Raw genomic sequence first — 55989 nt, 5'->3', positions numbered from 1 at the left:
CGCCAAGCTGATGCGCGGCACCGACGTGCTGATCGCGACGCCCGGCCGCCTGCTCGACCATTTCGAGCGCGGCAAGCTGCTGCTCACCGGCGTCGAGCTCCTGGTCATCGACGAGGCCGACCGCATGCTCGACATGGGGTTCATCCCCGACATCGAGCGCATCGTGAAGATGGTGCCGTTCACCCGGCAGACGCTGTTCTTCTCGGCGACCATGCCGCCGGAGATCGAGCGGCTGGCGGACATGTTCCTGCACAACCCGCAGCGGGTCGAGGTGGCCCGGCCCGCCTCTACGGCGACCACGATCACCCAGCGGCTCGTCGCCACCGGCGCCGAGGGGCACGCCAAGCGCGAGCGCCTGCGCACCCTGATCCGCGACGAGGGCGAGCTGAAGAACGGGATCATCTTCTGCAACCGCAAGCGCGACGTCGCGCTGCTGCAGAAGTCCCTGGTCAGCCACGGCTTCGACGCCGCGGCGCTCCACGGCGACATGGACCAGCGCGCCCGCACGACGGCCCTCGACGGGTTCCGCAACGGCGACACCGCCCTGCTGGTCGCCAGCGACGTGGCGGCGCGCGGTCTCGACATCCCGGCCGTCAGCCACGTCTTCAACTTCGACGTGCCGCATCACCCGGAGGATTACGTCCACCGGATCGGCCGCACCGGCCGCGCCGGCCGCAGCGGCACGGCCTACACGCTGGTCGCCCCCGACGACTCGCGCTCCCTCGGCGCCATCGAGGCGCTGATCGGCCAGCCGATCCCCTGGCTGGACGGCGACCTGACCAGCGTGGCCGACGCGTCCGGCGATACCGGGACGCGCCACCGCGGCCGCGCGGGCGACGGGCGTCGGGGCGGCCGCTCCGCCAAGAGCGGTGGACGGAGCGGCGACAAGAGCGGCAGCGACAAGGGTGCCGACAAGGGCGACGACAAGGCCGTCGTCGAGAAGAGTGCCCGGAGCGCGAGCGAGACCGAGGGGGTCCGCGAGCGTCCGACCCGGTCGCGCGGCGGCCGCGGCGCGGCGCGCGCGGAGAGCCGCCCGGACGATCGTCCCGAGAGCCGCTCTGAGAGCCGCCCCGAGAACCGTCCGGAGCCGCGCGCGTCGGGCCGCGCGTCAGGCCGCGGCGGCGAGCCCGCGCGCGAGGAGCGCGGGCGCCGGATCGACGCGGACGGAGACACGCCCGTCGGCCTCGGCTCGCACGTTCCTGCGTTCCTGCTTCGACCAGTCTTGGCGAAGAAGGATAAGTAACAGACGTCTGTTCCGGCTTAACTGTCCGGCTACCAGGCAGCCGTATATTGGGTCAGGGCAACGACGCAGGCGCGTCGGTCGCCCCGGACCGCGGGATACGGATGAGCCAGGAGACCTATTCGGATCGCGATCGCAGCTTCGCGTTGGCGAAGCGCAGCCACGACCTGATTCGCGACTACGGGCCCTCCGCGACGCCGCGCGCCTACGCCGTCTGGTACGCCTACGTCTCGGGGGAGCTGCCGCTGCTCGCCGACGCCGTGAAGCGTCTCACCACGCAGAACGGCTGCCTCACCGAGGGCGACATCGACGACCTGCACGAGACCTATCTCGACGGGCGCCGCCTCGCGAGCACCACCGACGATGTCAGCCGCATCGTCCTCAGCGAGATCGCGGCCGTCACCGAGATCCTGGACCTCTCCCTGGGCTCGACGGCGCAGTACAGCGAGTCGCTGCGCGCGGTCGCTCAGGACCTCTCCCAGGGCGTCCCGAGCCGGGCGCGGTTCGGCGAGATCGTCGCGACCCTGGCCGCCACGACGCGGGAGGTCGCCGCCAACAACCGGATCCTCGAAGCCCGCATGCGCGAGACCCGCAGCGAGATCGAGACCCTGCGCGAGAAGCTCGAGGCGACCCGGCGCGAGAGCCTGACCGACGCCCTGACGGGGCTCGCCAACCGCAAGCATTTCGAGGAGACGCTGAAAGCGTCGATGGAGACGGCCCGGGCGCGCAGCACGCCCATGAGCCTGATCATCCTCGACATCGACTTCTTCAAGCGATTCAACGACCTGTACGGTCACCTCACGGGCGATCAGGTCCTGCGACTCGTGGCGATCGTGATGCGCGAGAACGCCGGCAAGCAGGCGCAGCTCGCCCGGTTCGGCGGCGAGGAGTTCGGCATCATCCTGCCCGGGGTCGACCGGACGGTGGCCAAGCAGGTGGCCGAGACGGTCCGCGCCAGCGTCATGGGGCGCGAGCTGGTCAAGCGCTCGACCGGCGAGTCGCTCGGCAAGGTCACCATCTCGCTGGGCGTGGCGGTGCTGCGCCCGGGCGACACGCCCGCCTCGCTGATGGAGCGGGCCGACCTGTGCATGTTCGCGGCGAAGCGCGCCGGCCGGAACCGCTTCCTGGACGACGCCGCCGAGTCGCTGATGCAGGTGGCCTAGAGCCGGCCCCGGCCGTGTCGCCGTCCGGCGACACGCGCCACCCGGGACGGCGGGCGCGGACCGGTCAGGCCTGCGCGGGCAGGCGGTCAGCCGAGACCGGCGTGATCGCCACCGACTCGCCGCAGCCGCAGGCCGAGGTCTGGTTCGGGTTGTTGAACACGAACTGCGAGGCCAGCTTGTTGGTGGTGAAGTCCATCTCGGTGCCGAGCAGGAACAGCACCGCCTTCGGGTCGACGAACACGCGCACGCCGCGATCCTCGACCACGTCCTCTCCGGGCTTGGCCGCCTCGGCATATTCCATCGTGTAGGACATCCCGGCGCAACCGCCGTTCCGGACGCCGACGCGCAGCCCGGCGATCGGCCGGTCGGCCTCCGCCATGATCGCCTTGATCCGATCGGCGGCGCGATCGGTCAGCGAGAGAACCTTGAAACCAGCGGACATCGTCACCCTCCCGCCCATCCGGGTTCAAGGCCCGGGGACGCGCATTCTGACGCGTACAAGATAAGCATTGGCCCGGGGCCGGTCCACCGCAGCGCGGTCACACCGGCCCGGCATTCGCCGCGCGGGAGCGCCCTCAGGCGGCCTCGCCGGTCAGTCGCGCGAAGGTCCCGAGATCGACGTTGCCGCCGCTGATCACCACGCCGACGCGCTTGTTCGTCACGTCCACGAGGCCGCTCAGCACCGCCGCCGCCGCGAGGCAGCCGGTCGGCTCGACCACGAGCTTCATCCGGCTGGCGAAGAACCGCATGGTCTCGACGAGCTGCGCGTCGGTGACGGTGAGGATGTCGGACACCCGAGCGCGAATGATCGCGAAGGTCAGGTCGCCCAGGGCCGTCGACTGCGCCCCGTCGGCGATGGTGCGGGGCACCGGGATCGTGACGATCTGGCCCTCGCGAAACGAGCGCTGCCCGTCATTGCCCGCCTCCGGCTCGACGCCGATCACCCGGCAGCCCGGTGACAGCTCCGCGGCGGCGAGGGCGCAGCCCGCGAGCTGGCCGCCACCGCCGAGGCAGGCCACCAGCACGTCGAGGGGGCCGACCGTCTCGATCAGCTCCTGCGCCAGCGTCCCCTGCCCGGCGATGACGTCGGGATGGTTGAAGGGCGGGATCAGCGTCAGGCCGCGGGCCTCGGCGATCTCGCGGCCCAGGGCCTCGCGATCCTGGGTGTAGCGGTCGTACAGGACCACCTCGGCGCCGTAGCCGCGGGTGGCGGCGATCTTCGCCGCGGGTGCGTCGCCCGGCATGATGATCGTGGCGGGCGCTCCGAGCAGCCGGCTCGCCAGGGCGATCGCCTGGGCGTGGTTGCCCGAGGAGTAAGTGATGACCCCGCGGGTGCGGGCCGCCTCCGGCAGCGCGCTGATCGCGTTGTAGGCGCCGCGGAACTTGAAGGCGCCGGCCCGCTGCAGGTTCTCCGCCTTGAAGAACAGGCGGCCGCCAGTCATCGCGTCGGCCGTGCGGGAGGTCAGCACCGGGGTGCGGTGCGCGGCCCCGGCGATCCGCTCGGCGGCGCGGGCCACGTCCGCGAAGGTCGGAAGGCCGCCGGTGGCCGCGCCGGATTCGCCGGGCTGCGTGTCATGCATGGTCGCCTGCATCGTTGCCTGCATCGTCGTCCGGGTACCATCCGCCCGGGGCCGCGCCGGAGCGAGGCCGGGGCGCAGCCCGTCATACGGGCCTTTCGACCCGCGCGCATCCCGCCGATCCACATGCGCAAGCGGAGCCATTCGCCGCCTCGCCGCTTATACCCAGCGACAACTTGGCAGGAACGCTGGGGGGCGGCATCGCCATGGCAACAGAGATCACGCGCGCACCGGTGCGCCGCCCGCACCGCGGCGGGGACACCCCGTGAGCGCCCGCGACCGCGCTTCGGGCGACGCGGCGACCGAGGTCACCTTCCGGGGGCGCGGGCTGGCGCTGCGCACCGGCTCGCGCCTGATCCTGCTCGTCTGCCCGCTCTGCTCGCAGCGCAACGCGCGGCGGGGCGCCGAACGCGGCATCTGCGAGTGGTGCGCCTATGTGCCGTCGCCGGACCAGGCCGAGCCCGTGGATCGCGGGTGCTCCTGAGGCGCTGCCGCGTAAGACGCCGAAATCGCGATCTGGGATTGATTCTCAGCTAGGCGCTATCTCCGGTTGCATATTGCGGTGCGGATCCTCACACTCCCGCCGGGGGTCTGATGGGAGGGCACATGCAACCGTCCGAATGCTGCATCTTTCGGATGACCATCGCCTCCGTGATCGGCAGCTGCGTCACACTCCTGCTCGTCCGGGGGCTCGATCCGCTCGTCGCCCTGCTGCTGATCCCGATCGGCGGCAGCGTGGCAACGGTTCTGGTGATCCTGCTGTTCCAGGCCGTGAGCCTGACGCTCGCGGCGCGGACCGGTCCGCACTGACCAGCCGGTGGCGGCGCGGCTCGGATCCCTGTCCGACCCGCGCGCCGCGTCGACCGTCGATCAGGTGTGGATCACCTTGCCGTAGGCGTCGAGCACGCTCTCGTGCATCATCTCGCTGAGCGTCGGGTGCGGGAACACCGTGTGCATCAGCTCCTCCTCGGTGCTCTCGAGGTTCATCGCCACCACGTAGCCCTGGATCAGCTCGGTCACCTCGGCCCCGACCATGTGGGCGCCGAGCAGCTGGCCGGTCTTGGCGTCGAACACGGTCTTGATCAGGCCGTCCGGCTCGCCGAGCGCGATCGCCTTGCCGTTGCCCGCGAAGGGGAACCGGCCGACCTTCACCGAGAAGCCCTGCTCCTTGGCCTTCGCCTCGGTGAGCCCGACGCTGGCGATCTGCGGCTGGCAGTAGGTGCAGCCCGGGATCTTGGCCTTGTCCATCGGGTGGGTGTGCAGGCCCTTGATGGTCTCGATGCAGATGACGCCCTCGTGCTCGGCCTTGTGGGCGAGCATCGGCGGCCCGGCGACGTCGCCGATCGCGTAGAGGCCGGTCACGTTGGTGCGGCCGAGCCCGTCCGTCACCACGATCCCGCGGTCGATCTTCACCCCGAGTTTCTCGAGACCGATATTCTCGATGTTCCCGACGACGCCCACCGCCGAGATCAGCTTCTCCGCGGTGATCTGCTGGGTCTTGCCGTCGCCGCCCTCGATGGTGGCCGTGACAGAATCGGCGCCCTTCTCGACCTTGGTCACCTTGGCGCCGGTGAGGATCTTGATACCCTGCTTCTCGAAGCGCTTGCGGGCGAGGCCGGCGATCTCGGCATCCTCCACGGGCAGGATCTGCGGCAGCAGCTCCACCACGGTCACCTCGGCGCCCATGGTGCGGTAGAACGAGGCGAACTCGATGCCGATGGCGCCCGAGCCCATCACCAGCAGGCTCTTGGGCATCGCCTCGGGCACCATGGCCTCGTAGTAGGTCCAGATCAGCTTCTTGTCGGGCTCGATCCCCGGGATCGCGCGCGGACGCGCGCCGGTCGCCACGATGATGTGCTTGGCCTGGTAGGTGCCGGCGCCCTTGGCGCCCTTCGGCGCCTCGGCACGCTTGGTCTCCTTCACGGTGACCTTGCCGGGCTGGTTGCCCTGCGCGGCGCTGTCGACCGAGGCCTCGCCCCAGATCACGTCGACCTTGTTCTTCTTGAGCAGCATGCCGACGCCGCCGTTGAGGCGGGCCGAGACGCCGCGGGACCGCTTCACGATCGCGGCGGTGTCGAACCCGACCTTCTCCGCGGTCAGGCCGTAATCGCCAGGATGCTGGAAATAATGAAAAATCTCGGCCGAGCGGAGCAGCGCCTTGGTGGGGATGCAGCCCCAGTTCAGGCAGATGCCGCCCAGGTGCTCGCGGTCGACCACGGCGGTCTTGAAGCCGAGTTGCGCCGCGCGGATCGCCGTGACGTAGCCGCCGGGCCCGGCGCCGATGATGAGGACGTCGTAGGTGTCGGACATCGTGTCTCAGCTCTCCGCTGTGGCGCGCGCGACTGCACCGTCGTTGACGCGGCGATCAGGACGAGGTCTCCAGCGCGCTCAGCCGCTGCTCCATGGCCTTGATCGTCTTCTTGATCGATTGGAGATCCGCCTTCGCCTGTGTGCCGAGGCCGGTTTCGTAGGCGACGTAGATCTCCAACTCCTCAAGTTTTTCGGTGTGACCCGTCAGGGTCGTCTTGATCGCTGCGACATCGCGCTTCACCTCGGCGATGTCGCTCTGCATCCGTTGTAGGACTGGCAGAACCAGATCGGTGACTTCCGACACGCGACTCTCCGTTGATCGCTCAGGCGATCATAGCAGAGTCGCGCCTCACACCAGCATGCCCATCGGGTTCTCGATCAGCCCCTTGAAGGCCGAGACCAGTTCCGCGCCGAGCGCCCCGTCGAGCACCCGGTGGTCGCACGACAGGGTGCAGGTCATCACCTGGACCACGGCCGGCGCCCCGTCCTTCACGACCACGCGCTTCTCGCCCGCGCCCACCGCCAGGATGCTCGATTGCGGCGGGTTGATCACCGCGGTGAAGTGCTTGATGCCGAACATGCCGAGGTTCGACACCGAGGTGACGCCACCCTGGTACTCCTCGGGCTTCAGCTTCTTGGCGCGGGCGCGGGCCGCGAAATCCTTCATCTCGTTGGAGATGGTCGAGAGCGTCTTCTCGTCCGCCCGGCGGATCACCGGGGTGAACAGACCGCCGTCGATCGCCACCGCGACGCCGACCTCGGCGTGCTTGAAGCGCAGGATCCGGTCCTCGGCCCAGACCGCGTTGGCGGCCGGAACGCGGGTCAGCGCGAGGCCCATCGCCTTGATGACGAAGTCGTTCACCGAGAGCTTGAAGGCGGGCTTGCCGTCCTTGTCCTTGCCGGCCGAGCCGTTCAGCGTCTCGCGCAGCTTCATCAGCGCGTCGAGCTCGCAATCCACCGTCAGGTAGAAGTGCGGGGCGACCTGCATCGCCTCGGTGAGGCGCTTGGCGATGGTCTTGCGCATGCCGTCGAGGGGCACCTCCTCGTAGGCATCCTTGGCGAAGAAGCCCTTGACCTGGTCGGTCGTGAGGCCGGCCGGCGCGCCGCCCGCGGGGGCGGCCTTCGGGGCCGGAGCCGCCTTCGGCGCCTCGGCGGCGGCCTGCGCGGCGGCGGGGGCCTTGGTGGTGCCGGAGGCCTTCGCGGCCTGGACGTCGCGGGCGATGATGCGGCCGTGCGGACCGCTGCCCTGGACGGCGCCGAGGTCGACGCCCTCCTGCTTGGCGATCCGCCGGGCCAGCGGCGAGGCGAAGACGCGGCCGCCCGGGCCGGCCTGCGCGCCACCCTGCGGAGCGCCGCTCGGCTGCGCCCCCTCCGGTGCGGCGTTCACCCGCTCGTACGACATGTGGCCGCCGCCGGGCGTGGTGTTCTGGCCGGCCGCAGAGGCGTCGGCCTTCGGCTCGGGCTTGGACTCGGCCTTGGCCTCGCCGTTCGAGGCGGCCTTCGGCGCGCCGCCGGCCTGCACGCTCGACGGGTCCTCGCCCTCGGCGGCGATGATGGCGATCAGGTCGTTGACCGGCACGTCCGCGGTGCCCTCGGGCACGAGGATCTTGGCGAGCACGCCCTCGTCGATGGCCTCCACCTCCATGGTGGCCTTGTCGGTCTCGATCTCGGCCAGCACGTCGCCGGACTTGATCGCGTCGCCCTCCTTCTTCAGCCACTTGGCGAGGTTGCCCTTCTCCATGGTCGGGGAGAGCGCGGGCATCAGCACGTTGATCGGCATGGCATCAGGTCTCGGGCAAGGCCGGGGCGGCCGGATCGTCGAAGGGGAAGAGATCGTCGAGGGGGAACGGGACGGCGTCGAAGGGCGGCAGGCCCACGGTCTCGCCGCGCTGGATCGTGGCGAGGAGCACCCAGCGCCCGTCCGCGAGGGCGAAGCCTTCGAGCACGCCCGCGGCCGGATCGAGCAGCCAGAGGTGGCCGATCCCGGCCTCGGCGTAGATGCGGCGCTTCGGACCCCGGTCGAGGCTGGTCGTGGATGGCGAGAGGATCTCGCAGACCCAGTCGGGGGAAGTCTCGATATAGGCGCCCTCGGGCTCGGTGGGCATGCGTGTACGGCGCCAGCCCGCGAGGTCTGGCACCACAATCTGAGATCCGAGATGGAGTTCCGGCTCGATCAAGATAATCCAGCCTCCTGGACCGCCGCGTCCCCGGCTGAAGGTGAGATCGAGCTCACCCCCCAACCGCACAGCCGCGCCGGCATGCCGCGGCCTAGGCCGCGGATGCGTCTCCAGCACGCCGTCGATGATCTCGGCGACGAGATGCTCCGGGACCGCCTCCAGATCCGCGTAAGTCGCCTGCCGGACAGCCGCCTCAGCCATGGTCGGCCGCCATCGTCAGTTGAGGCCGCCGGGGTCGAGCCCCTCGGCCTCCCAGCCGGCGCGGATGCGCTCGACCGCCTCGTCCTCCGACATGTCGGTCTCCAGCGCGTAGGCGCGGGCGGCCTGACGGGCGAGGTCGGCCAGCAGCCGGCCCCAGGTCGCCGGATCGTCGAAGGAGCGGCGCAGGGCGACGCTCACCGCGCCGTCGACCACGGCCGCGCGCAGCACCTCGATGCCGCCCTGCTCCAGGGCGTCGGGCGGGATGGCGAGTTCGGCGAAGTCGGTGCTGGGATCCTGGCTCATGGCGCGCCGGCTGTTCCTCGATCTGGCCGGGGCGGGCGACGGCGTCGCCCGCGCGCCCGTCACTTGTAGCAGACGCTCTTGGCGGCCTCGACGACCTCCGCCACCGTCGGCAGCGCCAGCTTCTCGAGGTTGGCCGCGTAGGGCATCGGCACGTCCTTGCCGGTGATGCGCAGGACCGGCGCGTCCAGGAAGTCGAAGGCGTCGACCATCAGGCGGGCCACGATCTCGGCGCCGATGCCGGATTGCGGGAAGCCCTCCTCCACGGTGATGCAGCGGCCGGTCTTCTTGACCGATTCCACCACCGTCGCGCTGTCCATCGGGCGGATCGTGCGCAGGTCGATCACCTCGGCCTCGATGCCCTGCTCGGCCAGCGCCTGCGCGGCCTTGAGGGCGTAGGTCATGCCGATCGCGAAGGACACGATGGTCACGTCGCTGCCGGTGCGGTGGATCTTCGCCTTGCCGATCGGCAGCACGAAGTCGTCGAGCTTCGGCACCGGGAAGGACTGCCCGTACAGGATCTCGTTCTCGAGGAAGATCACCGGGTTCGGGTCGCGGATCGCGGCCTTGAGCAGGCCCTTGGCGTCGGAGGCCGTGTAGGGCGCGATCACCTTCAGGCCCGGCACGTTGGAGTACCACGCGGAATAGTCGTGGCTGTGCTGGGCGGCGACGCGGGCGGCGGCGCCGTTGGGCCCGCGGAACACGATCGGGCAGCCGAGCTGGCCGCCGGACATGTAGAGGGTCTTGGCCGCCGAGTTGATGATGTGATCGATCGCCTGCATGGCGAAGTTGAAGGTCATGAACTCGACGATCGGCTTCAGGCCGGCCAGCGCCGCGCCGACGCCGATGCCCGCGAAGCCGTGCTCGGTGATCGGGGTGTCGACGACGCGCTTCGGCCCGAACTCCTGCAGCAGGTTCTGGGTGACCTTGTAGGCGCCCTGGTACTCGGCGACCTCCTCGCCCATGACGAAGACGTCGCCGTCGCGGCGCATCTCCTCCGCCATGGCGTCCCGCAGGGCCTCGCGGACGGTCTGGGTGACCATCGGCGTATCGGCCGGGAACTCCTCCATCACCGGCTCTTGGGCCTTGTTGGTGATGACGGCCGGCGCGGCCGGCGCCTTCGGGGCGTCGTCGCCGGTCTTGGCCGCGGGGGCCGGCCTGTCGGCCATGCCCTCGGCCTGCATGTCGGGCGCCGGGGCCGGATGGCCGCCGCTGCCGTTGGGCTTGGCGCCGCCGCCCGACTGGACGCTCGCCGGGTCCTCGCCTTCGCCGGCGATGACGGCGATCGGCGTGTTGACCGCGACGCCCTCGGTGCCCTCGGCGATCAGGATCTTGGCGAGGATGCCCTCGTCGATGGCCTCCACCTCCATGGTGGCCTTGTCGGTCTCGATCTCGGCCAGCACGTCGCCGGACTTGATCGGGTCGCCCTCCTTCTTCAGCCACTTGGCGAGCTTGCCCTCCTCCATGGTGGGCGAGAGGGCGGGCATCAGGATGTCGGTCGCCATGCTCAGCTCTGCGGTCGTCTTTTCGTTAGGGGGCGGCCAGCTTTGTCGTGCGCGCTCAGGCGTGCGCTTCGAGCAGGATGTCGGTCCAGAGCTCCGACGGATCCGGCTCGGGGTCGTTGGTGGCGAACTCGGCCGAGGCGTTGACGACCTCGCGGACCTTGGCGTCGGTGGCCTTGAGCTCGGCCTCGGGCACGGCGTGCAGCTCGAGCAGGCGCTTGCGCACCATCTCGATCGGGTCGTGCTCGTCGCGCATCTTCGAGACCTCGTCCTTGGTCCGGTACTTGGCCGGATCGGACATGGAGTGGCCGCGGTAGCGGTAGGTCTGCATCTCCAGGATGTAGGGGCCCTGGCCGGTCCGGGCGTGCTCGATCGCCCGGGTCGCGGCCTCGCGCACCGTGCGGACGTCCATGCCGTCGACCTGCTCGCCCGGGATGCCGAAGGAGAGGCCGCGCTTCGAGAAGTCCGTCTGCGCCGAGGCCCGGGCCACCGAGGTGCCCATCGCGTAGCGGTTGTTCTCGATCACGTAGACGACCGGCAGCTTCCAGAGCGCCGCCATGTTGAAGCTCTCGTAGACCTGGCCCTGGTTGGCGGCGCCGTCGCCCATGTAGGTCAGGCTGACCTTGCCGTTCTCCCGGTAATGGTCGGCGAAGGCGAGGCCGGTGCCGAGCGAGACCTGCGCGCCGACGATGCCGTGGCCGCCGAAGAACTGCTTCTCGCGGCTGAACATGTGCATCGAGCCGCCCTTGCCGCGGCTGTAGCCGCCGCGGCGGCCGGTCAGCTCGGCCATGACGCCCTTCGGGTCCATGCCGCAGGCGAGCATGTGGCCGTGGTCGCGGTAGCCGGTGATGACCTGGTCGCCCTCGACCGAGGCCATCTGCATGCCGATCACCACGGCCTCCTGGCCGATGTAGAGGTGGCAGAAGCCGCCGATCAGGCCCATGCCGTATAGCTGGCCGGCCTTCTCCTCGAAGCGCCGGATCAGCAGCATCTCGTGATAGGCGTGGAGATCCTCGTCCCGCGTGAACTGGGGCATGTTCGGCGCGGGGCGATGCGCCTCGGCGGCCTGAGGGCTCGCGGCCTGCACCGGCGCGGACGACGCGTCCTTGGCGGGCTCTTTGGCAGGCTCCTTGGCGGCGTCCATCGGCGCTCTCCCCGTGATTCCACGCGACTTCGTGGGGGTGTAGGACAGCGACGATTGGAAAGCGAGGGCTGCCGCTCTGACAGGAAGCCGCTCTTGTCAGAGGACTTTCGGGACTAGGGAAAACGATCCCCTGGACTTCCGCGGGACGATCGCGGGACCTCCGCGGACCTGTCAGGGCGTGATGATGACCACGTCGTTGGCGTGGACCCGGCCCAGGACGATCCGGGCGCGCTCCTCCAAGAGGTCGCGGTCGATCTGGTCGCTCTTCAGCAGGTTCACCCGGTGCTCCCAGACGGCGCGCTCGGCCTTCACGGCGGCGAGTTCCTGGCTGAGGCCGTAGGCGCGGATCTTCAGGGCCTTCTTGGCCTCGAGGCCACGGTTGCCACTCTCGGCCTGCCACACGAAATAGCCGACCACGAGCGCCGACAGGGTCCAGAGACCCAGCGGCAACACGACCATTCTGACTCGGCGGCGCACGACCATGGCGCGACCCTCGCGCGGAAAGGTTAACGGTTCTTTTCGACCGCGCCGCGGTCGGGGCAGGACCGCGACGGGGCCGGACCGCGGCCGGGACGAACAGGGGCGAGCCTGAGGCATGGACCTGACGCATCTGGGACGCTGGATCGCCGCGCACGCCACGGCGACCGACGACCACGACACCCTGCTCTCGGGCTTCTGCGAGTCGCTGGTCGAGGCCGGCCTCCCCGTCTGGCGGGTCAGCGTCATGGCGCCGGCCCTGGACCCGACGCTGCGCGGCGTCAGCCTCAACTGGCACGCGGGCGAGGGCATGTCGTACGTCGCCAACGCCCACGGCGCCGACGAGGAGAGCGACTGGCTCCTGAGCCCCGTCTACGCCCTCGTGGAGACGGGCGAGACCTTCGGCCGCTGGCGCCTCGACGCGCCCGGGCTGGCGGTGGACTTCCCGGTCCTGAAGGCCCTCGGGGCGCAGGGCGGCGTCGACTACGTGCTGCACATCGCCGAGTTCGCTCCCGGCACCGCGCTGCGGGGCATCGCGGTCTCGTTCTGCACCCGCGCCGCCGCCGGCTTCACCGAGGCGGACCTCGCCGCGATCGCCGGCGTCCTGCCGTTCCTGACGCTGGCGATGGCCAAGATGGGCCTCGCCCACACGTTCCGGGAAGTCTCGGCCACCTATCTCGGCCGGTCGACCGCCGAGCGCATCCTCGACGGTCAGATCCGGAGGGGCGAGGGGCGGGCCGTGCCGGCGGCGATCCTGCTGACCGACCTGCGCGGCTTCACGGCCCTGGCCGACCGGGTGGATCCGGCCGACATGGTCACGTGGCTCAACGAGCATTTCGACGCCCTCGGCGACCCGGTGGCGCGGCACGGCGGCGAGATCCTGAAGTTCCTCGGCGACGGCTTCCTGGCGATCTTCCCGGTCCCGGACGCCGACACCCTCCCCTGCCCGGTCTGCGGTGCGGCGCTCGACGCCGCGATCGAGGGGCTCGCCGCCAACGCGGCGCTCAATGCCCGCCGCCGCGCCGCGGGGCTGCCGGAGCTGCCGGCCGAGGGCGTCGTGCATTTCGGGACGGTGATGTACGGCAATGTCGGGACCGAGCGGCGCCTCGACTTCACGATCATCGGACGGGCGGTCAACGAGGCGAGCCGGATCGAGAGCCAGTGCGCCGCCCTCGGCCACGACCTCCTCGTTTCGGACTCCTTCGCCGAGCGGTGCGCCCGGCGGCTGGAGCCGGTCGGGACGATCGAGTTGCGGGGCCTGTCGCGGCCGATGCGGGTTTGGACCGTGCCGGGGGAGTCGTCCGGTGCGGCGATGACCTGAGGCGAGCGCCGTGTTCCGGGCTCGCCTGCGGCGCCCCGGAACAAAGTGGGAAGCGCCGCGCCGACGTCGTCAGAACAGCGCGCAGCTCCGCTGGAGCACCAGCCCGACCGCGCCCTGCACGAAGCGGCGCCGGTAGGCCTCCCGGATCTCACGCAGGGCCGCGACCGCTTCGGGCGTCGGTTCGGTGACGATCAGGACGATGCGGGCGGCCTCGCGGACGATGCGTCCGTCCGGCCCGCGCCACTGGCCCCGGCCGGCGAACACGGTCAGCCCGTCCGGGAACCGCGGGGTGATCCGCTCGGCCAGGAACCGGTCGAAGGCCGCCCCCGAGACGCGGCCGCCGTCCGGCCGCGACAGGCCGAACAGCAGCTGCGCGCTGAGCGTCGGGCGGGCACCGTCGCAGAGCGGGTCCGCGCGGGCCGGGCCGGCCGCCCCGACACCGAGCAGGCCGGCCAGCAGGATCTTACCGATCAGCGGCGGGCGAGCTGCTTGAGCGCCGACGGGCCGGCGTAGAGTGCCTGCGGGCCCAGGCCCTCCTCGATGCGGATCAGCTGGTTGTACTTGGCCAGTCTGTCCGAGCGGGCGAGCGAGCCGGTCTTGATCTGCCCGCAATTGGTCGCGACCGCGAGATCCGCGATGGTCGAGTCCTCGGTCTCGCCCGAGCGGTGCGACATCACCGCGGTGTAGCCGGCGCGCTGGGCCATATCGACCGCCGCCAGGGTCTCGGTGAGCGAGCCGATCTGGTTGACCTTGATCAGGATCGAGTTGGCCGTCCCCTCGGCGATGCCGCGGGACAGGCGCTCGACGTTGGTGACGAACAGGTCGTCGCCCACGAGCTGGCAGCGGTCGCCGATCTTGTCGGTGAGGAGCTTCCAGCCGGCCCAGTCATCCTCCGACATGCCGTCCTCGATCGAGACGATCGGGTAGGTGGCGACGAGCTGCGCGAGGTAGTCGACCTGCGCCTCGATGGTGCGGGTCTTGCCCTCGCCCTCGTACGCGTAGGCGCCGTCCTTGAAGAACTCGGTGGCGGCGCAGTCGAGGGCCAGCGCCATGTCCTGGCCCGGCTTGAAGCCGGCGGCGCTGATCGCGTCCATCACGAAATCGAGGGCGGCCTCGGCGGACGGCAGGTTCGGGGCGAAACCGCCCTCGTCGCCGACGTTGGTGTTGTGACCGGCCTTCTTCAGCTTGCCCTTGAGGGTGTGGAACACCTCGGAGCCCATGCGCACGGCCTCGGCGAGCGAATCGGCGCCCACCGGCATAATCATGAATTCCTGGAAGTCGATCGGGTTGTCGGCGTGCGCGCCGCCGTTGATGATGTTCATCATCGGCACCGGCAGGACCCGGCCCTGCACGCCGCCGACGTAGCGGTAGAGTGGCAGGCCCGAGGCCTCGGCCGCGGCCTTGGCCACCGCCAGCGACACGCCGAGGATCGCGTTGGCGCCGAGGCGGGCCTTGTTGGGCGTGCCGTCGAGCTCGATCATCGCCTCGTCGACCGCGACCTGGTCCTCGGCCTCCATGCCGCCGATCGCGTCGAGGATCTCGGTCTGGGCCGCCTCGACCGCCTTCAGCACGCCCTTGCCGAGGAAGCGATTCTTGTCGCCGTCGCGCAGCTCCACCGCCTCGTGGGCGCCCGTGGAAGCCCCCGACGGCACCGCGGCGCGGCCGAAGGAGCCGTCCTCCAGGATGACGTCGACCTCGACCGTGGGGTTGCCGCGGCTGTCGAGGATCTCGCGGGCGCTGATATTGGTGATCGCGGTCATGGAACGTCCTCTCGCGGGGGCCGCGGGTCGGCGACCGCGCCCAAATCAGGGGTGCGGCGCATCGCGGCGGCTTATCCGTCAAGCCGCGGCCGGCGGCAAGCGCCGGGACGGTGGCGGCGCACAGCCGGGTCCGCCCGGGAAAGCGTCGCGGATCAGGCGGATGCGCGCGACGCCGGCAGGCTCTATATGGCCGGCCATGACCTCTCCCGACGATCTCCAACTCGGCCAGCCGACGCCCGTCCCCACCTCACCCGAAGAGGCGCGGCTCGACCGGGTCCCGAACCCGCACGCGGACACCGACTACGTCGCCCGGTTCACCGCGCCGGAATTCACCTCGATCTGCCCGGTCACCGGGCAGCCGGATTTCGCGATCCTAGTGATCGACTACGTGCCCGGTGACTGGCTGGTGGAGTCGAAGTCGCTGAAGCTCTACCTGGGGTCGTTCCGCAACCACGGAGCGTTCCACGAGGATTGCACGGTGGCGATCGGCAAGCGGCTCCGCGACCTGCTGGAACCGCGCTACCTGCGAATCGGCGGGTTCTGGTATCCCCGCGGCGGCATCCCGATCGACGTGTTCTGGCAGACGGGCGAACTGCCGAAGAACGCGTGGCTGCCGGACCCGGGCGTGCCGCCCTACCGCGGACGCTGACCGAACCAACGAAAAGGGCGACCGGCTCGCGCCGGTCGCCCCCGATCCTCCCGGATCTCCGATCTCAGTAGCCGTAGCCGTAGTAGCCGTAGCCCGGAGCGGCGTAGCCGTAGCCGCCGTAAACCGGGGCGTAGCCGTAGCCGTAGGACGGGGCGTAGCCGTAGCCGCCGCCGTAGTAGCTGTCGCGGGCCGCGCCCGCGGCGATCGCACCGGCCGCGAGGCCGGCGATGCCGAGGCCGATGGCGGCGCCGGTGCCGATGCCGCGACGGCCGCGGTAGTAGCCGTGACCGTAGCCGCCGTAGCCGCCGTGGTAGCCGTAAGGCCGCGCCTCGGCGCTCGTGGTGACGGCAACACTGCCGAGAGCCATGGCGGCGGCAGTGGCGATGATACCGATCTTGCGCATAGTGTTCCTTCTCGATCCCTGATCGAACATGCCCAATAACGTGGCCGCATCCGGACAGTTCCAGATTTCACGCCGGACTTGCGTGCGGATCCGCACCCAGTCGGGATTATGAACCGTTGTTCAGCGTAGCCGCCGCTTCGACGAGTGCGGTCAAGCTTGGGTGCGGCTCTTCCGGAACCGCTCGAACTCTTGCGGTGAGTCTTCGGGAACACCTGGAACGTCGCGGCGGGCCGTCGCGGCGGACGGCCCGGCCCGGAGACGGAAATCCGCCCTGCCGCGGGTCGGGCGTGCTACGGATCGGCCGGGAGGACCGACGATGGATGCCCTGACCCTGATCCGCGAGAGCCTCGCGCCGCTGGCCGGCAAGCGGGTCGTCGATATCGGGTGCGGCGCCGGGACGCTCGCGCGGCGGCTGGTCGACGCGGGCGCGCGGGTCACCGGGATCGATCCCGGCGCCGCGGCGCTCGCCCGGGCGCGGGCCGCCGTGCCGGAGGCGCGCTTCGAGGCCGCGACCGGCGAGGCCCTGCCCTTCCCGGACGCCAGCTTCGACGGCGCCGTGATGCTGAATTCCCTCCACCACGTCCCGGACCCGGCGGCGGCCCTCGCCGAGGCGGCCCGCGTCCTGGCCCCGGGCGGGCTGCTCGTCGTGGTGGAGCCCCTGGCGGAGGGCAGCTTCTTCGACGCCCTGCGGCCGATCGAGGACGAGACCGCGATCCGCGCCGCCGCCCAGGACGCCATCGCGGCCGCCCTCGCCCGCGGCGCCTACGCGTGCCGCCGCGACGCGACGATCGCGCGGCGCGAGCGCTTCGACTCGCTCGACGCCTTCCTCGCCCGCGTCAGCGCCGTGGACCCGGCGCGCGAGGCGACCATCCGGGACCGGCGCGCCGTGGTCGAGGAGGCCTTCCTCAAGGCCGCCGCGCGCGAGGCCGACGGGCAGTTCGGCCTCGTCCAGCCCCTTCGGATCCACGTCCTGGAGCCGGCGGCCGCCTGAGCCGGTCAGGCGGCCCGGTTCTTGGCGAGACGGTCGAAGGCGAGGAGTTCCTCGAGCAGGGCCGGCATGTCCTTCAGCGCCACCATGTTGGGGCCGTCGGAGGGCGCCCGGTCGGGGTCGGGATGGGTCTCGATGAACACCCCCGCCACGCCCACCGCCACGGCGGCGCGGGCGAGGACGGCGACGAATTCCCGCTGGCCGCCGGAACTCGCCCCCTGCCCGCCGGGCTGCTGCACCGAGTGGGTGGCGTCGAACACCACCGGGGCGCCCTGCGTGACCTGCGCCATGATCGGCAGGCTGCGCATGTCCGACACCAGCGTGTTGTAGCCGAACGAGGCGCCGCGCTCGGTGACGATGACGTTGGGGTTGCCCGCCTCCGTCACCTTGGCGGCGACGTGCTTCATGTCCCAGGGCGCCAGGAACTGGCCCTTCTTGATGTTGACCGCCCGGCCGGTGGCGGCGGCGGCCAGCAGCAGGTCGGTCTGGCGGCACAGGAAGGCGGGGATCTGGAGAACGTCCACCGCCTCGGCGGCGGGGGCGCACTGCTCGGCGGCGTGCACGTCGGTCAGCACCGGCAGCCCGAGGGTCTCGCGGATCTCGGCGAAGACCGGTAGCGCCCCGTCGAGGCCGATGCCCCGGGCGGCGCTGCCCGAGGTGCGGTTGGCCTTGTCGAAGGAGGTCTTGAACACGAGGCCGACGCCCAGACCCGCGGCCATCTCCTTGAGGGCGGCGGCGATCTCCAGGGCGTGTTGGCGCCCTTCGAGCTGGCACGGGCCGGCGATCAGCGTCAGAGGCAGGTGGTTGGCGAAGCGCGCGTCGCCGACTTGGACGACGGGGCCGGGTGTCTCGATCTTCGACATGCCGGCCGGTCTAGCCCGCGCGGCGGATCCGCGAAAGCCCGGGCCGGGGCGCGACCCGGCAGACCGTGCGGTCCTCCCGGAAGGCGTCCGCGCGCGGGCCGGTCTCGCACAGCATCAGGATCCGGCCGGCGCCACCCCGGCGCGGGGCATCGGCCAGCAGGCTGGCCTGGTGGAGGTTGAGCGCCAGCACCTCAACCGCGGCGGCGTCCGCCCCGGCGAGCGCCTGCGCGGCGCGGCCGATCAGGACGAAGTAGGCCGGCGCCGGCTCGCGCTCGCGGGAGGCCACGGTGATCCGGGCGGGCGCGCGGCAATCGAGGCTCAGCCGCTCGGCATCCTGTGCCCGGAACACCGCGACGGGGCCGGCCCGCCCCGCCAGGGAGGCGCCGGTGGTGCGGATCACCCGCGCGGCGAGGACGTCGCAGGCATCCGCCGCCCGGGCCGGGGCCGGCCCGAGGAGGAGCGCGCCGGCGAGGGCGGTCAGGGTGGTGAGGCGCAGCATCGGGACATCCGCGGCGAGAGACGGTCGCGCCCGGGAGATAGCGCGCCCTGCGGCGGGCGCGAAGCCGCGCCGCTCCGCGGGACGTGGACAGGGACACCTGGATGACCGATCTGAGCGGGCGGCGCGGCGCCGCACGCCGCTCGCAGATCAGGCTCCGACGCGGCCATGCTTCGAACCCTCCTCGCCTCCGTCCTGCTGGCCCTGCTTCCGCCGGGACCCGCTTCCGCGGAGCCGCCGCAGCAGCCAACCTACGGGCCCGAACTCGAGGGCTTCGCCTACCCGTTCCCGGTGGAGCGGTTCCCGTTCACGTCGCAGCACCAGCCTCTGCAGATGGCCTATCTCGACGTCCGGCCGGCGACGCCGAACGGCCGGACCGCCGTTCTGCTGCACGGCAAGAATTTCTGCGCCGCCACCTGGGAGAGCCAGATCCGGGCGCTCAGCGCCGCCGGGTACCGGGTCATCGCGCCGGACCAGATCGGCTTCTGCAAGTCGAGCAAGCCGGCGGCCTACCAGTTCACCTTCCGGCAGCTCGCCGAGAACACCCGCGCGCTCCTGGACAAGCTCGGGATCGAGCGGCCGATCCTGGTCGGCCACTCGACGGGCGGGATGCTGGCGGCCCACTACGCCCTGCTCTACCCGAAGGCGGTGGAGCAGCTCGTGCTGGTCAACCCGATCGGCCTGGAGGACTGGGCCGCCAAGGGCGTGCCGCCGACCTCGGTGGAGCAGTGGTACCAGCGCGAGCTGAAGGTGACGGCGGCCTCGATCCGGGCCTACGAGACGGCGACCTACTACGCCGGCGCCTGGGAGCCCCGCTACGAGCCCTGGGTCACGATGCTCGCGGGCCTCAACAACGGCCCCGGCAAGGAGGCGGTCGCCTGGGACTCGGCCCTGCTCTACGACATGATCCTCACCCAGCCGGTGGTCTACCGGTTCCCGCAGATCGCGGTGCCGACGCTGCTCCTGATCGGTCAGAAGGACAACACGGCGATCGGCAAGGACCTCGCGCCGCCGGAGGTGCGGGCGCGCCTCGGCAACTATCCCGAGCTCGGCAAGGCGGCCGCCAGGGCCATCCCGGGCGCGCGGCTCGTGGAGTTCCCGGATCTCGGCCACGCGCCGCAGATGTCGGACCCGGAGGGGTTCAATGCGGCGCTGATCGCCGGGATCGCGGCGCGCTAGGCGCCGCGCGCCGTCCTCCGTCGTCCCGGGGCGCTCGCAGCGCCCCGGGACGACGGCGTGCCCGGCGCCTTGATCCTAGAAGTAGGACTTCAGCACGCCCCGGCGGCGGACGTCGAGGGTCGCGCAGTGGAACGAGCCGCCGAACGGGCCGTAGCTGAGGAACGGCGCCGGGATCGGGTCGAAGCCCCAGTCCTTCAGGGCCTTGATCAGCGTCGGCTGGCTCTGGTCGACGACGATCTTCTTCTCGGTGATCGCCAGGACGTTGATCGAGGTCCAGGGCGAGCACATCGAGATCTTGCTCATGAAGCCCTCGACCGGGTCGGGGCGCGGGGCGACCAGCACGTCCCACTTCTTGAGCACGGCCGGGAGCTTCTCGACGTCGACGTAGTCCGGGTTCACCAGAACCTTGCCGGGGGCGAGCGGCATGAACGACGAGTCGATGTGCATCGGCTGCGGGCAGCGGCTCTCGATCTCGTGGATGCGGAAGCCCGGGCCGAGGTGGCGGCGCAGCCACTCGATGCCCATCAGGTTCGTCACGTTCGAGCGGGTCACGAACAGGTCGCGGCCGCAGCGGACGAAGTCGGCGGCGTCGAAGACCGGCTCGAACTCGTTGACCGTGAACTGCATGGGCTCGCCGGCCTTCAGGTTCGGCACCCGGTAATCGTAGTTGTAGAGGTCGTCGGTCAGCTGGGGCCGCGGCGCGGAGGTCCAGCGGGCGCCGGCGCGGAAGTACTCCTTGAACAGCGACCGGTAGGCGTCGCCCTCGAAGTAGCGCGAGCGCCAGCACATCGGGCTCTCGATGATCTCGTCGCCGATGACGAGGTACGGATCGCGCGGGCAGGCGACGCAGAAGCCGCGGGAGGACCAGCGCGGCGCCTTGAACTTCTTCGAGAAGTCCACCGCGTCGGGACGGCGGACCTTCACGCCCTCGCCGGCCAGGATGGTGATGAAGTTGTCGAGCTCGGCCTGGGCGAGCTTCTTCATGAACTTCGGATACTTCCAGCCGCTCGCCAGCCGGTAGAACGGCTGCGCGGCGCGCGGCAGGTTGAAGATCACCGTCAGGTGGTGAGTCGGGATCGTGGCGCCGTCGAGCGAGCCGACGATGACCTCCTCCAGCGGATCCCACTCGTTCCAGGCCATCACCGGCGACTGGGGAGCCGGCACGCCCGGTCCGGTCCCGCCCGGAAAGCCGCCCGCATGCGTGTCGTCGGTCACGGCCTCCAGGGCCGTGATCGGTGATTCGCGCTCCATGACGTGTGCCCCTTCTGCGACGTGCCGCGGCCTTCTGCGCGGGCTTCTCCGCCCCGCCGCCGCTTTGGCCCTCGGTGTGTCAAACGGGTGATAGACACCGCTAATCCGTGCTGCAACGTGACAGAAACGTTCCCGGGCCGATGGACCTATTTCTGCCGCGACCGTGACCGATTTCCCGCATCAAGCCTTACGCGAGCTTGAAAGACGACAATGAAGCGCCTGACGACCTTGGCCTCGATCGCCGGTCTGTGCACGGTCGTCGGCCTGTTCATGTCCTCCGGCCTGGAGGATGTGTCGGCCGCCGTCGTGAGCGCCGGCTGGGGCGCCGCCCTGGTGGTGCTCGCGCGCTTCGTGGCCGTCGCCTGGGCGGGGCTCGGCTGGTACGTCGTGTTCCCCGCCGGCGCGACCAAGCTCGCCGACTGCATCTCGCTCCGCTTCGTCCGCGAGGGCATCAACACGCTGCTGCCCGTCGCCACCGTCGGCGGTGACTTCGTCGGCGCCCGCCTCCTGTCGAAGCGCAACGTTCCGGGCGCGCTCGCGGGCGCCAGCATGTTCGTCGACCTGATGACCCAGGCGCTGACGCAGCTCCTGTTCACGGTGGCCGGCCTCGCCCTGCTGGTCCTGATCTCCGGCGACGGACCGATCGCCCACACGGTCGAGGGCGGGCTGGCCCTGGCGGTCCCGGCGCTCGGCGCCTTCTACCTGATCCAGCGCAAGGCCGGTCACCGCCTGATCCAGGCGTTGCTCAGCCGCTTCGCCTCCGGGCGCGAGTGGCGGGCCTTCGGCGCCATCGACCAGCTCTACGACAGTCTGCGCCGGCTCTACGGCAACCACGGTCGCTTCGCGTTGGCCCTGGTGGTCCACCTCGCCGGCTGGGTGATCGGCACGCTCGAGGTCTATGTCTGCCTGCGGTTCATGGGCTACCCGATCGACTTCGCGCAGGCGCTCATGATCGAGAGCCTCGCCCAGGCGGTGCGCGGCGCGGCCTTCGCGGTGCCCGGCGCCCTGGGCGCGCAGGAGGGCGGACTGATCGCCCTGTGCGGCCTGTTCAATATCCCGGCCGAGGCGGCGCTCGCCCTGTCGCTGGTCAAGCGCTTCGCCGATCTCGGCGTTGGGCTCCCGAGCCTCCTGCTCTGGCACCGGATCGAGTCCAGGCTCCGGTCCGAGACGCCGGAGGAAGAGGAGCGCGAGCCTGCGCCGGAGGCCGGGCGCAAGGCCAAGAGGGTCGCGCAGCCCGCCACCCTCGGCCCGTTCTACAGCTACGCTCCGCCGCGCATGGGGGCGCGGCTCGGCGACGGCGAGGAGTTGAAGAAGTGCGCCTGACCCGCCGGCTCGCGGCCGCCCTCATCGCCGCTCCCTTGGCCCTGACCCTGCTCGTCCCGGCCCCGTCACGGGCCGCGGACGATCCGGCCGTTCAGACCGTGCGCGACCTCTACGCCGCCTTCTCGGCCGCGCTGAAGGACGGGCCCGGCCCGCTGCCGGCCCGGGTCGAGGCCGTCGGCCCCGCGCTCGACAAGGCGTTCGACTTTCCCGCCATGACCCGCATCGCGGTGGGCTCGAAATGGTCGAGCTTCACCCCGGAGCAGCAGGCGGCGGTCATCGACGCCTTCAAGCGCAGCCTGACCGTCACCTACGCGAACCGGCTGGCACGCGCCGCCGGCGGCAAGTTCGACGTGACCCCGAAGGTCGAGGAGCGGGGCGCCCAGCGCGTGGTGCCGACCCGCGTCACCGCCGCGGACGGCGACGATTCCGCCGTGGACTTCGTCGTCAACGCCGACAACCGCATCCAGGACGTCCTGCTCAACGGCGACGTCAGCGAGATCGCCGCGCAGCGGAACGCCCTGTCGGCGCCGCTGAAGTCCGGGGGCGCCGACGGCGTCGTGAAGTTCCTCCGGGCGCGGGCCGACGGCATGCTCGCGGCCAAGCCGACGCCCTGAGCGGCGCCGGCGCCTGCGCCGACCTGAACCGGCCGTTCGCGGCCATCGCCGCCTCGGCGGCCGGACGATCGCACGGATCCGACCGGATGGATGTCTCCTCCCTGGCGCTGCTCGGCCTCTCGTGGCTCTCGCTGCTCTGCCTGATCCTGGCGGCGGCGGGCTGCGTCTACGGGCTGGCCGCCGCCATGTGCGCGGGCCGCTACGCGGGCCGCCGCCCGCCGGTTCTGCCCGCCGGCGCGACGCGGCCCTCCGTGACCGTGCTGAAGCCGCTCTGCGGCCTCGAGCCCAATCTCTACGCGAATCTCGAGACCGTGCTGCGCCAGGACTACGCCGGGCCGGTCCAGGTCCTGTTCGGCGTCCAGAAGCCCACCGATCCCGCGATCGGCGTGGTCGAGCGCCTGCAGCAGGCCTATCCCGAGGCCCGCATCGACCTCGTGATCGACGGCCGGCAGCACGGATCGAACCGCAAGGTCTCGAACCTGATCAACATGGCCGAGGCCATCGCCCACGACGTGGTGGTGCTGGCCGACAGCGACATGGTGGTGGGGCCCGACTACCTCGAGCGCCTCGTCGCGGAGCTGTCCCAGGACGGCGTCACCGGCGTCACCTGCCTGTACCACGGGGTCCCGGCCTTCCGGGGCCTGTACGACCAGCTCTCGACGCTCGCGATCGACACCCACTTCCTGCCCAACGTCGTGATGGGCCTGAGCCTCGGTCTGGCGAAGCCCTGCTTCGGCTCCACCGTGGCCTTCACCCGGGCGAGCCTGGAGGCGGTCGGCGGCTTCCGCACCTTCCGCAACGATCTGGCGGACGATTACGCCATCGGCGCCGCCCTGCGCGGCCTCGGCGGCCGGGTGGTGATCCCGAGCTTCACGATCGGCCACACCAGCGTCGACACCGATCTCTCCGGCCTGTGGCGGCACGAGCTGCGCTGGAACCGGACAATCCGCACCGTCGACCCGGCGGGCTACGCCGGCTCGATCGTCACCCACGCCTTCCCGCTCGCGCTGCTGGGCGCGCTCCTGCCCGGCGCCGGCACCGGCGCCCTCTGGGTCGCCGCCGCGGCGCTGGCGAGCCGCGTGCTGCTCTGCCGGCAGCTGGAGCGGGCCTTCGGCCTCGCCCCGCACCCCTACGGACTGTTGCCGATCCGCGACATCCTCTCCTTCCTGAACTTCTCCTGGGCCTTCGTGTCGGGGGCGGTGACATGGAAAGGTCACGATTATCACGTGGTTGCGGATGGCACCCTGATCCCGGACGCCGAACTCGGCCGCGATGCCGGCGCGCCGCTCCGCTGAACCCGGCTCCCTCGTCCTCCGCCCCTCCCCCGGCATTGCCCTGAGGCCTTGAACCCCATGCGCACGCTCTTCCTCCAGGCCCCCACCTTCGACGGTTTCGACGGCGGTGCCGGCTCCCGTTACCAGGCCAAGCGCGAGATCAAGTCGTTCTGGTACCCGACCTGGCTGGCCCAGCCGGCCGCCCTGGTGCCGAACTCGAAGCTGATCGACGCGCCGCCGCACAACATCAAGCTCGCCGAGATCGTGGCCCAGGCCAACGACTTCGACCTCGTCGTGCTCCACACCTCGGTGCCGTCGTTCAAGTCCGACGTGAAGACGATCGAGGCGCTTAAGGCCGCCAACCCGAAGCTCATCGCCGGCCTGATCGGCGCCAAGGTCGCGGTCGACGCCGCCGGCGCGATGGCCCAGGCCCCGGTGGTCGATTTCTGCGCCCGCAACGAGTTCGACTTCACCGTCAAGGAGGTCGCCGACGGCGTCCCGATGTCGGAGATCAAGGGGCTGTCCTATCGCGACGCCAACGGTGTCGTGGTCCACAACGAGGACCGCGAGATCATGACCGACATGGACCAGCTGCCCTTCGTCACCAGCGTCTACAAGCGCGACCTGGAGATGGAGAAGTACTTCATCGGTTACCTGAAGCACCCCTACATCTCGTTCTACTCCGGCCGGGGCTGCAAGAGCCGCTGCACCTTCTGCCTGTGGCCGCAGACGGTCGGCGGCCACACCTACCGCACCCGCTCGGTCGCGCACGTGATCGAGGAGATCAAGTACTGCCTGAAGGAGTTCCCGCAGACCAAGGAGTTCTTCTTCGACGACGACACCTTCACCGACAACCTGCCGCGCGCGGAGGAGATCGCCCGCGAACTCGGCAAGCTCGGCGTCACGTGGTCGTGCAACGCCAAGGCGAACGTGCCGCGCGAGACCCTGAAGGTGCTCAAGGAGAACGGCCTGCGCCTGCTGCTGGTCGGCTACGAGTCCGGCAACCAGCAGATCCTGCACAACATCAAGAAGGGCATGCGGGTCGAGGTCGCCGAGAAGTTCACCAAGGATTGCCACGACCTGGGCATCGCCATCCACGGCACCTTCATCCTCGGCCTGCCGGGCGAGACGAAGGAGACGATCCAGGAGACGATCAACTTCGCCAAGCGGATCAACCCGCACACGATCCAGGTCTCGCTGGCGGCGCCCTACCCGGGCACCTTCCTGTACAAGCAGGCGGTGGAGAACGGCTGGCTCGACATCGAGAACGCCGAGCTCGTCGACGAGAACGGCGTGCAGGTCGCGCCGCTGCACTACCCGCACCTCTCCCACACCGAGATCTTCACCTCGGTCGAGGAGTTCTACAAGAAGTTCTACTTCCGGGCGCCGAAGATCGCCTCGATCGTCAGCGAGATGGTGCGCTCGCCCGACATGATGAAGCGCCGCCTGCGCGAGGGCGTCGAGTTCTACCGCTTCCTCAGGGAGCGTCAGGGCACCGCCAAGGCGGCCTGAAGTCAGGGGTCCGGGGCCTGCGGCCCCGGCGGGGAGCGGGGCGGAGCCCCGCCCCTCTTCCAGGGCTCCGCCCTGGACCCGCGAGAGGGCGAGCCCTCTCGACACCCGTTACGAGGTTACCGTGAAGCGTCTGGTCGTCACCGCGGATGATTTCGGGCTGAGCCCCGAGGTCAACGAGGCCGTCGAGCAGGCCCATCGCGACGGGATCCTCACGGCGGCGAGCCTGATGGTCTCGGCGCCGGCCGCCGCCGACGCCGTGGCGCGGGCCCGGCGGATGCGGTCCCTGCGGGTCGGGCTGCACCTCGTCCTCGTGGAGGCGTGGCCGACCCTGCCGGCGGAACAGCTTCCCGACCTGACGGACGAGGCCGGCCTGATGCGGGCCGACATGGCCCGCCTCGGCCTCGACTTCGCCCGCAGGCCGGCGGCCCGGCGCCAGCTCGCCGCCGAGATCCGGGCGCAGTTCGAGGCCTACCGGGCCACCGGCCTGCCGCTGGACCACGTCAACGCCCACAAGCACTTCCACGTCCACCCGCTGATCGCCGGGGCGGTGCTGCGCGTCGGCCGCGACTTCGGGATGCGCGCCCTGCGGGTGCCGCGGGAGCCGCGGGAGATCCTGCGCCGCGCCGAGCCCGGCGCGCGGCCGCGAGCCGCCCTCGACATCGCGCCCTGGGCGGCGCTGCTCGCCGTCCGCGCCCGGCAGGCCGGGCTGCTGATCCCCGACCGCACCCTCGGCCTCGCGTGGTCCGGCGCCATGACGCCCGCCCGTGTCGCGGCCCTGCTGGCCGAACTTCCGGACGGCCTGACCGAGCTCTACACCCACCCGGCCACCGCCGGCGGCTTCCCCGGCGAGGCGCCGGGCTACCGCTACGCCGACGAGCGCGACGCCCTGATCGCCCCCGCATCCCGGTCGGCCGCCGACGCGTCGGGCACCGTCCGCGGCGGGTTCTCCGACTTCCTCGGTTGACCCAGGTCGTTATCTGACTTTAGTCAGATAACATGGAACCTGCCGAGATCGCCCGCGTCCGCCGCTTCGCCCGCGCGGTCACCGCCGAGGTCGGCGCGCTCGATTCCTCGTTCCTCGGCCGCGGCCGTCCCCTGGGCGCGGCGCGGGTCCTGAACGCCATCGGCGCGGGCCGCGCGGAGATCGGCGAGATCCGCGCCTATCTCGGTCTCGATTCCGGCCTGATGAGCCGCCTCCTGCGGAGCCTGGAGGAGGAGGGGCTGGTGGCGACCGCGCCGCATCCCGCGGATGCCCGCCGCCGGGTCGCCTCCCTGACCGAGGCCGGGCGGCGCGAGTTCGCGGCCTACGAGGCGCTGTCGGATGCCCGCGCCGTCGCCCTGCTGGAGCGCGCACCGCAGGTGGACGCGCTGCTGCACGCCATGGACCGGGTCGCCCTGGCCCTCGGCCGCGACGCCATCGCGATCCGGGAGGCCGACCCGACCGGCGCGGGCGCCCGCGCCTGCCTCGCCGCCTACTACGCCGAGCTCGCGACCCGGTTTGCCGGCGGGTTCGACGTCGCGCTGTCGTGCGACCCGGAGGCCGACGCCATGGTGCGGCCGCGCGGCGTGTTCCTGCTCGCGAGCGCCGACGGGCTGCCGGTCGGATGCGTCGGGCTCAAGGGGGGCGGCGGCGCGGTGGCGGAGATCAAGCGGCTCTGGGTCGATCCTGCGGCGCGCGGGCTGGGCCTCGCCAGGCGGCTGATGCGGGAGGCCGAGGCCGCCGCCCGCAACCTCGGGATCCGGACGCTGCGGCTCGACACCAACAGCGCCCTCCCTGAGGCCCTGGCGCTCTACCGGCGGTCGGGCTGGGTGGAGATCGACCGCTTCAACGACGATCCCTATCCGGACCACTTCTTCCAGAAGGCCCTCTGAGGCCCTCCGAAGCGCCGGCCGCGACCGGCCGGCGCTGCTCGGCTTCTACTTGGCGGGCACCGGATCCTGGTGCGGGGCGGACTTGCGCAGGGCCGCGCCGGCCGCCTTCTCGGCTTCCGGACGATCCTCGTCGGGCTGCTCCGGCGGCTCGCCGAGGGTCGCCGGAACCACGAAGAACGCCGCCACCAGGGTGAAGAACAGCGACAGCGCCAGCAGCTTGCCCATGCTGGCCGTGCCCGGATGGCTCGACAGGACCAGCGACCCGAAGGCGCTGCCCGTGGTCAGCGCCGAGAAGAAGATCGCCCGGGTGAGGCTGGAGGCGAGCATGTCGGTCACGCCCGCCCGCCACGCGATCACGTAGTAGATGTGGAACGCCACGCCGACCGCGAGCATCAGCGGCAGGGCGATGATGTTGGCGAAGTTCAGCGGCATGCCGACGATGCGCATCGCCATCAGCGTCCAGAGCGTCGCGATCACCAGCGGGCCGAGGGTCATCGCCACGTCCCACGGCTTGCGCAGGGCGACCGACAGGATGACGAAGATCAGCACGAAGGCCGTCACCGCCGCCTGCACGAAGGCGCCCAGGATCGTGTAGCTCGACTGCGTGGTGGCCACGGGCGCGCCGGTCGCGTGCGGGGCGACCTTCAGGACCTCGTCCGAGAACCGGCGGAGCACGGTGTCGTCGTTCGAGTCGCCCTTCGGGTGAACCTCGATGCGCGCCCGTCCGTCCGCCGCCACCCAGTCGGCCTTCAGCTGCGGCGGCAGGTTGTCCAGCGTGATCTTCTCGGGATGCAGCAGGTCGCGCAGGCGGGCGAGCAGCGGCACCAGATCCTTGGTGAGCGCCACCGAGGCCGCCTCGCGCAGCTGGACCGGGCCGGCGGCGAGCTTGTCCAGGGTGCCGGCGAGCTGCTTGGCCTCCTGGGCGCCCTTCGCGTCGCCCTTGGCGTCGGCCGAGAGGCCGTTGAGCGCCGCGGCGGCGTCCTTGAGCGCCTTGACGTTGTCGGCGTCGGTCGGCGGCGGCGGCCGGCGGCCGGGATTGAGCACCGGGTCGAGCAGCTGGGCCGTGTCGGCGATCTGGGCCAGCTTCTTGTCCTGATCCCGCGGCACGAAGGTGTCGATGCTGTTGACCGAGGCGGTGACCGGCAGGGCCAGGAGCGTCTTCGACAGCGACGGGACCTCCGCGACGCTGGGCGCCAGCACGTCGATGAAATTGGGGCTGGTCTCGGGATTCTTGATCAGGTCCAGGTAGGTCGCGATGGACTGCGTCTTGGCGCTGCGCAGGTGCATCGGGTTCGAGTCGAACGGCAGGTGCCAGAGCAGCGGCGCGCCGGCCAGGGTCACGAGGCCGACGCCGATCAGGATCGGCTTGCGGTGCCGGATGATCCAGGGGTCGACGCCGACGAGCCAGTCGGTCTGGACCGCGGCCTTCTCGCCCACCGGCTTGAACACCGCGATCAGGGCCGGCAGCAGGATCAGCGAGAACAGGAAGGCCACGATCATGCCGACGCCGGCGATCAGGCCCAGCTCCGACACGCCCCGGAACGCCGTGGGCAGGAAGGCGAAGAAGCCCGCCACCAGCGACACCGCGGCGAGCGTCAGCGACCAGCCGACGCCCCGGGCCGCGGCGCGGATCGCGCTCTCCAGCGTCGGCTGCTCGTAGCGGTCGGCCCGGTAGCGCACCGAGAACTGGATGCCGAAATCGATGCCGAGCCCGACGAACAGGGCCGCGAAGGCCACCGAGATCGGGTTCAGCTCCTTGACCATGATGAGGCCCAGGGCGGCCGTGACCACGAGGCCCGCGAAGGTGGTGATGATCACCGCGCCGACGAGCTTGCCCGAGCGCAGGGCCAGCCACAGGAACAGCACGATCGCGCCGACGATGATGCTGTTGTTGAGGCCGGCATCCTCCGACAGCGTCGCGAACTCCTCGTCCGCCACAGCCACCGTGCCGGTCAGGCGCATCCGCAGGCCGTTCTGGGCGTCGATCCCGAGATCCTTGGCGACGTTGCGGATCAGCTTGGTCGCCTGATAGCCGGGCTCCAGGGCGTTGAAGTCGAGGACCGGCTGGATCACCACGAACTTCATCTTGTCGGTGACGCTGGTCTCGCCCCCCGACAGGAGTTCCTGCCAGGACATCCGCGCCCGCTGACCCGCCAGCACCTTCTGCAGGGTGGCGTCGATCTGCCCCATGGGCTTCTCGAGGTCCTCGATCTTGGCGTCCCCGGTCTTCACGCCGCGCGCGCCCAGCGTCAGCACCCGCATGATGCCCCGCAGCGACGGGTCGGCGGCGAGCGGGCCGAGCAGACCCTGCTGCTGGGTCAGCGCCTCCAGGGTCTTGTCGAGGTCCGCCTGCGACATCAGCAGCAGGCCGTTCTTGTTGAAGAACGGGCCGCCGTCGGGCCGGTAGACCGTCTCGATCAGGTTCTTGTGCGCCGTGAGCGCCTTGGCGAGGTTGGCGGCCGCCTCCTCGGTCTCCTCCGGCGTCTCGCCGTTGATGACCGCGACGATGGTGTTGCTCCGCTGCGGGAACGCCTTCTCGAAATTGATCTCGTCCTGCCGCCACGGCTCCTTCGGGTCGATCAGCCGCTCAACGTCGGTGTTGATTCGGAACAGGTGCGCCGCGACTCCGAGGCTCGCGACCGTGAGGAACGCCGTGAAGGCGATCACGATCCACCGATACCGCACCGAGAACGCGACGAGACTTTCGATCACGAGCACCCTGCCTGTTCGCATCGGACGCGCCCCGTGCGCGACCGGCTCCTGCCATCTGTCCGGTCCGAACCCGGGCCACCGACACGGGCGGGCTCAGGGCTCCGCCGCGCGACGCTCCGCGATTCGGCCCGGTGCGCATCGGGTTCGAGGAACGCCACACCGCCCGATCCGAGCGCGCCGCGCGCGCCCGGCACCCGACTGATTGCGCCCGATGCGGTCCGCGGTCGGGACACCCGCCGCGGGCCGGGACTTGCATCGCGGCCACGAGGCTCAGTAAAGAGGGCAATGCCAGATTGCAACGCGGCCGCCGTGGCGCGCATCCCGCGCCCGCCCGTGTGCGCTAGCGCACGGCGTTTCTGGCGCGGCCACCCGAATCGTGGGATTCCGGTCGTATTGCCGACGCAATGCACGTGCTGTCCTCAACGATCGGGCGCGTCCGCCCACGGGCTCCGCACGCGCGGTCCATGTGGCGCCGTTGCGTCAGGCACGGAATAAGATGTCATCGCCCCGCCGAAACGGGGTCATTTCAGATTAGTTCCAAGCTAGATGGCTGGAATTCGAGATTTTTTCGCGTTAAGCACCCCGATGTCCCGGGGCCGACGAAGTAAGGAGCCGCAATCTTGGGTATCCCCCTCCGGTACGTCGCGAAGATCGGCGGCTACATCCTGAAGCAGCACCTCACGGGCCGCAAGCGTTACCCGCTTGTGATGATGATGGAGCCGCTGTTCCGCTGTAACCTGGCCTGCGCCGGCTGCGGCAAGATCGACTACCCGGACGAGATCCTGAACAAGCGCCTCCCGGTCGCCGACGCGCTCGAATCGGTGCGCGAGTGCGGCGCCCCGGTGGTGGTGATCGCCGGCGGCGAGCCGCTCCTCCACAAGGACCTGCCGCAGATCGTCGAGGGCATCATCGCCCAGAAGAAGTTCGCGATCGTCTGCACGAACGCGCTGCTCCTCGAGAAGAAGATCAAGGAGTACAAGCCGAGCCCGTACTTCACGTGGTCGATCCATCTGGACGGCGACAAGGAGATGCACGACCAGTCGGTGTGCCAGCGCGGCGTCTACGACAAGGCCGTGGCGGCGATCGCGAAGGCCAAGGAGATGGGCTTCCGGGTCACCATCAACTGCACCTTCTTCAACAATTCCCAGCCGGAGAAGATCGCCGACTTCTTCGACAGCGTGACCCGGATGGGCATCGACGGCATCACCGTCTCCCCCGGCTACGCCTACGAGCGCGCCCCCGACCAGAAGCACTTCCTGAACCGCAAGGCGACGAAGGACCTGTTCCGCGGCGTGTTCCGGCACGGCAAGGAGAAGGGCCGCGAGAAGTGGACCTTCCAGCAGTCGGGCCTGTTCCTCGACTTCCTGGCCGGCAACCAGACCTACCACTGCACCCCGTGGGGCAACCCGACCCGCACCGTGTTCGGCTGGCAGAAGCCCTGCTACCTGCTCGGCGAGGGCTACGCGGCGACCTTCAAGGAGCTGATGGAGACCACCGACTGGGACGCCTACGGCACCGGCAACTACGAGAAGTGCGCCGACTGCATGGTCCACTCGGGCTACGAGGCCTCCTCGGTGGTCGATTCGGTCCGCAAGCCCTGGAAGCCGCTGGTGCACGCGATCCGCGGCATCAAGACCGAGGGCGAGATGGCCCCCGAGGTCAGCCTGGAGAACCAGCGCCCGGCCGAGTTCGTGTTCTCGCGCAACGTCGCGCAGAAGCTGTCCGAGATCAAAGCGGCCGGCGTCGACACGAAGCAGGAAGCCCGCAAGCGCACCGCCGCCTGATCGGCGCGCGCGACTGACGACACGAGACCCGCGGCCGCGAGGCCGCGGGTCTCTTCGTGTCCGGACCCCGCGGCGCCTCAGCCGAGCCGCGGCACGTGCGGGGCGCAGTCGCGCGGCAGGGTCCCGTCGAGCCGCGGATCGGGCGCGACCTCGACGTGGATCGCGAAAGGAACGAAGCCGGAGCGCCGGTAGAAGGCGAGCGCGCCGGGATGGTCCAGCGTGCAGGTATGCACCCAGAACCGCGCGATCGGGCGCGCCCAGGCCCGGCCGATCGCCGCGTTCATCAGCGTGCGGCCGATCCCGGTACCGACCACGTCCCCGGTCAGTCCGAGGAAGACCAACTCGCAGGTGCCGGGCCGGCGGAAATCCAGTTCCAGCATGCCGACGTTCCGCCCGTCCCGCCGCAGCGCGAGGATCTCGACATCCCGATCGGCCAAAATCGCCGCCAGCGCTTCGTCGGCCAGGGTGAGGCGCGAGAACCAGAGCCAGTCGGCGCCCACCGCCCGGAACAGACTCCGGTAGGTCTCCGGGTCGGTGCGTTCCAGGGGCTCGAGGGCGAGCCCGGGCGGGAACGGCCGTCCGGGCCGCGGGGGCGGCGGGCGCAGCATCTCCAGGCTGGTGACGATCGTGGCGAGATGGCCGGGCGGCACCGCCGCGTAGCCCGGTGTGAGGGTCGGGATTCCGGTCTCCGGCAGCATCGATCCCCTCCGCGGTCGCCTCGGCCCGGTCAGGCGGAAAGCGGGCGCCGTCGCGCGACCAGCCACGGCAGCACGCAGGCCGCCGACACCGCGATCGCGGCGGCGTAGGCCGCGACCGGGTCGATCCGCCCGAGCAGCAGGTGCACGCAGACATAGAAGGCCAGCACGCCGAACGCGCCCTGGGCGCTGCCGCGCACCACCTCCAGGGCGGCGCCGACGCCGTCCTGCGCCCGGGCGAAGACGATGAGCGGCCAGGAGATGATCGGGATCGGCGCCAGGACGCCGCTCAGGCCGGAGCCGAGATGCGGCGCCAGCCCCGAGACCATCAGGACCAGGGCGGTGGCGGCCGCGAGCCGGGCCGGCATGTCCCAGCGCGGCGGGCGCGCCCGGCGGGCCGGCGATTCGGTCCCCGCGGCCGGCCGGCACAGGGCGACCACCAGGGCCATCGCCGGCAGGTCGATCGCCGTGGCGAGCCACAGGCCGGGCTGGATCACCCCGTGCAGCAGCGCGCCGCCGAGGACGAAGCCCGCGAGGGCGAGCAGCGCGGCCGCGAGGCCCCCCGTCCGCGGCGCGGCGACGGCGTAGACGAGGTAGCTGACGGTGACCGCGCCGAGCCCCTCCACCGAGCCGATCGCCGCGTCGGCGGCGAAGCGCTCGCCCTGCTCGGCGGCGAGGTAGATCGAGATCGGCGCCGAGGTCAGCGGGAGGCCCGAGAGCAGGCCGCCGACGAGGCTGCCCCACCGGCGCGCGGCCGCCGACACGGCCCACATCAGGGTCGGCGTGACGACGATCTTGGCGGCGATCAGGCTCATGGCGACCGGCGGGTCCCGGGGCCTCAGGCCGCCTGGGGCGGCCCGTCATCCTCCGGGTCGGCGGGCGAGTTGAGGATGTCCTCGAGCTCGTCGACCAGCCGGTCGACCTGGTCCTCGGTGGCGAGCACCTTCAGAACCTCTCCGGTCTCCGTCTCGACGGCCAGCTCGATATGCGGCCCGACCCGGGCCGTCAGGATCCGGGCCAGGATCTTGATTGCGCTCATGCGAGTGCCTCCTCCGCGGCGATGAGGCCGACCGCCACCGCCGGTCCACAGGTCGAGATGCCGTCGCGCGCGCCGCCGATCCGGTCCGCCAGCAGCGTCACGAGCGGTGTCGAGGGCCGGCCGAGACGCTCGGCGAGGCGGGCGCCCACGAAGGCGCCGGCGCCGCACAGGACGAGGGGCGCGTCCGCGCCGATGTCGGGCCGGCTGAGGATCTCCGCCGCCGCGTCGTGCAGCAGGCGCAGCTGCGCCTCGGCGAAATGGGCGGCGAGCGCCGTCCAGGCCGCTCCGGGCGCCTCCGCCCGGTCCCGCCCGACGATCCGGGCGAGCCGGGTCTCGCTCTCGGCGACCGTCTTGCCCTTGCGGTCGCCGCTCGGCTGCTGGTCGGCGCCCTCGGGGAGCTGGCCGAGGATGCGGTAGACGTCCGCCATGTGGGCGAAGGTCTCGGTCATCAGCCGGGTCCGGCGGCCCGCGAAGGGGGCGTGGTGGGACAGGGCGATCACCGGCGTGCGCACCGCGCCGGTATAGACGAGCTCGCCGGTCTCCAGCCGCTCGGCGTCGCTGTAGCCGGTCGCGGCCGGCCGCCCGCCCACGACGGGAATCAGGTCGGCGGTGGTCGAGCCGATATCGACCAGCAGCGCGTCCGGGACGTGCCGGCCGGCGAGCGCCGCGGTGGCGTGCCAGTTGGCCGAGGCCACGTCCGCCGACAGGGACGCGGCCGCCTCGGGGGCGACGAGGCCGGAGCGGCCGGCGTAGATCCGCACGGTCCCGGCGAGGTGCGACCCGGCCCATCCGGCGAGCGCCGCGACGCCGTCGCGCCGGTCGGCGAAGCAGTCGGTCAGCTCGCCCGTCATGGTCACGGCGTGCAGGGCCGCGCCGCGGGCCCAGTCGGGGGCGGCCTCCAGCGCCCGGTCGAGGGCCGGCAGGCCCTGCCAGAGCGGGCACGGCACCTGGGCGGCGGCCGCGACCCGGCCGTCCTCGACCAGGGCGACCTTGACGTGGACCCCGCCGAGGTCCCACCCGATGGTCGTTGGGTTTGATGAGCGCATGGGACCGCGATGAGCGCCTCGATGGACCACAGGATCGGGCGCCCCGGCTTCGCGGTGATCCCGGTGCTCGATCTCCGGGGCGGCCGCGTGGTGCGGGCGCGCCGGGGCGAGCGCTCCTCCTATGCCCCGATCGAGACGCCCTTGGCAAAGGGCTCGGCGCCGGACGCGGTGGCCCGCGGGCTGGTCGACGCGTGGCCCGCCGCGATCCTCTACGTCGCCGATCTCGACGCGATCATCGACCGCGCCGCGCCCGATCTCCGCGCCCTGGAGGCGATCGCCCGCGCCTGCCCGGGGATCGCCCTGTGGGTCGATGCCGGCTTCGCCGAGCCGGAGGGCGTCGCGGCGTTCCTAGAGGCCGGGCTCGGGCGACCGGTGATCGGCAGCGAGAGCCAGGCGGATGCCGACCTCGTGACGCGGCTCGGCGACCGGGCGGTGTTCTCCCTCGACACGCGCGGCGCGGAGCGCCTCGGCCCGGCGGCCCTCCACGACGATCCGGCGCTCTGGCCGCCGGAGGTGATCGCCATGACGCTGGCGCAGGTCGGCGCCGGGGCCGGCCCGGACCTCGCGGCCCTGGGAGCCCTGCGGGCGCGGGCGCCGGATCGCCGCCTCTACGCGGCGGGCGGCGTGCGCGGCCCGGACGACCTGCGGGCGCTCCGGGCGGCCGGGATCGCCGGGGCGCTGGTCGCCTCGGCCCTCCACGACGGCACCCTGTCCCGGGCGACGGCGCCCGATCTCGCCTGACGCTTCCGGCCCGGGCCCGCGGCTGCTAAAACCGCGCGACAGAGAGACCACCGACACGAGCCGTCAGACGATGGAAAAGTTCACCACCCTGGAGGGCGTCGCGGCGCCCCTGCGGACGATCAACGTCGATACCGACCGGATCATCCCGGCGAAGTACCTGAAGACGATCCGGCGGACCGGCCTCGGCAAGAGCCTGTTCGCGGAGATGCGCTACCGCGAGGACGGCTCCGAGAACCCGGACTTCATCCTCAACCAGCCGGCCTACCGGAACAGCAAGATCCTGGTGTGCGGCGACAATTTCGGCTGCGGCTCGTCCCGGGAGCACGCGCCCTGGGCGCTGGCCGATTTCGGCATCCGCTGCGTGATCTCCACGAGCTTCGCCGACATCTTCTTCAACAACTGCGCGAAGAACGGCATCCTGGCGATCGTCGTGTCGCCCGAGGATCTGGAGAAGCTCTTCGAGGACGCCGAGCGCGGCGCGAACGCCACCCTGACGGTCGACCTGGCGGCGCAGACGATCCGGGGACCGGACGGCGGCACCCTGCATTTCGACGTCGACGAGGGCCGCAAGCACAACCTGCTGAACGGCCTGGACGAGATCGGGCTGACGCTGGAGCGCGTCTCTTCCATCGACGCCTACGAGCAGAAGCTCGCCCAGCGCGAGTGGGCCTGAGCGACCGGACCCGCGTCCCGACGGCGGTCGCGTCGGGCTGACGCGACCGCCGGTCCGAGGCCAGGGCCTGCCTCACCCGAGCCGCATGGACAGCTCCACGTCCTCGGCGAACGGCACCGACAGGTAGCCGCGGCTCGGCGCGCGCACCCGCTGCAGGTAGTCCGGGCTGTAGTCCGCGTTGTCGGCGACCACCAGGGCCCCCGGTCCGAGGCGACTCTCCACGAGGCTCAGAACCTCCGGATAGAGCCCCTTCGCCCCGTCGAGGAGTAGCAGGTCGACCGAGTCGGGTAGGTCGAGGCCGAGGGTCTGGAGGGCGTCGCCCTCGCGGAACTCGACGAGGTCCGCCAGCCCGGCCTCCATCAGGTTCGCCCGCGCCCGCACCACCTTGGACGGCTCGAACTCGCAGGTGATCAGCCGGCCGCCGCCGTTGTCGCGCAGGGCCGCGGCGAGGTGCAGGGTCGAGAGACCGAAGGACGTGCCGAACTCGACGATCGTCCGCGCCCGGCGGGTTCGCGCGAGCATGTAGAGCAGCCGGCCGGTCTCCCGAGAGACCGCGAGGGGCATATCCTTGAGCCGGCTGTAGAAGTCCCGGTAGCCGGTGCGGCTGCCCATGAGGCGCGCCCGCTCGTCCGCCGAGAGATCGCCGATGGCGCTCAAGGGTGAGGAGGCCTCCGCCCGCGCGAAGAGACTGTCCAACAGCGACGCGATACGCGGTTCGGCGAGTGTGGATGCTGAGAGTGACATGGCGCGTTGCTTTCCGTCTTGCGCGTTCAACTGAACACGACGCAGAGTACCGGCGCCCCCTGCCCGCGCCTATTCGCGTTCCGAGCCCCGCCCCATGCCCGACCGGCCAAGTCTCGGAATCTTCAGGCGAAAGCAGCCCCGGCAGGCGCGCTCCAGCGACCTCGTCGCGGCCGTTCTGGAGGCCGCCGCTCAGGTTCTGGCGGAGGTCGGCGCGGCGCGCTTCACGACGGCGCGGGTCGCCGAGCGCGCCGGCGTCAGCATCGGCTCGCTCTACCAGTACTTCCCCAACAAGGCGGCGATCCTGTTCCAGCTCCAGAGCGACGAGTGGCGGGACACGAGCGCCCTCCTCGCCGGCATCCTGACGGATCCCGCTTGCGCGCCCGGCGAGCGCCTGCGCGCCGCCGTCCACGCCTTCGTGCGCTCGGAATGCGCGGAGGCCGCGATGCGCCGGGCCCTCGACGCGGCCGCCCCGGCCTATCGCGACGCGCCCGAGGCCGCGGAGCCGCAGCTGGCCGGCTCGCAGGCCTTCCGCGACTTCCTGCGCGCGGCGCTTCCCGCGGCGCCCGAGACGGACCTGGCGGTCGCGGGCGAGATCATCGCGATGACGCTCGGCGAGGTCGGCGAGCGCATCTCGGAGGTGGTCCGGACCGAGGCGGCCATGGCGACCTTCGCGGACGCCCTGGCCGACATGCTCTGCGCGTATCTGGACCGCCTGGGCAGCCGAGACCGGGCCGGCGCGCCGTCCTGAAGACGAGCCCCTGGCCCGGCGAACCGGACGCGGCCCTATTCCGGTCGGCTCAGCCGGACTCGCCGGTGAACGCCTCGAAGGCGCGGGCGGTGTAGACCAGGGCGGCGCCGGCGTTCAGTGCCACCGCCACGCCCAGCGCCTCCACGACCTCCTCCTTGCTCGCGCCGGCCTTGCGGGCGGCGTCGGAATGCACCGCGATGCAGCCGTCGCACCGGGTCGTGACCGCGACCGCGAGGGCGATCAGCTCGCGGGTCTTCGCGTCCAGCTTGCGCTCGGTCGGGGCCGCCGCGGCGAGCTGGTCGTGGGCCTTGAGGAGGTCCGGGCTCACCGCACCGATGCGCCCGAGCGTGCTGACGAGCTCGGCGCCGTACTGATTCCAGTCCTTCATCACGCGTCCCGTCTCCCTGTTCGTTGACCCGACCGGCGATGCGCCAGTACGGTACCAACCTACCGGTTGGTAGGCCGCAGGGTCAAGACGAGGCCGGTTTCCTCACCGTTCGTTAACCCACATGTCGCCTGAATCCGCGCCCAGACTCCGTTCCGCATCGTGAGGATCGTCAGCATGCCGAAGCACCCGACGGGACCGAGGACGGCGCGCGCGCTCGGGCTGCTCGCCGGCATCGCGGTCCTGCCCCTGGCGAGCCTGCCGGCGCGGGCCGATTTCGACAGCTGCCTCGCCGGCATCCAGTCGCAGGCGGCAGCGGCGGGCGTCTCGGCGCAGACCTTCCGGGCCGCCACGAGCGGCATCGGCTACGACGACAAGGTGATCGAGCTGTCCCAGGCGCAGCCCGAGTTCAAGACGCCGATCTGGGACTACATGGCGGCGCTCGTCGACGACGAGCGGGTCGAGGACGGGCGCGCGGCCATGCGCCAGAACGCGGCGGCACTCGCCCAGGCCGAGTCGCGCTACGGAGTCGACCGCTACACGATCGCGGCGGTCTGGGGAGTCGAGTCGAATTTCGGCAAGAACCTCGGCAAGATGCCGCTGGTGCAGTCGCTGGCGACGCTCGCCTGCTCGAACAACCGCCGTCGGGACTTCTTCCGCGGCGAGCTGATCGCCACCCTGCGGATCATCGAGCGCGGCGACATCGCGCCGGAGCGGCTGACCGGCTCCTGGGCGGGCGCCTTCGGCCAGACCCAGTTCATGCCGACGACCTATCAGCGACTCGCCGTGGACGGCGACGGCGACGGCCGGCGCGACGTGGTCGACTCCGTGGCCGACGCCGTCGCCTCCACCGCCAACTTCCTGCGCGTCGCCAAGTGGCAGAACGGTCAGGTCTGGGGCTACGAGGTGAAGCTGCCCCGCGGCTTCAACGTCGGCGCCGCCGGGCGCAAGAACAAGAAGCCGGTCGCCCACTGGGCGTCGCTCGGCGTCATCCGCGCGGACGGGCGCCCGCTCTCGGGCGAGGGCCCGGCCGGGATCCTGGCGCCCGCCGGCATCGACGGACCGGCCTTCCTGGTGACCCGGAACTTCGACGCGATCTACTCGTACAACGCCGCCGAATCCTACGGCCTCGCCATCGCGGTCCTGTCCGACCGGCTGCGCGGCCGGCCCGGCGTCCAGGCCGCCTGGCCGACCGACGACCCGCCCCTGTCGCGGGCCGAGCGCCGCGACCTCCAGACCCGACTGGCCGCCCGCGGCTACGACGTCGGCGAGCCGGACGGTAAGGTCGGCCAGAAGACGCGCGACGCCATCAAGGACGTCGAGCGCCGGCTCGGCATGACACCGACGGGCCGCGCCGGCGGCAAGGTTCTGGAGGCCCTGCGCGGGGGATGAGCCGGCGGCTGATCACGTCGGGGTCCCCGTTCGAGCGGGATTACGGCTACTCTCGGGCGGTGGTCGACGGCGACACCGTCTACCTGTCCGGGACGACCGGCTACGACTACGCCACGATGACGATGCCCGACGGCGCCGCCGCGCAGGCCGAGGCCTGCTGGCGCACGATCCGTTCGGTCCTCGCCGAGGCCGGGACCGGCCTCGCCGGCGTCCTGCGCGCCACCTACTACGTCACCGACCGGGACGATGCCGAGGCCGTGCTGGCCGTCTGCGGGCGGGTGCTGGCGGACGTCCGGCCCGCCGCCACGATCGTGGTCGTGGCGGGCCTCCTGCGCCCCGAGATGCGCGTCGAGATCGAGGTGACCGCGCGGATCGGCTAGACGCCTGTCCCGCTCCCGATCGCGCCGTCTCCGCGCCGTTCCGCCGGGCCGCGGCGCCACTCCGATCCGCCGATGACGTCATCCCCATCGTGCCCGAGCTCTGCGTGCAAGGGAGCGACTCGATCCCGGTCATTCGGGCTGGTCGGGCGTAGCCCCGCGCCACGGGCACGATCTCAGGTTCTGCTCGCCGACTGACGGCCCGCTCCTGCAGCCGGCGCAGACCGCGTCGCGGGTGACCGCTTCATCGCCCGCCCTGCGCGTCTGAACCGCGTGTCTTTCAGATCTCGATCCAGATCTGCGAGATTACGTTGACATGCGGGCTCAGATTTATCGGGCCACACCGCAGCATCGACGAGTTTGTCGATCTCGCGGAACGTATTATGATAAGACGATTTTTGAGTAAAAATCTATCACGTCGGATGATGACGCAGATTGCCTTGATAGGGCTGCTTGTATCGGTCATCGGTGTCATCGGACTGCGCATGTATTACCAAGAGATGCTGTCGGGGCGGCTGAAGTCCCTGCGCACGGTCACGGAGTTGTTCACCACCTATGCGCAAAGTCTCGAGAGCCGGGTCAGGAGCGGCGCCCTGTCCCGTGAGGCGGCCCTGGCGGAGCTGGCCGAGACCGCCATGGCCATGCGATTCGATAACGGCACCAACTACGTCGCCATCTACGCGATGGACGGCACGGTCCTGGCGGTCCCCGATCGCCGTCTCGTCGGCAGCAACCAGCTGGAGACCCGGGTCAACGGCGTTCGTGCGGCCGGAACGCTGATCGAACGGCTGAAGACCTCCGACACGGCGACGCTGAGCTATCTCTACCCCCGGCCGGGGCACGAAGGCCTGTCTCCGAAGACGACGCTCGCCGTCAGGTTCGAGCCCTGGGACATCATGATCGCGGCCGGGACCTACACCGACGACATCGGGGCCGCCTTCCAGGCGCTCGCCCTCGCGGCGACCGGCCTTCTGCTCGGGGTCGGCGCGCTCGGGGTGATCGGCTCCGTCCTGATCGGGCGCGGCATCACGCGCCCGCTCGACCGCCTCGGTCGCCGGATGCAGGCGCTCGCCCGGGGCGACGGCGCGGAGCCGATACCGGGCTCGAGCGGACGGACGAGATCGGTCAGATGGCCCGGACCGTCGAAGTGTTCCGGCAGGCGCTGGTCGCCAAGGCCGAGACGGACCGGGCGGTCGCGCGCGAAGCTGAGGCCAAGGTCCGGCATGCGCAGACCCTCGACGCGCTCACCCGGGCGTTCGAGGCCCGGGCCGGGGCGCTGATGACGGGCGTCTCCGCGGCCGCCACTGAGATGCAGGCGACCGCCGAGGCGATGGCGCGGACGGCGTCGCGCACGAGTGCCCGGGCGACGCGCGTCGCCGGGGCCGCGCAGGAGACCGCCGGGAGCGTGCAGAGCGTCGCCGCGGCCACCGAGGAGATGGCGATCACCATCCAGGAGATCTCCGGACGGATGGCGCAATCCTCGGCCAAGACCGCGCGGGCGGCCACCGAGGCGCGGCGCACGGACGCCCTCGTGGGCGATCTCGCCGACGGGGCCGAGCGGATCGGGGCCGTCGCCAGCATGATCGCGGGCATCGCCCGTCAGACCAACCTCCTCGCCCTCAACGCCACGATCGAGGCGGCGCGGGCCGGCGAGGCGGGCCGGGGCTTCGCCATCGTGGCGGGCGAGGTCAAGGCGCTGGCCGAGCAGACCGCGGCCGCGACCGAGGAGATCGCCGCGCGGATCGGCGCGGTCCAGGCCTCGACCCGGCAGGCCGTCGAGGCGATCCACGGGATCGGCCGCAGCGTGGGCGAGGTCAGCACGCTCGCCGCGTCCGTCGCGGCCGCGATCGAGCAGCAGGGCGCGACCACCGAGGAGATCGTGCGCAGCGTCGCGCGCGCGGCGGCCGGCACGGAGGCCGTCACCGGCAACATCGCCGAGGTCTCGCAGGGCGCCGAGGCGACGGGCGAGGCGGCCGAGCAGGTGCTCGGCGCCGCGATCGACCTGTCGCGCAGGTCCGATCAGCTCTCCGCCGAGATCCACCGGCTCCTCGACGGGATCCGGGCTGCCTGAGGCGCGCTATCGGCCGACTGGACGGACCTGTCGGCCACGAAAAAACCGGCCCGGCTGAGCCGGACCGGTCTGAAACGGGGCGATCGCTCCGGCCTGCGGAGCGAATCGGACAGCTTACTCGGCGGCAGCCGGCGCCGGGGCCGGGGTGTCCTTGGCCTTGTAGCGGTCGGTGCGCTCGACGATGCGGGCCGACTTACCGCGCCGGTCGCGCAGGTAGTACAGCTTGGCACGGCGCACCTTGCCGCGGCGGGCCACCTTGATCGAGTCGATCATCGGCGAATGGACCGGGAAGACGCGCTCCACGCCCTCACCGTAGGAGATCTTGCGGACCGTGAAGCTCTCGTTGAGGCCGCCGCCCGAGCGGGCGATGCAGACGCCCTCGTAGGCCTGGACGCGGGTGCGCTCGCCTTCCTTCACGCGGACGTTGACGATGAGCGTATCGCCCGGCTCGAAATCCGGGATGGTCTTGGCGAGGCGCGCGACTTCCTCGCGCTCCAGCTGCTCGATGATGTTCATGGCATAGCTCCGGCCGTCGCGCCGTTCCGCCCCTCATGGGCGATCGGCGCCAGGATTTCGGCGATCCTGTTGTGAGTTGGGCGGCTCTCTACAGGATCGTCGCCGGCTTGTCGATTGGGTTGCCGCCGCGATCCGTCCGCGCTGCTGCCGGCGCGGCGGATCGTCGGTCGACTCGGGATCAGGGCCCGATGCGCGCCGCCCGTGAAGCGCTCCGGCCTCGCGTCAGCGGCGCTCCCCGGATGCGGATCGTACTTCGGGCAGCACGCAGGCAGAGAGGAAGGCGGCGAGATCGTCCGTGATGTGGTCGATATGCGGCTCGCGCACCGCCTCCTGCTCGAAGGCCTCGCGGTAGGGATCGGTGACCTTCGGCACCACCAGCACGGTCGCCATGCCGAGGTCGTGCGGCACCGCGAGGTTGCGGGCGATGTCCTCGAACAGGGCGGCGCGGGTCGGTTCGACGGCGTGCTTCTCCAGGAACCGCTCGTAGGTCGTGCGCTCCGGCTTCGGCACGAAGTCGGCGGCGGCGATGTCGAACACGTCCTCGAAATGGTCGAGGATGCCGAGCTTGGCGGCGACGTTCTCGGCGTGCCGGCGCGACCCGTTGGTCAGGATCAGCTTGCGCCCGGGCAGCCGCTCGATCGCGTCGCCGAGGCTCTTGTCGAGCTTGATCGACGAATGGTCGATGTCGTGCGCGAAATCGAGGAAGTCGTGGGGATCGACCCGCGACTCGACCATCAGCGCCGACAGCGTCGTGCCGTAGCGGTGGTAGAAGTACTTCTGCAGGGCGCGGGCCGAGATCCCGTCGAGCCCGTAGAGCTGCATCACGTACAGGGTGATGCGCTCGTCGACCTTCGGCCAGACCGCCGCGTCGCTCGGGTAGAGCGTGTTGTCGAGGTCGAACACCCAGGTGTCGACATCGGCGAAGCCGCGCGCCGCGGGCGTGGTGAACTGGGCCTTGTCGGGGTGGTGCACCGGAACCCCTCAGGTTGCTGTTGCCCCGGAATCTGGACCGGAACGGTCAAGCTCGCAAGTTCGGTGCTTGCCGGTACCTTGCCCGGACCTTGCTGGGGCCGGCCCCTCCGGGGCGGGTGGGGTACGACAATGCGCTGGGCGCGCGGAGGTTGCGCCCGCGCGCCGCGCCGGGATCCGGCACGGTGCGCGGGCGGTCCGGATCTCAGCCGCGACGGATCAGGGTGCCGGCACCGTAATCGGTGAACAGTTCGAGCAGCACGGCGTGGTTGACCTTGCCGTCGAGGATGACGACCGCCTCGACGCCGCGCTCGATCGCGTACATGCAGGTCTCGATCTTCGGGATCATCCCGCCCGTGATGGTGCCGTCGGCGATCAGGCGCCGGCAATCCTCCACGGTGAGTTCCGGGATCAGCTTCTTGTCCTTGTCGAGGACGCCCGGCACGTCGGTGAGCAGCAGCAGGCGCTTGGCCCGGAGCGCCCCGGCGATCGCCCCCGCGAAGGTGTCGGCGTTCACGTTGTAGGTCTGCCCGTCCGCCCCGTAGGCGACCGGCGCCAGGACCGGGATCAGCTCGGCCTTGAGCACCGCGTCGAGGACGCCGCGCTCGACGTGGTCCGGCTCGCCGACGAGGCCCAGATCGACGGTCTGCTCCACGCGGCTCTCGGGATCGACGACGGTCTTCATCGCCCGCTTGGCCCGGACCATGTTGCCGTCCTTGCCGCACAGGCCGACCGCCCGGCCGCCCTCGGCCGAGATCCAGCCGACGATCTGCTTGTTGATCAGGCCCGCCAGGACCATCTCGACCACCTCGACGGTGGCCTCGTCGGTGACGCGCAGGCCGCCGCGGAACTCGGACTGGATGCCGAGCCGGTCGAGCATCTTGCCGATCTGCGGTCCGCCGCCGTGCACGACGATCGGCTTCAGGCCGGACTGCTCCAGCAGGACGATGTCCTCGGCGAAGTCCTCGGCCGCGGCCCGGTCGCCCATGGCGTGGCCGCCGTACTTGATGACGACGATCTCCTGGTCGTAGCGCTGCATGTGGGGCAGCGCCTGGGCCAGGACCTCGGCACGCACGTGCACGTTGGGCAATTCGGTCATCGCGGTCCTTCACCGATCCTTGGGTCGGGTCCTCGGGGGCGGATCCGGGCCTCCCCGTCGGGCGGGGGCGCTTCTACAGGAAGCCGCCCGCGCTGCGAAGCCGCCCCGCGCGCCGTCGCGGAGGCGCGCCGCGCGGATCGGCGGCCGATGCGGGGCGCTCCGGGACCCGCTGTCAAACTACAGTCATCCTTCGCGGGTGTTGCATTCCCGTGACAGACTGGAGCAGATCCAGGCTGGCCCGGGTTGCATCCTCACGCGGCCCGGATCATGTTGCATCGCAGCAAGCCGAGGGCGAGCTGCCGGGAGGGCCCGATGCGGATTGCGATGATTGGGGCCGGATATGTCGGCCTGGTCTCCGGCGCCTGCCTGGCCGATTTCGGCCACACGGTCGTGTGCATCGACCGGGACCCCGACAAGATCGCCAGCCTGAACGCCGGCCGCATGCCGATCTACGAGCCGGGCCTCGACGTCCTGGTCGCCGAAAACGTTCGCCAGGGCCGGCTCGCCTTCCGCGCGACCATGCGGGACGCCGTGGCCGAGGCGGACGCGGTCTTCATCGCGGTGGGCACGCCCTCCCGCCGCGGCGACGGCTTCGCCGACCTGAGCTACGTGTTCGATGCCGCCCGGGAGATCGCCGGGTCCCTGTCCGGCTTCACCGTGGTTGTGACCAAGTCGACCGTTCCGGTGGGCACGGGTGACGAGGTCGAGCGCATCATCCGCGAGACCAACCCCGAGGCGCAGTTCGCGGTCGCCTCGAACCCCGAGTTCCTGCGCGAGGGCGCGGCCATCGCCGACTTCAAGCGCCCCGACCGCATCGTCGTCGGCGCCGAGGAGGCCCGGGCCGAGGCTGTGATGCGCGAGGTCTACCGGCCGCTCTACCTCAACCAGGCGCCGATCATGGTCACCTCGCGCCGGACGGCCGAGTTGACCAAGTACGCGGCGAACGCGTTCCTCGCGGCGAAGATCACGTTCATCAACGAAGTGGCGGACCTGTGCGAGGCGGTGGGCGCGGACGTGCAGGCGGTGGCGCGCGGCATCGGCCTGGACAACCGGATCGGGTCGAAGTTCCTGCATGCCGGGCCGGGCTACGGCGGCTCGTGCTTCCCCAAGGACACGCTGGCCCTGGTCAAGACCGCGCAGGATGCGGGCACGCCGCTGCGGCTGGTCGAGACGGTGGTGGCGGTCAACGACCAGCGCAAGCGCGCGATGGCGCGCAAGGTGATCAAGGCCTGCGGCGGGTCGGTGCGGGGCAAGACGATCGCCCTCCTCGGCCTGACCTTCAAGCCGAACACCGACGACATGCGCGACGCGCCCGCGCTGGCGATCGTGGCGGGTCTGCAGGACGCCGGCGCCGTAATCCGCGCCTACGATCCCGAGGGCATGGAGCAGGCTCGGATCCTGATGCCGGCTGTGGATTACGCCGAGAACGCCTACGCCTGCGCCGAGGGCGCCGACGCGGTGGTGATCGTCACCGAGTGGAACGCGTTCCGGGCCCTCGACCTCGACCGACTGCGTCAGGCCATGTCGTCCGGTGAGGCGGCTCCCGTGCTGATCGACCTGCGCAACATCTACGACCCCGCGAGCGCCGCGCGCCACGGTTTCACCTATTGCGGCGTCGGACGAACCAAGGAGAGCGTCGCCCGGATCGGGTCTTGATCATCACTGCGCCGGCCTTCGAGCCCGGATTCCTGTGCGGGACCTGCGCGACATCGCGAAGATTTCTTCCGGAATCGGCATCGATGCCGCTAGACGGGCGGCGTCCGCGGAGGCGCAACTGTGGCTTTCTCGTGATCGAGCCCGCGTCTCGGCAGCCGGTCCGGCGGTTCAAACTTGGCGTTTTGACCGTAGGAATTGGATAAGCTTCTGATGAATACATGTCACAGCCTCTGGCAATTTTGCCACGCGGGGATGACCTCGCGTTAGGGCTGGTTGGACACCGCAATGGTGCCACAGTAAGGGGTGAGAGGGTACTCACTCGTCGAGAGCCGAGCCGACTTCCGATAACGAGCGTGTGCGAACCGAACGTGACACAACGTACAGACATTGCGATCGTCGGACGCGCATGCCGACTGCCCGGGGCCCCCAGCGTGGATGGGCTCTGGTCACTCCTGTCCGAAGGGCGCTGCGCCGTCAGCAAGGTGCCGGCCGACCGGTTCTCCCTGGAGCGGTTCGCCCATCCGCGCGCCCATGAGCGCGGCAAGAGCTACACCTGGGCGGCCGGTGTCATCGACGACGTCTGGTCGTTCGACCCGTCGGTCTTCGGCATCTCGCCCCGCGAGGCCGAGCAGATGGATCCGCAGCAGCGGATGCTGCTCGAGCTGACCTGGGAAGCCCTCGAGGACGCGGGCCTGCGCCCGTCGAGCGTGGCCGGCAGCAATATCGGCGTGTTCGTCGGCGCCTCGTCCCTCGATTACGGCAACCTGCGCATCCTCGACGCGCCGTCGGGCGACGCTTACGCGGCGACCGGCAACACGCTCTCGATCATCTCGAACCGCATCTCCTACATCTTCGACCTCAAGGGCCCGAGCTTCACGGTCGACACGGCCTGCTCGTCCTCGCTCGTCGCCTTCGACAACGCCGTGCAGGCGATCCGGTCGGGCCGCGTGGACACCGCGGTCGTCGCCGGCGTGAACGTGCTGGCGAGCCCGTTCAACTTCATCTGCTTCTCCACCGCGCAGATGCTCTCGCGCACCGGCCTGTGCCAGGCGTTCTCCAAGAACGCCGACGGCTACGTGCGCTCCGAGGGCGGCGTGGTGTTCGTGCTGCAGTCGGCCGAGGCCGCGCGGCGCAACGGCGCCACCGTGCGCGCGGTCGTCGCCGCCTCCGGCATCAACTCCGACGGCCGGACCACCGGCATCTCCCTCCCCTCGGGCTACGCCCAGGGCGCCCTGCTGGAGAAGGTCTACCGCGAGGCCGAGATCCGCCTCGACGACCTCGCCTTCATGGAGGCGCACGGCACCGGCACGCCGGTGGGCGACCCGATCGAGGCCTCGGCCATCGGCTCGAAGCTCGGCCGCGGCCGGCAGGCGCCGCTGCCGATCGGCTCGATCAAGACCAATATCGGCCACACCGAGCCGGTCTCCGGCCTCGCCGGCCTGATGAAGGCGACTCTGGCGCTCGAGCACGATCTCGTCCCGCCGTCGCTGCACGCGGCCGAGCTCAATCCCGAGATCCCCTTCGGCGAGCTCAACCTGGACGTCGTGCGCGCGCCGCTGAAGATCGGCCGCGGCTCGCGCGAGCGCTTCGCCGGCGTCAACTCCTTCGGCTTCGGCGGCACCAACGCCCACGTCGTCATCACCGACGCGCCCGCCTGGGCGAAGCCCGCCGTCGCGACCGCGGAGCCCCAGGCCCAGGTGCTGCTGCTCTCGGCCCAGAGCCGGGCGGCGCTGAACGAGCTCGCCCTCGACTACGCCGAGCGCCTCGAGGCCGCCCCCGAGCAGGCCGCGACGGTGGCGGCCGCGGTGGCGCACCGCCGCGAGCGCATGCCCGCCCGCCTCGCCGTCGCCCTGGACGGCAAGACCGACGTCGCCGCCGCGCTCCGCGCCGTCGGCGAAGGCGAGGACACGCAGGACGCCTTCACCGGCACCGCGGTCGACCGCGTCGCCGAGGTGGCCTTCATCTATTCCGGCAACGGCAGCCAGTGGGCCGGGATGGGCCGCGAGGCCTACGAGGAGAACGCGGCCTTCCGCGCGACCTTCGACCGGATCGACACCCTGTTCCGGGCCTACTCGGACTGGTCGCTGAAGGACGCGCTCTACGCCGACGACCTCGACGAGCGCCTCGCGCTGACCAGCGTCTCGCAGCCGCTGATCTTCGCCATCGAGAGCGCCTCTACGGCCGCGCTCAAGGCGAAGGGCCTGATCCCGTCCTACGTCCTCGGCCACTCCGTGGGCGAGATCGCGGCCGCCGAGGCCGCCGGGATCCTCAGCCTGGAGGACGCGGTCCGGGTCATCTACTACCGCAGCCACCACCAGGAGACGACGCACGGCCAGGGCACCATGGCGGTGCTGCTGATGCCGGCCGAGGAGGTCGAGACCTTCCTCAAGGATTACCCGACCCTCGACATCGCCGCCTACAACAGCCCCAAGGCCGTCACGGTCGCCGGGCCGGTGGCCGACATCGACGCCGCCATCAAGGCCCTGTCGCGCAAGCGCCGTCGCGGCCGCAAGCTCGACCTCGCCTACGCCTTCCACGGTCGGCTGATGGACCCGACCGAGAAGCCGCTGCTGCGCGATCTCGCGGGCCTCAAGTCGCGGACCGGCACCACCGCGATGGTCTCGACCGTGACCGGATCGGTGCTGGGCGGCGAGAATTTCGGCGCCGGCTACTGGTGGCGCAACATCCGCGAGCCGGTGCGCTTCTGCGAGGCCGTGCAGGACGCCACCCGCCGCGGCGCCCGCGTGTTCGTCGAGGTCGGCCCGCGCGCGACCCTCATGTCGCACGTCGGCGACGCGGTCGAGCCGCTGGGCATCGAGACCGCCACGGTCGGCGTGATGCACCGCAAGGCCTCCGGCGGCGACCCGATCGCCAAGGCGGTCAGCGCCGCCCTCGTCCAGGGCGCGCAGGTCGACGAGACGCTGCTGTTCGGCGACGCGCCGAAGGGCGACGTCCGCCTGCCCTCCTACCCGTGGCAGCGCCGCCCGTTCCGCCTCGCCGACACCACCGAGGGCGTCGGCGCGATGAGCCCCCGCCCCTATCACCCGCTGATCGGGTCGCGCACGACCTTCGACGGGCTGGAGTGGAACGGCTTCGTCGACCCGGTGACCGTGCCGGAACTGGAGGATCACAAGGTCGACGGCCAGGTGATCATGCCGGGCGCCGGCTTCGTCGAGATGGCCCTGGCCTGCGTTCGCGAGGCTCTGCGTGACGACGAGGTCGTGCTGGCCGACTTCGAGATCGTGGCGCCGATGGTGTTCGCCGAGGACGCCCTGCGCGAGGTCGCGGTGCGCCTGTCGGGCTCGGGCAACGGCATCCAGGTGCTGAGCCGGCCCCGCCTGACCCAGACCCCCTGGCAGCTGCACGCCCAGGCCAAGATCGTCGAGGGCACCTTCTCGGCCCCGAAGACACCGGATCTCGACGGCTTCAGCTTCGAGACCGCGGTCGACCACGTGCTCACCGGCGACGCGCTCTACGCCAAGGCCCTCGCCTCCGGGCTCGGCTTCGGCCCGAGCTTCCAGCAGGTGGCGATGAGCGCACGGCTCGACGACGCCACGATCGTCTCCGACCTGCTGCCGGCCGAGCCCGACACCCGCTACGGCCTGGTGCCGAACCGGCTCGACGCGTGCTTCCACGGGCTGATCCTGCTGTTCGCCGACCTGCTCGGCGAGAACGGCGGCAAGGCCTACATCCCGGTGCGCTTCGGCGAGGTCCGTATGCTGCGCCCCGGCGCGGTGATCGCCCGCTCGATCATCCGCACCCGCCGCTGCAACGAGCGCTCGATCCTGGCCGACTTCACGCTCCTCGACGCCGAGGGCGCGGTCATCGCCACGATCCGCGAGGGCCGGTTCCAGGCCCTGCGCGCCAAGAGCGGCGGCGACCTCTCGACCTTCGCGATCTCGCAGGTGCCGGAGCTCGCCACCGAGCCGACCGCGATCCCGATGGAGCGCCGCCCGAGCGTGGCCGCGCGTCTGCGCCCGCTCGCCGCCGAGTCGAAGGGGCCGTCCGACGCCGCCCTGTCGCCGGGCCACCTCCTGCTGGAGGGCTGGGCGACCTCGCTCGCCTACCGCCTCGCCTCCGGGCTGGCGCAGGGGGAGACCGTCTCGGTCACTGACAGCCGCGTGCCGGAGGCCCTGCGCCCCTGGCTGCTGAACGCGCTCTACGCTCTGGAGAGCAGCGGCCTCGCCGAGCGCGCCGGCCAGAACTGGACGCTCGGCGACGGCTCCGCCCTGCCGGCGCCCGACGAGATCATGCGCTGGATCGCCGGCGACCATCCGGACCTCTCGGCCGAGCTCGTGCTGATCGCCGATGTCGGCGCCCTGGTCGACCGGCTTCTCGCCGGCACGCTCACCGACGCACCGTCCCTGCCGCAGGGGGCGATCGACGCCTTCGTGCTGCGCTCGGCCACCGCGCGCCACGGCGCCGACGTGGTCGCCGGCCTGATCGAGCGGAGCCGTGCCCAGCTCCCGAAGGAGCGGGCGCTGCGGGTCCTGCAGGTCGGCTTCGGCCCGCTCTCGGCCCAGACCGCGACCTTCGCGTCCGTCGCCGAGGCCCGGCTCACCGTCTTCGAGACCGACCGCCGGCTCGCCGAGCGCGCCCGCCTGTCGCTCGGCCGTGCCGCCGCCGTGGTCGAGACCGCCGAGGAGCTCGCGCCCGGCAGCTTCGACCTGATCCTGGCGTCGGGCAGCCTGCATCGCGGCGACCGCGGCCTCCCGGGCCAGCTCGCCGGGGCGCTCGCCACCGGCGGCCTGCTGGTGGCCGTGGAGCCGGGCGCCTCCCTGTTCCGCGACCTCGTGTTCGGACTGACGGCCGGCTGGTTCGAGGAGGCCGCGGGCGGCCTGCCCGTGGGCCGGCTCGAGGACATCGAGGGCTGGCAGCGCATCCTGAGCGCCCACGGCCTGGTCAAGGTCGAGGTCGAGCGGGCCGCCTCCGCCAACGGCGACGACCTGCTGCTGACGGCCGAGGCGCCGGTGCGTCCGGGCCCGGCCCCGGCGCAGAGCTTCGCCTTCATCATCGGCTCGGACGACGAGTTCGCGGCCGAGACCGCCTCCTCCCTGGCGACTCTGCTGGTCGCGGGCGGCGTGCACGTCTCGATCATCCTCGACTCCGAGACCTCCCTGATGGAGCTGGAGAAGGAGACCCCCGACACGGTGGTGTTCCTGGCCGGCGCCTTCACCCGCGGCGGCGAGGCGTCCGAGCGGCTGCGCGACCGCTGCCTCAGCCTGAAGCGCTGCACCGAGCACCTGGGATCCCGCCAGACCAAGCTCTGGGTCGTGGCGCCTGGCGCGACCCGCGACCGCGGCGGCCAGACCACCAACATCGAGGCGGGCGTGTGGGCCTTCTCCCGCACGCTCGCCAACGAAGCCCCGAACCTCGACGTCCGCCGCATCGACCTCTCCCCCGAGATGTCGTCGAAGCGCGCCTCCGAGCGCCTGCGCGACCTCATCCTCTCCGGCACCCCGGAGACCGAGATCGTGCTGGACGACGAGCGGACCCAGGTCGTGCGCTTCCACGCCGGCCGGCCGCAGCACCGGGATCCGGCCGACGCCGTCCCGGCCGAGGCCGCGCGCCTGGAGCGCAGCAACACCGGCGGCTTGAGCGAGATGGTCTGGGGGCCGGCCGAGCGCCGCGCTCCCGGCAAGGGCGAGATGGAGATCGCGGTCGAGGCCACCGGCCTCAACTTCCGCGACGTTCTCTGGGCGCTCTCGATGCTCCCCGAGGAGATCCTCGAGGACGGCTTCGCCGGCCCCCGCCTCGGCCTCGAGTGTGCCGGCCGCGTCACGGCCGTCGGCCCGGGCGTGAAGGGCTTCAAGGTCGGTGACCCGGTCGTCGCCTTCGCGCAGTCGGGCTTTGCGACTCACATCGTTGTGCCGGACCTCGTCGTCGCGCCGATGCCGCACGGCCTCGACCCGATGGCGGCCGCCACCGTGCCGGTGGCCTTCCTCACCGCCTATTACGGCCTCGTCTCCTGCGCCCGGATGCGGCGCGGCGAGTGGGTGCTGGTCCACGGCGGCGCGGGCGGCGTCGGACTCGCTGCCTTGCAGATCGCCAAGCTCAAGGGCGCGCGGGTCATCGCCACGGCCGGCTCCCGCGAGAAGCGGGCCCTCGTGAAGGCGCTGGGCGCCGAGCACGTGCTCGATTCCCGCTCCCTGGCCTTCGTGGACGAGGTCCGAGCGATCACCGGCGACGGCGTCGACATCGTGCTGAACAGCCTGTTCGGCGAGGCGATGGAGCGCTCGCTCAACGCCCTCCGGCCGTTCGGCCGCTTCGTCGAGCTGGGCAAGCGCGACTACGTCGCCAACACCCATATCGGCCTGCGCCCGTTCCGGCGGAACCTCAGCTACTTCGGCGTCGACCTCGACCAGGTGATCCAGCACCAGGGCGACGACGGCGCGCGAATGTTCCGCGAGGTCATGGCCCTGTTCAACGACGGCGGCCTCAAGCCCCTGCCGTACCAGCCCTTCACGGCGGCCGAGACCTCGGACGCGTTCCGGCTGATGCAGCAGTCCGGCCATATCGGGAAGATCGTGATCAGCCCGCCGAAGGCCGGCACGATCATGAAGGACACGGCCCGGCCGTTCACGGTCTCGGCCGAGGGCGTCCACCTGCTGACCGGCGGCCTCGGCGGCTTCGGCCTGGAGGCGGCGCGCTGGCTGATCGACCGGGGTGCCAAGCACCTCGTGCTCGCGGGCCGCAAGGGCGCGGCCACCGACGAGGCCAAGGCCATCGTCGCAGAGCTCACCGCGCGGGGCGTGACCGTCGAGGCGAAGGCCGTCGACATCACGAGCCGCGCCTCGGTGGACCGGCTCATCGCCGGGATCGAGCAGGGCGGCAGGAAACTCGCGGGCGTGCTGCACGCCGCGGCGGTTCTCCAGGACGGCCTGATCTCCAACATCGACGCCGCGGCGCTCGACGCGGTGATCGGCCCCAAGGTGATCGGCGCCCAGCACCTGGACGCCGCCACCCGCGACCGGAGCCTCGACTACTTCGTCCTGTTCTCCTCGGCGACGACCTTCATCGGCAACCCGGGCCAGGGGTCCTACGTGGCCGCCAACGGCTTCATGGAGGGACTCGCGCGCCAGCGCCGCCGCCGCGGCCTGCCCGCGCTGGCCGTGGCCTGGGGCGCCATCGGCGATGTCGGCATGCTCGCCCGCAACAAGGCGGTCATGGAAGGCCTCGCCGGCCGCGTCGGCGTCACGCCGATGGAGGCCCGCCGCTGCCTCGACCTGATGGCCGAGGCGCTGGGCAGCCAGGGCACGTCCCCCGACGAGGCGGTCATCGCCATCGCGGCGATGCACTGGGGCAAGGCGCGCGAGCGTCTCGCCACCATGCGCTCGCCGAGCTACGCCGAACTCGGCTCGGACCAGCAGGCCGAGGCCGGCGGCGTCCAGGCGATCAACATCGCGTCGCTGCTCAAGGGCGGCGACCTCGACGCGGTCCGCAAGACCGTGTCGGACGCGATCGTCGAGGACATCGCCCGCATCCTGCGGCTGCCGAAGGACGACATCAGCCGCGTGCGCCAGCTCTCGGAGATCGGCCTCGACTCGCTGATGGGCGTCGAGCTCGGCGCCAGCCTGCAGGAGCGCTTCGCCCTCGACGCGCCGCCCGCCGGACTTTCGTCGGGCATGACCGTCAACGAGCTGTCGGAGTCCTTAATTCAGGCGGTTTCCGCGCCCATGGACGAGACGGCCGGCGTCGCGATGAGCCTCGTCTCGAAGCATGTCGGCGGTGAGGTCGATGCGCAGATCCTCGCGCCTCTCAAGGAACTCATCGAGCAGACGTCCAGCGAGATCAAAGAGACCAACTCATGACCGACACGGCACGGCCGGACGGCGGGCGCGCGGCGCTCGCCGGCTTCGTGACCAACCGGCTCGGGCGCGCGACGCCGCGCCCGGCCCCCGTCAAGACGGCCTCTCCCGCCGGCAAGTCGGCGGCGCAGAACTTCGAGAACCTGCCGGGCTACCGCGAGCTGAAGCTCCAGCGCCAGGCGGCCGACCTGATCGGTCTGGGCAACCCGTTCTTCCGCGTCCACGACGCCAAGGCCGGGGCCACGACGCGGATCGACCAGAAGAGCTTCACCAACTTCTCGTCCTACGATTACCTCGGCCTGAACGGTCATCCGCGGGTGAGCAACGCCGCCCGGGAGGCAATCGAGGCCTACGGCACCTCCGCGTCGGCGAGCCGCGTGGTGGCGGGCGAGCGGCCCGGGCACATCAGCCTCGAGCAGGCTTTGGCCAAGCACTACCAGTCCGAGGGCTGCATCGTGATGGTGAGCGGCCACGCCACCAACGTCACGACCATCGGCGCCCTGCTGGAAGCCGGCGACGTGATCTTCCACGACGCGCTGTCCCACAACAGCATCGTCACCGGCGCGCAGCTGTCGGGCGCCCAGCGCCGCTCCTTCGCGCATAACGACCTCGACGCCCTGGAGACCCTGCTCCAGTCGACCCGCCACGAGCATCGCCGGGCGCTGATCGTGGTCGAGGGCCTCTACAGCATGGACGGCGACGCGCCGGACCTCGCCGGGCTCGTGGCCCTCAAGAAGCGCTACGACGCGTGGCTGATGGTCGACGAAGCGCACGGCCTCGGCGTCACCGGCCGCACCGGCGCCGGCCTGTTCGAGCATTGCGGCGTCGATCCCCGCGAGGTCGACATCTGGATGGGCACGCTGTCGAAGACGCTGTCCACCTGCGGCGGCTACATCTGCGGCCCGATCGCGCTGATCGAGTACCTGAAGCACACGGCCGGCGGCTTCGTCTACAGCGTCGGCATGTCGCCGCCGCTGGCCGCCGCCGCCGAGGCGGCGCTGGCCGTGATGCACGCCGAGCCGGAGCGGGTCGAGCGCCTGCGCCAGAACGGCACCCTGTTCCTGGCCACCGCCAAGAAGCTCGGCCTCGACACCGGCTTCAGCCTCGGCCTCGCGGTCGTGCCGATCATCGTCGGCGACTCGCTGAAGGCGGTGACGCTGTCGGACCGGCTGTTCCGCCGGGGCATCAACGTGCAGCCGATCATCCACCCGGCCGTGCCGGAGCGGGCCTCGCGCCTGCGCTTCTTCCTCACCTCCGAGCACACCCCCGACCAGATCCGCGACACCGTGAACGCGGTGGCGGAGGAGCTCGCCGCCATCGACAAGGGCGGCTCGCTGATCGAGCAACTGCTGGCGAAGCGCGTCTGAGCCCGGCCGGGGCCGGGAGCCCCGGTTCCCCGAGAGCGTTACGAAGAAGGGGGCGCGGATCACATCCGCGCCCCCTTCGGCATTCGGGCGACCGGTCTCCGCGGTCTCGGTCGGACGCGCGCATCGGCCGGATCGGCGCGACGCGAACCCGGCATCCGTCGCGCGGTGGGGTGGGTGCCCGCGTCGCGGTGCGCCGCCTTACTTGGCGTAGGAATAGGCCAGGGCGGCCGAGGAGACGGGGCCCGTGACGCCGTTGAAGGCGGTGAGGACCTTCTGGACCTCTGTGAAGGGCGCATTCGACACGTAGATCAGGTCGCGGTTGCGCATCCGGAACGCCTGGGACACGAACAGGCTGTTGGGGTCGCGCATGTCGATCCGGTAGACCACCGGCACCAGAGGCGTGCCGAGAAGCTTCGAGCCGGGGCTGAGCCGGCGCACGACGCTGGCCGGCTCGAACCGGAAGATGAACGTCCCGGCCGGGTCGGCGGCGAAGTCCGACAGGCCGCGCGCCTTGGCCAGCGCCTGCGCCAGCGTGATGCCGTCGGCCTGGAACGGCAGCTCGGTGCTGTTG

The 55989-nt window shown here is 71.2% G+C and carries 51 protein-coding genes and 1 pseudogene (1 of these 52 only partly in view); 25 read left to right on the top strand and 27 right to left on the bottom strand.

The window, feature by feature from the left end:
• Both C4T42_RS25405 and C4T42_RS25400 read left to right on the top strand, forming a co-directional pair.
• Positions 1–1243, top strand: partial view of a DEAD/DEAH box helicase gene (locus C4T42_RS25405; protein ID WP_103986073.1) — the 3' portion only. The gene continues 347 nt to the left of window position 1, outside the view; the window shows 1243 of its 1590 coding nt (coding positions 348–1590); the start codon falls outside the window, past its left edge; the stop codon is at positions 1241–1243.
• A gap of 101 nt (positions 1244–1344) precedes the next feature.
• Positions 1345–2403 carry a GGDEF domain-containing protein gene (locus tag C4T42_RS25400; protein ID WP_020095327.1) on the top strand — a complete coding sequence of 353 codons (1059 nt, stop codon included), beginning with the start codon at positions 1345–1347 and terminating at the stop codon, positions 2401–2403.
• A 64-nt stretch (positions 2404–2467) separates the two neighbouring features.
• On the opposite strand, the gene C4T42_RS25395 is transcribed toward C4T42_RS25400, so the two are convergent.
• Both C4T42_RS25395 and C4T42_RS25390 read right to left on the bottom strand, forming a co-directional pair.
• Positions 2468–2845, bottom strand: a complete 378-nt coding sequence (locus C4T42_RS25395; protein WP_012317999.1) for an iron-sulfur cluster assembly accessory protein — start codon at positions 2843–2845, stop codon at positions 2468–2470.
• Between the two features lie 133 nt (positions 2846–2978).
• On the bottom strand, positions 2979–3983 hold the full coding sequence (locus C4T42_RS25390; RefSeq protein ID WP_244603276.1) for a threo-3-hydroxy-L-aspartate ammonia-lyase: 1005 nt from the start codon (positions 3981–3983) through the stop codon (positions 2979–2981).
• Between the two features lie 262 nt (positions 3984–4245).
• On the opposite strand from C4T42_RS25390, the gene C4T42_RS25385 reads away from it, so the two are divergent.
• Positions 4246–4464, top strand: a complete 219-nt coding sequence (locus C4T42_RS25385) for a hypothetical protein (RefSeq protein WP_020095325.1) — start codon at positions 4246–4248, stop codon at positions 4462–4464.
• Between the two features lie 152 nt (positions 4465–4616).
• Positions 4617–4790, top strand: coding sequence for a hypothetical protein (locus C4T42_RS25380; RefSeq protein ID WP_020095324.1), 174 nt, complete (start codon positions 4617–4619; stop codon positions 4788–4790).
• Positions 4791–4850: 60 nt separating this feature from the next.
• Here the strand turns inward: C4T42_RS25380 and lpdA are convergent, their stop codons facing one another.
• The 8 genes from lpdA to C4T42_RS25340 form a co-directional block, all read right to left on the bottom strand.
• Entirely contained in the window at positions 4851–6290 is a 1440-nt protein-coding gene (lpdA, locus tag C4T42_RS25375; protein WP_103986071.1) for a dihydrolipoyl dehydrogenase, read from the bottom strand.
• 55 nt (positions 6291–6345) lie between these two features.
• Entirely contained in the window at positions 6346–6594 is a 249-nt protein-coding gene (locus C4T42_RS25370; RefSeq protein ID WP_026605272.1) for a hypothetical protein, read from the bottom strand.
• Between the two features lie 45 nt (positions 6595–6639).
• Entirely contained in the window at positions 6640–8070 is a 1431-nt protein-coding gene (locus tag C4T42_RS25365; RefSeq protein WP_103986070.1) for a pyruvate dehydrogenase complex dihydrolipoamide acetyltransferase, read from the bottom strand.
• Between the two features lie 4 nt (positions 8071–8074).
• Positions 8075–8668, bottom strand: coding sequence for a Uma2 family endonuclease (locus tag C4T42_RS25360; RefSeq protein WP_103986069.1), 594 nt, complete (start codon positions 8666–8668; stop codon positions 8075–8077).
• Positions 8669–8683: 15 nt separating this feature from the next.
• Complete coding sequence (locus C4T42_RS25355; RefSeq protein WP_020095319.1) at positions 8684–8971, bottom strand: DUF5076 domain-containing protein; 288 nt, start codon at positions 8969–8971, stop codon at positions 8684–8686.
• Positions 8972–9030: 59 nt separating this feature from the next.
• On the bottom strand, positions 9031–10473 hold the full coding sequence (locus tag C4T42_RS25350; RefSeq protein WP_103986068.1) for a pyruvate dehydrogenase complex E1 component subunit beta: 1443 nt from the start codon (positions 10471–10473) through the stop codon (positions 9031–9033).
• Positions 10474–10528: 55 nt separating this feature from the next.
• Positions 10529–11614 carry a pyruvate dehydrogenase (acetyl-transferring) E1 component subunit alpha gene (gene pdhA / locus C4T42_RS25345; RefSeq protein ID WP_020095317.1) on the bottom strand — a complete coding sequence of 362 codons (1086 nt, stop codon included), beginning with the start codon at positions 11612–11614 and terminating at the stop codon, positions 10529–10531.
• A 171-nt stretch (positions 11615–11785) separates the two neighbouring features.
• Positions 11786–12097, bottom strand: a complete 312-nt coding sequence (locus tag C4T42_RS25340) for a septum formation initiator family protein (RefSeq protein WP_012317989.1) — start codon at positions 12095–12097, stop codon at positions 11786–11788.
• Between the two features lie 112 nt (positions 12098–12209).
• Here C4T42_RS25340 and C4T42_RS25335 point away from each other — a divergent pair, with 112 nt between their 5' ends.
• Positions 12210–13412: an adenylate/guanylate cyclase domain-containing protein gene (locus C4T42_RS25335; RefSeq protein ID WP_103986067.1), complete on the top strand. Its 1203-nt coding sequence runs from the start codon at positions 12210–12212 to the stop codon at positions 13410–13412.
• A 69-nt stretch (positions 13413–13481) separates the two neighbouring features.
• Here C4T42_RS25335 and C4T42_RS25330 read toward each other — a convergent pair whose 3' ends face one another.
• Positions 13482–13778 carry a DUF3574 domain-containing protein gene (locus C4T42_RS25330; protein ID WP_280177402.1) on the bottom strand — a complete coding sequence of 99 codons (297 nt, stop codon included), beginning with the start codon at positions 13776–13778 and terminating at the stop codon, positions 13482–13484.
• Between the two features lie 104 nt (positions 13779–13882).
• Positions 13883–15172, bottom strand: a complete 1290-nt coding sequence (eno, locus tag C4T42_RS25325) for a phosphopyruvate hydratase (protein WP_012317987.1) — start codon at positions 15170–15172, stop codon at positions 13883–13885.
• A gap of 196 nt (positions 15173–15368) precedes the next feature.
• On the opposite strand from eno, the gene queF reads away from it, so the two are divergent.
• On the top strand, positions 15369–15821 hold the full coding sequence (queF, locus tag C4T42_RS25320) for a preQ(1) synthase (protein ID WP_103986066.1): 453 nt from the start codon (positions 15369–15371) through the stop codon (positions 15819–15821).
• 64 nt (positions 15822–15885) lie between these two features.
• On the opposite strand, the gene C4T42_RS25315 is transcribed toward queF, so the two are convergent.
• Positions 15886–16224, bottom strand: a complete 339-nt coding sequence (locus tag C4T42_RS25315; RefSeq protein ID WP_012317985.1) for a hypothetical protein — start codon at positions 16222–16224, stop codon at positions 15886–15888.
• A 316-nt stretch (positions 16225–16540) separates the two neighbouring features.
• Between C4T42_RS25315 and C4T42_RS25310 the strand changes: the two genes are divergently transcribed.
• Positions 16541–17215, top strand: a complete 675-nt coding sequence (locus C4T42_RS25310; RefSeq protein ID WP_103986065.1) for a methyltransferase domain-containing protein — start codon at positions 16541–16543, stop codon at positions 17213–17215.
• Positions 17216–17220: 5 nt separating this feature from the next.
• Here C4T42_RS25310 and kdsA read toward each other — a convergent pair whose 3' ends face one another.
• Together kdsA and C4T42_RS25300 are read right to left on the bottom strand one after the other, a co-directional pair.
• Positions 17221–18075: a 3-deoxy-8-phosphooctulonate synthase gene (gene kdsA, locus C4T42_RS25305; RefSeq protein ID WP_103986064.1), complete on the bottom strand. Its 855-nt coding sequence runs from the start codon at positions 18073–18075 to the stop codon at positions 17221–17223.
• Between the two features lie 10 nt (positions 18076–18085).
• Positions 18086–18574: a hypothetical protein gene (locus tag C4T42_RS25300; protein WP_103986063.1), complete on the bottom strand. Its 489-nt coding sequence runs from the start codon at positions 18572–18574 to the stop codon at positions 18086–18088.
• 165 nt (positions 18575–18739) lie between these two features.
• On the opposite strand from C4T42_RS25300, the gene C4T42_RS25295 reads away from it, so the two are divergent.
• Complete coding sequence (locus C4T42_RS25295) at positions 18740–19750, top strand: alpha/beta hydrolase (protein ID WP_103986062.1); 1011 nt, start codon at positions 18740–18742, stop codon at positions 19748–19750.
• 75 nt (positions 19751–19825) lie between these two features.
• Here the strand turns inward: C4T42_RS25295 and C4T42_RS25290 are convergent, their stop codons facing one another.
• Positions 19826–21001, bottom strand: coding sequence for an amidinotransferase (locus tag C4T42_RS25290; RefSeq protein ID WP_020095308.1), 1176 nt, complete (start codon positions 20999–21001; stop codon positions 19826–19828).
• 210 nt (positions 21002–21211) lie between these two features.
• Between C4T42_RS25290 and C4T42_RS25285 the strand changes: the two genes are divergently transcribed.
• The 6 genes from C4T42_RS25285 (at position 21212) to C4T42_RS25260 (ending at position 27596) form a co-directional block, all read left to right on the top strand.
• Positions 21212–22324: a flippase-like domain-containing protein gene (locus tag C4T42_RS25285; RefSeq protein WP_103986061.1), complete on the top strand. Its 1113-nt coding sequence runs from the start codon at positions 21212–21214 to the stop codon at positions 22322–22324.
• Positions 22315–22938: an ABC transporter substrate-binding protein gene (locus tag C4T42_RS25280; RefSeq protein ID WP_020095306.1), complete on the top strand. Its 624-nt coding sequence runs from the start codon at positions 22315–22317 to the stop codon at positions 22936–22938. Before C4T42_RS25285 ends, C4T42_RS25280 begins: the two co-directional genes overlap by 10 nt.
• Positions 22939–23024: 86 nt before the next feature.
• Positions 23025–24233, top strand: coding sequence for a bacteriohopanetetrol glucosamine biosynthesis glycosyltransferase HpnI (gene hpnI / locus C4T42_RS25275; RefSeq protein WP_020095305.1), 1209 nt, complete (start codon positions 23025–23027; stop codon positions 24231–24233).
• A gap of 57 nt (positions 24234–24290) precedes the next feature.
• Entirely contained in the window at positions 24291–25724 is a 1434-nt protein-coding gene (gene hpnJ, locus C4T42_RS25270; RefSeq protein ID WP_103986060.1) for a hopanoid biosynthesis associated radical SAM protein HpnJ, read from the top strand.
• A 121-nt stretch (positions 25725–25845) separates the two neighbouring features.
• Positions 25846–26688 carry a hopanoid biosynthesis-associated protein HpnK gene (gene hpnK / locus C4T42_RS25265; protein WP_103986059.1) on the top strand — a complete coding sequence of 281 codons (843 nt, stop codon included), beginning with the start codon at positions 25846–25848 and terminating at the stop codon, positions 26686–26688.
• A gap of 32 nt (positions 26689–26720) precedes the next feature.
• Positions 26721–27596, top strand: a complete 876-nt coding sequence (locus tag C4T42_RS25260) for a helix-turn-helix domain-containing GNAT family N-acetyltransferase (protein WP_103986058.1) — start codon at positions 26721–26723, stop codon at positions 27594–27596.
• Positions 27597–27641: 45 nt separating this feature from the next.
• Here the strand turns inward: C4T42_RS25260 and C4T42_RS25255 are convergent, their stop codons facing one another.
• Entirely contained in the window at positions 27642–30308 is a 2667-nt protein-coding gene (locus C4T42_RS25255) for an MMPL family transporter (protein ID WP_056529641.1), read from the bottom strand.
• Between the two features lie 620 nt (positions 30309–30928).
• Here C4T42_RS25255 and hpnH point away from each other — a divergent pair.
• Positions 30929–32092 (top strand): adenosyl-hopene transferase HpnH, encoded by a 1164-nt coding sequence (gene hpnH / locus C4T42_RS25250; RefSeq protein ID WP_020095300.1) that lies wholly within the window; start codon positions 30929–30931, stop codon positions 32090–32092.
• Between the two features lie 77 nt (positions 32093–32169).
• Here hpnH and C4T42_RS25245 read toward each other — a convergent pair whose 3' ends face one another.
• From C4T42_RS25245 to C4T42_RS25230, 4 genes are read right to left on the bottom strand one after another with little or no spacing between them, the layout of a single operon-like run.
• On the bottom strand, positions 32170–32790 hold the full coding sequence (locus C4T42_RS25245) for a GNAT family N-acetyltransferase (RefSeq protein ID WP_103986057.1): 621 nt from the start codon (positions 32788–32790) through the stop codon (positions 32170–32172).
• Positions 32791–32819: 29 nt separating this feature from the next.
• Entirely contained in the window at positions 32820–33602 is a 783-nt protein-coding gene (locus C4T42_RS25240) for a hypothetical protein (protein WP_103986056.1), read from the bottom strand.
• A 23-nt stretch (positions 33603–33625) separates the two neighbouring features.
• Positions 33626–33826, bottom strand: a complete 201-nt coding sequence (locus C4T42_RS25235) for a hypothetical protein (protein ID WP_012317969.1) — start codon at positions 33824–33826, stop codon at positions 33626–33628.
• Positions 33823–34872 (bottom strand): hydantoinase/oxoprolinase family protein, encoded by a 1050-nt coding sequence (locus C4T42_RS25230; RefSeq protein ID WP_103986055.1) that lies wholly within the window; start codon positions 34870–34872, stop codon positions 33823–33825. Before C4T42_RS25230 ends, C4T42_RS25235 begins: the two co-directional genes overlap by 4 nt.
• Before the next feature lie 9 nt (positions 34873–34881).
• On the opposite strand from C4T42_RS25230, the gene C4T42_RS25225 reads away from it, so the two are divergent.
• Together C4T42_RS25225 and leuD are read left to right on the top strand one after the other, a co-directional pair.
• Positions 34882–35613 (top strand): HisA/HisF-related TIM barrel protein, encoded by a 732-nt coding sequence (locus C4T42_RS25225; protein WP_091928214.1) that lies wholly within the window; start codon positions 34882–34884, stop codon positions 35611–35613.
• A gap of 70 nt (positions 35614–35683) precedes the next feature.
• Entirely contained in the window at positions 35684–36286 is a 603-nt protein-coding gene (gene leuD / locus C4T42_RS25220) for a 3-isopropylmalate dehydratase small subunit (RefSeq protein WP_020095295.1), read from the top strand.
• Between the two features lie 72 nt (positions 36287–36358).
• Here the strand turns inward: leuD and C4T42_RS25215 are convergent, their stop codons facing one another.
• A complete protein-coding gene (locus C4T42_RS25215; RefSeq protein ID WP_103986054.1) occupies positions 36359–37030 on the bottom strand; it encodes an O-methyltransferase in 672 nt (223 codons plus the stop codon).
• A gap of 94 nt (positions 37031–37124) precedes the next feature.
• Here C4T42_RS25215 and C4T42_RS25210 point away from each other — a divergent pair, with 94 nt between their 5' ends.
• Positions 37125–37778 carry a TetR family transcriptional regulator gene (locus tag C4T42_RS25210; protein ID WP_103986053.1) on the top strand — a complete coding sequence of 218 codons (654 nt, stop codon included), beginning with the start codon at positions 37125–37127 and terminating at the stop codon, positions 37776–37778.
• Positions 37779–37827: 49 nt separating this feature from the next.
• Here the strand turns inward: C4T42_RS25210 and C4T42_RS25205 are convergent, their stop codons facing one another.
• Entirely contained in the window at positions 37828–38169 is a 342-nt protein-coding gene (locus C4T42_RS25205) for a carboxymuconolactone decarboxylase family protein (RefSeq protein ID WP_020095292.1), read from the bottom strand.
• Between the two features lie 171 nt (positions 38170–38340).
• Here C4T42_RS25205 and C4T42_RS25200 point away from each other — a divergent pair, with 171 nt between their 5' ends.
• From C4T42_RS25200 to C4T42_RS32515, 4 genes are all read left to right on the top strand, one after another.
• Positions 38341–39555, top strand: coding sequence for a lytic murein transglycosylase (locus C4T42_RS25200; RefSeq protein ID WP_181049215.1), 1215 nt, complete (start codon positions 38341–38343; stop codon positions 39553–39555).
• Positions 39552–39935, top strand: a complete 384-nt coding sequence (locus C4T42_RS25195) for a RidA family protein (protein ID WP_091980913.1) — start codon at positions 39552–39554, stop codon at positions 39933–39935. The genes C4T42_RS25200 and C4T42_RS25195 overlap by 4 nt, the downstream gene beginning before the upstream one ends.
• Before the next feature lie 380 nt (positions 39936–40315).
• Positions 40316–41212: a cache domain-containing protein gene (locus C4T42_RS32520; protein WP_244603275.1), complete on the top strand. Its 897-nt coding sequence runs from the start codon at positions 40316–40318 to the stop codon at positions 41210–41212.
• Positions 41212–42003 carry a methyl-accepting chemotaxis protein gene (locus C4T42_RS32515; protein WP_348529876.1) on the top strand — a complete coding sequence of 264 codons (792 nt, stop codon included), beginning with the start codon at positions 41212–41214 and terminating at the stop codon, positions 42001–42003. Before C4T42_RS32520 ends, C4T42_RS32515 begins: the two co-directional genes overlap by 1 nt.
• A gap of 114 nt (positions 42004–42117) precedes the next feature.
• Here the strand turns inward: C4T42_RS32515 and rplS are convergent, their stop codons facing one another.
• The 3 genes from rplS to argB all read right to left on the bottom strand — a co-directional run bounded on the left by rplS (position 42118) and on the right by argB (position 44587).
• A complete protein-coding gene (gene rplS / locus C4T42_RS25185; RefSeq protein ID WP_020095288.1) occupies positions 42118–42519 on the bottom strand; it encodes a 50S ribosomal protein L19 in 402 nt (133 codons plus the stop codon).
• A 222-nt stretch (positions 42520–42741) separates the two neighbouring features.
• The gene (locus tag C4T42_RS25180) at positions 42742–43491 is read right to left on the bottom strand and encodes a pyrimidine 5'-nucleotidase (protein ID WP_042672461.1); all 750 of its coding nucleotides are present in this window, start codon (positions 43489–43491) and stop codon (positions 42742–42744) included.
• Positions 43492–43693: 202 nt separating this feature from the next.
• Complete coding sequence (argB, locus tag C4T42_RS25175; RefSeq protein ID WP_020095286.1) at positions 43694–44587, bottom strand: acetylglutamate kinase; 894 nt, start codon at positions 44585–44587, stop codon at positions 43694–43696.
• A gap of 312 nt (positions 44588–44899) precedes the next feature.
• Here argB and C4T42_RS25170 point away from each other — a divergent pair, with 312 nt between their 5' ends.
• From C4T42_RS25170 to C4T42_RS25160, 3 genes are all read left to right on the top strand, one after another.
• Positions 44900–46243: a UDP-glucose/GDP-mannose dehydrogenase family protein gene (locus C4T42_RS25170; protein WP_103986052.1), complete on the top strand. Its 1344-nt coding sequence runs from the start codon at positions 44900–44902 to the stop codon at positions 46241–46243.
• A 368-nt stretch (positions 46244–46611) separates the two neighbouring features.
• Complete coding sequence (locus tag C4T42_RS25165) at positions 46612–54054, top strand: type I polyketide synthase (RefSeq protein WP_181049214.1); 7443 nt, start codon at positions 46612–46614, stop codon at positions 54052–54054.
• Positions 54051–55418: an aminotransferase class I/II-fold pyridoxal phosphate-dependent enzyme gene (locus C4T42_RS25160; protein WP_012317954.1), complete on the top strand. Its 1368-nt coding sequence runs from the start codon at positions 54051–54053 to the stop codon at positions 55416–55418. The genes C4T42_RS25165 and C4T42_RS25160 overlap by 4 nt, the downstream gene beginning before the upstream one ends.
• Positions 55419–55616: 198 nt before the next feature.
• Here the strand turns inward: C4T42_RS25160 and C4T42_RS25155 are convergent.
• Positions 55617–55989 (bottom strand): annotated as a pseudogene (locus tag C4T42_RS25155) (sugar transporter); the annotation flags it as partial.

Source organism: Methylobacterium sp. 190mf (assembly GCF_900107945.1).
GTDB lineage: Bacteria > Pseudomonadota > Alphaproteobacteria > Rhizobiales > Beijerinckiaceae > Methylobacterium.
Note: the sequence above shows the minus strand (reverse complement) of the source record. Positions and strands in the feature narration are given on the sequence as shown.

Excerpts from the sequence above, each read along its gene's own strand:
- C4T42_RS25400 (WP_020095327.1), top strand. The coding sequence starts at position 1,345 with ATGAGCCAGGAGACCTATTCGGATCGCGATCGCAGCTTCGCGTTGGCG.
- C4T42_RS25395 (WP_012317999.1), bottom strand. The coding sequence starts at position 2,845 with ATGTCCGCTGGTTTCAAGGTTCTCTCGCTGACCGATCGCGCCGCCGAT.
- C4T42_RS25390 (WP_244603276.1), bottom strand. The coding sequence starts at position 3,983 with ATGCATGACACGCAGCCCGGCGAATCCGGCGCGGCCACCGGCGGCCTT.
- C4T42_RS25380 (WP_020095324.1), top strand. The coding sequence starts at position 4,617 with ATGACCATCGCCTCCGTGATCGGCAGCTGCGTCACACTCCTGCTCGTC.
- lpdA (WP_103986071.1), bottom strand. The coding sequence starts at position 6,290 with ATGTCCGACACCTACGACGTCCTCATCATCGGCGCCGGGCCCGGCGGC.
- C4T42_RS25365 (WP_103986070.1), bottom strand. The coding sequence starts at position 8,070 with ATGCCGATCAACGTGCTGATGCCCGCGCTCTCCCCGACCATGGAGAAG.
- C4T42_RS25360 (WP_103986069.1), bottom strand. The coding sequence starts at position 8,668 with ATGGCTGAGGCGGCTGTCCGGCAGGCGACTTACGCGGATCTGGAGGCG.
- C4T42_RS25355 (WP_020095319.1), bottom strand. The coding sequence starts at position 8,971 with ATGAGCCAGGATCCCAGCACCGACTTCGCCGAACTCGCCATCCCGCCC.
- C4T42_RS25350 (WP_103986068.1), bottom strand. The coding sequence starts at position 10,473 with ATGGCGACCGACATCCTGATGCCCGCCCTCTCGCCCACCATGGAGGAG.
- pdhA (WP_020095317.1), bottom strand. The coding sequence starts at position 11,614 with ATGGACGCCGCCAAGGAGCCTGCCAAAGAGCCCGCCAAGGACGCGTCG.
- C4T42_RS25340 (WP_012317989.1), bottom strand. The coding sequence starts at position 12,097 with ATGGTCGTGCGCCGCCGAGTCAGAATGGTCGTGTTGCCGCTGGGTCTC.
- C4T42_RS25335 (WP_103986067.1), top strand. The coding sequence starts at position 12,210 with ATGGACCTGACGCATCTGGGACGCTGGATCGCCGCGCACGCCACGGCG.
- eno (WP_012317987.1), bottom strand. The coding sequence starts at position 15,172 with ATGACCGCGATCACCAATATCAGCGCCCGCGAGATCCTCGACAGCCGC.
- queF (WP_103986066.1), top strand. The coding sequence starts at position 15,369 with ATGACCTCTCCCGACGATCTCCAACTCGGCCAGCCGACGCCCGTCCCC.
- C4T42_RS25315 (WP_012317985.1), bottom strand. The coding sequence starts at position 16,224 with ATGCGCAAGATCGGTATCATCGCCACTGCCGCCGCCATGGCTCTCGGC.
- C4T42_RS25310 (WP_103986065.1), top strand. The coding sequence starts at position 16,541 with ATGGATGCCCTGACCCTGATCCGCGAGAGCCTCGCGCCGCTGGCCGGC.
- kdsA (WP_103986064.1), bottom strand. The coding sequence starts at position 18,075 with ATGTCGAAGATCGAGACACCCGGCCCCGTCGTCCAAGTCGGCGACGCG.
- C4T42_RS25300 (WP_103986063.1), bottom strand. The coding sequence starts at position 18,574 with ATGCTGCGCCTCACCACCCTGACCGCCCTCGCCGGCGCGCTCCTCCTC.
- C4T42_RS25295 (WP_103986062.1), top strand. The coding sequence starts at position 18,740 with ATGCTTCGAACCCTCCTCGCCTCCGTCCTGCTGGCCCTGCTTCCGCCG.
- C4T42_RS25290 (WP_020095308.1), bottom strand. The coding sequence starts at position 21,001 with ATGGAGCGCGAATCACCGATCACGGCCCTGGAGGCCGTGACCGACGAC.
- C4T42_RS25285 (WP_103986061.1), top strand. The coding sequence starts at position 21,212 with ATGAAGCGCCTGACGACCTTGGCCTCGATCGCCGGTCTGTGCACGGTC.
- hpnI (WP_020095305.1), top strand. The coding sequence starts at position 23,025 with ATGGATGTCTCCTCCCTGGCGCTGCTCGGCCTCTCGTGGCTCTCGCTG.
- hpnJ (WP_103986060.1), top strand. The coding sequence starts at position 24,291 with ATGCGCACGCTCTTCCTCCAGGCCCCCACCTTCGACGGTTTCGACGGC.
- C4T42_RS25260 (WP_103986058.1), top strand. The coding sequence starts at position 26,721 with ATGGAACCTGCCGAGATCGCCCGCGTCCGCCGCTTCGCCCGCGCGGTC.
- C4T42_RS25245 (WP_103986057.1), bottom strand. The coding sequence starts at position 32,790 with ATGCTGCCGGAGACCGGAATCCCGACCCTCACACCGGGCTACGCGGCG.
- C4T42_RS25240 (WP_103986056.1), bottom strand. The coding sequence starts at position 33,602 with ATGAGCCTGATCGCCGCCAAGATCGTCGTCACGCCGACCCTGATGTGG.
- C4T42_RS25235 (WP_012317969.1), bottom strand. The coding sequence starts at position 33,826 with ATGAGCGCAATCAAGATCCTGGCCCGGATCCTGACGGCCCGGGTCGGG.
- C4T42_RS25230 (WP_103986055.1), bottom strand. The coding sequence starts at position 34,872 with ATGCGCTCATCAAACCCAACGACCATCGGGTGGGACCTCGGCGGGGTC.
- C4T42_RS25225 (WP_091928214.1), top strand. The coding sequence starts at position 34,882 with ATGAGCGCCTCGATGGACCACAGGATCGGGCGCCCCGGCTTCGCGGTG.
- leuD (WP_020095295.1), top strand. The coding sequence starts at position 35,684 with ATGGAAAAGTTCACCACCCTGGAGGGCGTCGCGGCGCCCCTGCGGACG.
- C4T42_RS25215 (WP_103986054.1), bottom strand. The coding sequence starts at position 37,030 with ATGTCACTCTCAGCATCCACACTCGCCGAACCGCGTATCGCGTCGCTG.
- C4T42_RS25210 (WP_103986053.1), top strand. The coding sequence starts at position 37,125 with ATGCCCGACCGGCCAAGTCTCGGAATCTTCAGGCGAAAGCAGCCCCGG.
- C4T42_RS25200 (WP_181049215.1), top strand. The coding sequence starts at position 38,341 with ATGCCGAAGCACCCGACGGGACCGAGGACGGCGCGCGCGCTCGGGCTG.
- C4T42_RS25195 (WP_091980913.1), top strand. The coding sequence starts at position 39,552 with ATGAGCCGGCGGCTGATCACGTCGGGGTCCCCGTTCGAGCGGGATTAC.
- C4T42_RS32520 (WP_244603275.1), top strand. The coding sequence starts at position 40,316 with ATGATAAGACGATTTTTGAGTAAAAATCTATCACGTCGGATGATGACG.
- C4T42_RS32515 (WP_348529876.1), top strand. The coding sequence starts at position 41,212 with ATGACGGGCGTCTCCGCGGCCGCCACTGAGATGCAGGCGACCGCCGAG.
- rplS (WP_020095288.1), bottom strand. The coding sequence starts at position 42,519 with ATGAACATCATCGAGCAGCTGGAGCGCGAGGAAGTCGCGCGCCTCGCC.
- argB (WP_020095286.1), bottom strand. The coding sequence starts at position 44,587 with ATGACCGAATTGCCCAACGTGCACGTGCGTGCCGAGGTCCTGGCCCAG.
- C4T42_RS25170 (WP_103986052.1), top strand. The coding sequence starts at position 44,900 with ATGCGGATTGCGATGATTGGGGCCGGATATGTCGGCCTGGTCTCCGGC.
- C4T42_RS25160 (WP_012317954.1), top strand. The coding sequence starts at position 54,051 with ATGACCGACACGGCACGGCCGGACGGCGGGCGCGCGGCGCTCGCCGGC.